Below are 57,671 nucleotides of genomic sequence, written 5' to 3' on the forward strand. Positions count from 1 at the left end.
CTTCTACCTTCATAAGGGTACGATTCAAGTGGAAAAATGCCCTTATGCGAGCCAATTCATCTTCATAAGGGTACGATTCAAGCGGAAAGATGCCCTTATGCGAGCCATTTGACCTTCATAAGGGTACGATTCAAGGAGAAAGATGCCCTTATGCGAGCCCTTCTACCTTCATAAGGGTACCATTCAAGGAGAAAGATGCCCTTATGCGAGCCCTTCCACCTTCATAAGGGTACGATTCAAGCGGAAAGATGCCCTTATGCAAGCCAATTCACCTTCATAAGGGTACGATTCAAGTGGAAAAATGCCCTTATGCGAGCCAATTCACCTTCATAAGGGTACCATTCAAGGAGAAAGATACCTTATGCAAGCCAATTCACCTTCATAAGGGTACCATTCAATAAGAAAGTCAAAGTACTGCTTCAATGTCAAGCCCTCAAGCTCTTGTCAGGCGCACCAAGGCGCTTGCGCTTTTCTTATAAGCTTGTCTTTTCCTTTCGTAATCTCTATAATTGTGAGAGGAAAAAATCGTTTAGGTGATTCTTGCTTGAATAGATACATTTTTAAATAGAGGAGTGACATGGATGGCCTTAACAGCAGGTATTGTTGGACTTCCTAACGTTGGGAAATCTACATTGTTTAATGCGATTACACAGGCTGGTGCTGAATCAGCCAACTATCCGTTCTGTACGATTGACCCGAATGTCGGAATCGTTGAGGTTCCTGACCATCGTTTAACTAAATTGACTGAGCTTGTACAGCCGAAAAAGACTGTACCGACTGCATTCGAATTCACTGATATTGCCGGAATCGTAAAAGGGGCGAGCAAGGGTGAAGGACTCGGAAACAAATTCCTTTCCCATATCCGCCAGGTAGATGCAATCTGCCAGGTTGTCCGCTGTTTTGCAGATGACAATATCACTCACGTAGCAGGTAAAGTAGATCCAATTTCTGATATCGAGGTTATTAACCTGGAATTGATTCTGGCTGACCTGGAATCTGTTGAAAAAAGAATCAGCCGCGTCGAGAAATTGGCTATGCAAAAGGATAAGGAAGCTTCTATTGAGTTTCCAATCCTTGCTCGCCTGCGCGATGCATTTGAAGCTGAACAACCAGCACGCGCAGTTGAATTCACTGACGAAGAAATGAAAATCGTTAAACATCTTCATTTGCTCACAATCAAGCCAATGTTATATGTAGCTAACGTAGGTGAAGAAGATGTCGCAGATCCAAGCGGAAATGAATACGTCCAGAAAGTCCGCGATTTTGCACAAAAAGACAATGCAGAAGTCATCGTTATCAGTGCCAAAATCGAAGAAGAAATCGCTGAGCTTGAAGGCGAAGAAAAGCAAATGTTCCTTGAGGAACTAGGAATTGAAGAATCAGGATTGGATCAGTTGATCCGTGCGGCTTACAGCCTGCTTGGACTGGCAACTTACTTCACAGCCGGTGTCCAGGAAGTCCGTGCATGGACATTCCGCCATGGCATGAAAGCACCTCAGTGTGCCGGTGTGATCCACTCTGATTTCGAGCGTGGATTCATCCGCGCAGAAACAGTCCACTATGATGACCTTCTTGCAGCCGGATCAATGGCAGCAGCCAAGGAAGCTGGTAAAGTACGCCTAGAAGGTAAAGAATACGAAGTAAAAGACGGAGACATCATCCACTTCCGCTTCAATGTATAATCCACTTATGCCCTGTTTTGATAGCAGGGCATTATTTTTCATTTCAACATTATTAATTATGGACAAAAATGCGAACATATGTTAGTATACTGTTATAGAAATCTATCACATAGAAATAGGGATAGCAGATTCTCTATACATGACATTGCCTTTGGATATGTTCTGTGATATAATTTCATCTTGTGAGTAATTAATCAATTACTCCTTGCCCTGTAATGGGGCCGTTTAGACCAAAAGGAGGTGACAGTGATGAGAAAGTACGAAATTATGTACATCATCCGCCCAAACATTGAAGAGGAAGCTAAAAAGGCTCTTACTGAGCGTTTCAGCTCAATCCTTTCAGAAAACGGTGCGGAAGTTGCAGAAGCTAAGGAATGGGGCAAACGCCGCCTAGCTTATGAAATCAATGATTTCCGTGATGGCTACTACCAGCTTGTTAAGGTAAACGCTACTCCGGCAGCAGTTGAGGAATTCTCTCGTCTTGCTAAGATCAACGAAGATATCCTTCGCCACATCGTAATTAAAGAAGAAGAATAATTAATGATATAAATATAAGCTTTCAGTGGAAGATGTTTCAAATTGGAACATTCAAGCTGGGGGGAAGGAGTTGATTCTGATGATGAATCGTGTCATTCTTGTTGGCCGTTTGACCAAGGATCCTGAATTACGTTTTACACCGAATGGAGTTGCGGTGGCTACTTTCACTCTTGCGGTAAATCGTTCATTTACCAACCAGCAGGGGGAAAGAGAAGCTGACTTCATCAACTGTGTGGTATGGCGCCGTCCAGCCGAAAACGTTGCTAACTTCTTGAAGAAGGGCAGCCTTGCAGGTGTTGATGGACGAGTTCAAACTCGCAGCTACGAAGGACAAGATGGTAAGCGTGTATACGTTACAGAAGTTCTTGCTGAGAGTGTTCAGTTCCTTGAGCCAAAAGGACAGTCTTCAGACAGAGGGGATAGCGGTTATTCCCGTCAAAATGATCAAGGTTCCCCATTCGGGAATCAGAATCAGAATCAACGCCAGAACCAAGGTTATACAAAAGTAGATGAAGATCCATTTGCAGGTGGCGGCCAGATCGACATTTCAGATGATGATCTTCCATTCTAATATAACTCGGACTTGAAATATAATACACAAGGAGGGAAATGACCATGGCAATGGGTGGACGCAGAGGCGGACGTGCAAAACGCCGTAAGGTTTGCTACTTCACAGCAAACGGAATCACTAAGATCGATTACAAAGACACAGATCTTTTGAAAAAATTCATCTCTGAGCGCGGTAAGATTTTACCACGTCGTGTAACTGGAACAAGCGCTAAGTATCAGCGTAAATTGACAGTTGCAATCAAACGTTCTCGTCAAATGGCATTACTGCCATACGTTTCAGGCGAATAAGGAACAGATTTTAAAAGGCAGCGGGGCATCCCGCTGCCTTTTATATTAGCTATTTATCACTTCGTTTGCTTGTCAGTGGTTTAGAAGCTAAAATAGTTCTTATCGGTAATTTTAAAAACGGTTGCTACTTTGGTTCAGGAAATTGTTATAATATCTAGCTTGAATCCTTAGGGCTGACCAATGCGCTTACGCATTTCTGTGTCTAGCTTCAGCGCCTAGCCTCTCGAGACGCTTCGATCCTGCCAATGAAGTCAAAGAACGACTTCACTGTCAGGCCCTCCAGCACTTGTCGAGGCTGACCAAGGCGCTTACGCATTTCGGTGAGGTGGATTATGAAAAATACATACAAGCTGACAGAAGGGGCTATCCTGTTGGCGATATTTTCGGTTTTATTATTGATCACTTTTTATATACCTGGTTTAGGGTTAATTGTGAACCTCTTTCTTTCTTTGCCGTTCTTATTTTTCGGGGCTAAGTATGACGGGAAAAGTACGGCTGTGTTTACGCTTGCAGCTGTATTATTATCCATGATTTTAGGGTCCCTCCTGGCAATCCCGCTAGCATTGGCGTATGGGACAACTGGTGCTGTGATGGGTTACATGGTCAAGAAAGGGAAAAGCAGATTTGCTGCATACATAGCTGGTTCCCTCGTGTTTCTTTTAAATTTAGTGGCACAATATGCATTGTCGGTTATTTTATTTAAAATCAATATTATCGAGGAACTGATGGAGGCTTTTCGAGTCTCTACCGACCAGGCGATCAAAATGCTGGAACAAATGGGGCAGACCCCTGATGAGAAACTCATTGAGCAATTTGAAACAATGATTGATATGATGGAAGTACTTATGCCGAGCATGTTCGTCATGGCTTCATTTTTGATTGTGTTCCTGCTTCAGCTTGTCTCGTTTCCATTCTTGAAGCGGTTTGGAATCAAGGTGCCAACCTGGCCTCCGTTCAGGGAGTTGAATCTGCCAAAGAGTATCTTATGGTACTATCTCATTACGATGATTGCAGCATTGATCATGCAGCCGGAAAAAGGAACATACTGGTTCTGGGTGATTTCCAATCTTACATTCATCCTGCAGATGCTGATGGTTCTCCAAGGGGTCTCATTAGTGTTTTATATAACACATATTAAAAAGTATCCTAAAGCTGTTCCAATCATCGTCATTGTCCTGGTGTTCCTCCTGCCATTTGTTCTTTATATTGTGAGGATATTAGGTATAATTGATTTAGGATTTGACTTAAGAAAACGTCTTGGGGAGAAGAAGTAATCAGAAACTAACGCTTTAGGAGCTGAGCACATGCCTTCTTATTTAGAGAGGCGGCAAATACGTTATCCATTGTATGGATTGATGGCCGTTACACTGGTGCTGATTGGATTTCTGTCTTACTATAACTGGATTATAGGAGCAGCAGGGGCCATTCTCACTGGCCTATTGATATATCTCATTTTTCAAGTGAACCATAAAATCAGGCAGGAGACGGAAGAGTATATTTCCACACTGTCTTATCGAGTTAAAAAAGTCGGCGAAGAAGCATTGATGGAAATGCCCATTGGGATCATGCTGATCAATGAAGACTATTATATTGAGTGGACAAATCCTTTCATAGCTGCATGTTTCAATGAAGACTCTCTTGTAGGCAAATCGCTTTATGATGTTGCCGATGCAGTCATTCCGTTGATCAAGCAAGAGGTGGAAACAGAAATCATCACTCTTCACGACCGGAAGTTCAGGGTTATCCATAAACCAGAGGAACGCCTGCTCTACTTTTTCGATGTGACCGAACAGGCAGAAATCGAAAAAATGTACCGTGATGAGCGCACGGTCATTTCAATCATTTATCTCGATAACTATGAGGAACTGACACAAGGAATGGATGACCAGACGAAAAGCAGTTTGAACAGTCTTGTCACTTCCATTTTAAATAAATGGGCGACCAATAACGGGGTATTCCTCAAAAGGGTTTCTTCAGAACGATTCATCGCTGTTTTTAGTGAGCATATCCTCCAGCTGCTGGAAAAAGGGAAGTTCTCGATCCTTGATGAAGTAAGGGAAACGACATCGAAGCAAAATGTCCCGTTAACTTTGAGCATTGGTGTTGGCACAGGGTATTCATTGCTTCCTGAGCTCGGAACTCAGGCACAGTCCAGCCTGGACCTGGCTTTGGGGCGCGGCGGTGACCAGGTGGCGATCAAACAGCCTAATGGCAAAGTTAAGTTTTATGGCGGCAAGACGAATCCTGTTGAAAAACGGACAAGGGTAAGGGCACGCGTCATTTCTCATGCATTGAAGGAATTGGTGGTCGAGAGTGACAAGGTCTTAATCATGGGACATAAGAATCCTGATATGGATGCCATCGGTTCGGCGATTGGGATTCTCAAAGTTGCGCAGATGAATAAGCGTGAAGGTTTTATTGTCTATAATAAAAATGAAATTGATACAGGTGTACAACGGCTGATGGATGAGATTAAGGAAAATGAATCTCTCTACTCCAGGTTCATTTCTCCCGAACAGGCGTATGAAATTGCTTCTGATGATACATTGCTTGTCGTTGTCGATACGCATAAACCGTCGCTTGTAATTGATGAGAGATTATTGAACCGGATAGAGAACGTTATCGTGATCGACCACCATCGCCGGGGAGAGGAATTCATTAAGAATCCTTTGCTCGTCTATATGGAGCCTTATGCTTCATCGACAGCTGAACTCGTGACAGAATTGCTGGAATATCAGCCAAAGAACGGTAAAATTCAAATGCTGGAGGCTACTGCTTTATTGGCGGGAATCATCGTCGATACTAAAAGCTTCACATTAAGGACCGGGGCCAGGACATTCGATGCTGCTTCATACCTGCGCAGCCATGGTGCGGACACCATTCTGGTCCAGAAGTTTTTAAAGGAAGATATTAATACGTATATCAGAAGAGCGAAAATCATAGAGAATGTTTACTTTTACCGGGATGGCATTGTCATTTCAAAAGGAGCTGATGATGTATACTCCGATCATGTGTTGATAGCCCAGGCGGCAGATACACTGTTGACGATGGATGGAGTGTCCGCATCATTTGTCATCTCAAAAAGATCTGAGGATACCATTGGCATCAGCGCAAGGTCACTTGGCGACATCAATGTCCAGGTGATCATGGAAAATCTCGAAGGTGGCGGGCATTTAACCAATGCTGCGACACAAATGTATGATATAACTACGGATGAGGCAGAAACACTTTTGCAAAATACAATAGATGATTATTTAGAAGGGGGACAAAAAGAATGAAAGTAATCTTTTTGAAGGACGTTAAAGGAAAAGGTAAAAAAGGCGAAATCAAAAATGTGGCAGATGGCTACGCGCACAATTTCCTGATCAAACAGGGTCTTGCAGTTGAAGCAAATCAGGCTGCTATGAGTTCCCTTAACGCGCAACAGAAGAAAGAAGAGAAAATAGCTGAGCAGGAGCTAGAAGATGCGAAAGCCCTGAAAGAAAAGCTGGAAAAAGTTACAGTAGAATTATCTGCTAAATCTGGCGAAGATGGCCGTCTTTTCGGATCAATCACTAGCAAGCAGATTGCAGATGAACTGCAAAAAGCAAATGGAATCAAGCTTGATAAGCGTAAAATTGAGCTTCAGGATGCAATTCGTACACTTGGATACACAAAGGTTCCAGTCAAGCTTCATAAAGATGTACAGGCAACCTTGAACGTCCATGTAAAAGAAGGAAAATAATTTACAGTTCCATATAGCCGTAAACATGATAAAATAATATAGTTACAGAAATAGGTGATCGGTTTTGCTGGTCACTTTTTTTCAATTCGTAAAGAGAGTCGCTTTGTAAGGGGGCAGGCAGATGAGTGAATTATTCGCGGATCGACTTCCGCCGCAAAATATGGAAGCGGAACAAGCCGTACTTGGCGCAATTTTTTTAGAGCCATCAGCTTTAACTCTTGCTTCAGAACTTTTATTACCCGAAGACTTTTACCGTGTTGCACACCAGAAAATTTTCAATGTGATGCTGGATTTAAATGATAAAGGCAAAGCCATCGACCTGGTGACCGTCACCGAGGAATTGGCCTCATCCAAGCTGATTGAAGATGTTGGAGGCGTCAGCTATTTAAGTGAATTGGCTGCATCCGTTCCGACGGCTGCTAATATAGAGTATTATGCTAGAATCGTAGAAGAGAAATCACTGCTGAGAAGGCTGATCCGCACAGCATCAGGCATCGCTGAAGATGGCTATATGCGTGAGGATGAAGTCGAAGCCTTGCTTGCCGAAGCAGAAAAGAACATCATGGAGGTTGCCCAGCGTAAAGGCGGAGGAGCTTTCCATAATATAAAAGATGTCCTGGTCAGGACATACGATAACATTGAAGAAATGCATAACCGTCAAGGGGATATCACCGGCCTTGAGACTGGATTTACCGAGCTTGACCGAATAACGGCAGGCTTTCAGCGAAACGATTTAATCATCGTTGGCGCACGTCCATCTGTCGGTAAAACAGCATTTGCCTTGAATATCGCTCAGAACGTTGCGAAAAAGACAGGAGAAAATGTTGCGATCTTCAGTTTGGAGATGGGGGCAGAACAGCTTGTCATGCGTGTTCTTTGTGCTGAAGGCAATATCGATGCCCAAAGGCTGCGTACAGGTTCCCTGACTGATGAAGACTGGGGCAAATTGACGATGGCAATGGGAAGCCTGTCGAATACAGGGATTTTCATTGATGATACTCCTGGTGTCAAAATTACCGATATCAGGTCAAAATGCCGTCGCCTCAAGCAGGAACATGGACTGGGCATGATCATGATTGACTATCTGCAACTAATCCTTGGGAGCGGACGCGCCGGTGAAAACCGCCAGCAGGAAGTATCCGAGATATCCCGTTCACTAAAGCAACTTGCGCGTGAATTGCAGGTGCCTGTCATCGCGCTGTCCCAGCTTTCCCGTGGAGTGGAACAGCGACAGGACAAGCGTCCGATGATGTCCGATATCCGTGAATCCGGTTCAATCGAGCAGGATGCCGATATCGTAGCCTTCCTTTACCGTGATGACTACTATGACAAGGAATCCGAAGACAAGAACATCATTGAAATCATCATTGCCAAGCAGCGTAACGGCCCGGTAGGAACCGTAAAGCTGGCATTCGTAAAAGAATACAATAAATTCGTCAATATAGAGAATCGATATGACGAATCGTACGCTCCACCAGGGGCATAATGAGAATTGACCGTATAGGTTGATTCTCTTTTTTTATCTCAATTATCTGGCAGTGCCTTGATTTAAGCCATGTAGCATGCGGATTTATACGAACGAATTAAATGAAATATAAATTTAATGTTCGTGTTTAATTGACTTCTAGTTGTGTTTACTGGTAAACTTTATATGTTTGAAACGGAAAAAAATAACCGTATACCTTTGGAGGTGCTTTTTATATGTCATCCGTAGTAGTAGTAGGGACACAATGGGGAGACGAAGGAAAAGGGAAGATTACAGACTTCCTATCAGAGAATGCCGAAGTGATTGCCCGTTACCAGGGAGGTAACAACGCAGGACATACAATAAAGTTCAATGGTGAAACATATAAATTGCATTTGATTCCATCTGGGATTTTTTATAAAGATAAAACCAGTGTCATCGGCAACGGAATGGTTGTGGATCCAAAAGCGCTGGTGAAGGAACTTGCTTACCTTCACGACAAAGATGTCACAACGGACAATTTGCGCATCAGCAACCGTGCTCATGTCATCCTTCCGTATCACTTGAAGCTTGATGAGGTGGAAGAAGCGAGCAAGGGTGCCAATAAAATTGGTACGACCAAGAAGGGAATCGGCCCTGCATATATGGACAAGGCTGCACGTACTGGAATCCGGATTGCAGATTTGCTGGACCGAGAAGTATTTGAGGAAAAGCTTTCCCGAAACCTGGAAGAAAAGAATCGCCTGTTTGAACGAATTTACGAAACAGAAGGCTTCAAGCTTGAAGATATATTGGATGAGTACTTTGAATATGGACAGCAAATCAAGGATTATGTTGTCGACACATCCGTCGTTCTGAACGATGCGTTGGACGAAGGACGCCGAGTGCTATTTGAAGGTGCTCAGGGAGTCATGCTCGACATCGACCAGGGTACATATCCATTTGTTACTTCTTCTAATCCAGTTGCTGGCGGTGTGACAATTGGTTCAGGAGTTGGGCCAACGAAAATCACTCATATTGTCGGCGTATCTAAAGCATATACAACGCGTGTCGGTGATGGCCCATTCCCTACAGAGCTTGACAACGAAATCGGCTATCAGATACGAGAAGTCGGCCGTGAATATGGTACAACTACAGGCCGTCCGCGCCGCGTCGGCTGGTTCGACAGTGTTGTCGTCCGCCATGCCCGCCGTGTCAGCGGAATCACGGACCTATCTTTGAACTCAATTGATGTTTTGACTGGAATCGAAACACTTAAAATTTGTGTAGCCTATCGCTATAAAGGCGAATTGATCGAAGAATTCCCGGCAAGCCTCAAGACACTCGCTGAATGTGAGCCAGTCTACGAGGAGCTGCCAGGCTGGACAGAAGACATCACAGGCGTAAAATCACTTGATGAACTGCCAGAAAACGCAAGACACTATCTTGAACGTATTTCACAGCTGACAGGCATCCCATTGTCCATCTTCTCAGTCGGCCCTGACCGCACTCAGACAAATGTTGTTCGCAGCCCTTGGAGATCATAATTTTTACACATCCCCCGTTCCTTCTAGAACGGGGGATTGTTTTTTTACTTGTAAAACGAATCAGCTATTTTCCAGTTCGCGGAATTCCAGGGTGAATTTGCGGAAATAAACTGTATTTATAGAATCCATAACGATAATGAGCATTGAATATAAACAATAGGGGCACTGTTTGCGAAGAAAATTCAATTATAAAAGAAAAAAGCAAAAAAAATAAAAAAAACATATACAAACTATAAAATGCTATGGTAATATAAACAACGTTGTCACTAATTCGACAAAAAATGATATTTCCTATACGAGCCATTAGCTCAGTCGGTAGAGCAAGTTGCTCACATCCTTGAAAAACTTCTGCGGCAACTTGCGAGAAGGACCGTAAGGTCGTTCGAGCATCGCAGATGCGAAAAACAAACTATCTAGGGTTTACAAAACTAGGTGTACTCCTTTCTATACGAGCCATTAGCTCAGTCGGTAGAGCATCTGACTTTTAATCAGAGGGTCGAAGGTTCGAGTCCTTCATGGCTCACCAAGTTTTTTTCACGGTAGTGAAAATAACTTTCATTTTAATATTCGGCCCCTTGGTCAAGCGGTTAAGACACCGCCCTTTCACGGCGGTAACACGGGTTCGAATCCCGTAGGGGTCACTTAGTTTTTTTCGCAAAGGCGAAAATAAACATCCTTAAAAACGCGTAGCATCCTTAGAACGCGAAAGCGAAAATAAACGTACATAAAATCACCACAGCTGTTTTTCTGGAAACAACTTATTATCGTGGCTCAGTAGCTCAGTCAGTTGCTTGCTTCTCCGAATAAGCATCTGCGGCAACTTGCGAGAAAAACCGAGAGGTTTTTTGAGCACATTATCCATGTTAAACTGTATTCAGCGGCAACCTGCGAGAAAGACCGCAAGGTCATTCGAGCAAAGGACCTAAACCAATCAAAGTTTAGGAAACAACTTATTATCATGGCTCAGTAGCTCAGTCGGTAGAGCAAAGGACTGAAAATCCTTGTGTCGGCGGTTCGATTCCGTCCTGAGCCATTAAAAAAGGGAGCGTGTCATATGACATGCTCTCTTTTTTTTGTAACATTTATGTAATATAAATGTGAATTTCCTATTTTTAACATGTTTGTATTGCTATTAACAACGTTGTTCAATAACAATCCTTCTAAAGTAGGAGAATATCTTGATATTACTAGGTTTTTGGATTATTTTTATTTTCTGACATAGGAAAATAGACCGATGTCTAATACCATTTAACTGACAAATATCGTAATTAAATGTCAGCTATTATACATTTTTGTTACATAATGAAGACTAGTCTTCCCAATGATACATTATATGGTAAAGTATAGAGGTACAATTATCAGATAATAGTTATTTAGAACTAGACTAATAGTGTTTGACCGTTGTAGGAGGATCAGGATGAATAATTTTAAACATAGGCTGTCCAATCTTGCCGGCAAAACATCTAGAGAGATGAAGCCAGCAATTAAAAAGTCAATTATGGCTGCAGTAACTGTAGCTGCGTTGTCTTTTGGTGCAGGCAATGCACATGCTGCTGAGTCTGACTTAACAACAGTGTATTATGTGTATGTAAATGATAAATTTGTAGGAACTGTAGCAGATAAATCACAAGTAGAACAGCTGGTAGAAGACAAGTTGGCATCCGTGAAGAAGGAATACGCTGATCTTGATGTCGAGCTGGAATTAGACGTATCTTTTATTCCTGAGCAGGTGTTCAGCTCAGCTGCCAATGCAAATACAAGTGAAGTAATCGAAGTACTTAAAGACGAGATGACTGTCCAGGCCGAAGCGTCAGCTCTTGTGATTGGTGATAATCCAGTGGCATATGTAAAAGATGCTGAAGCTGCAAAGGAAGTCCTTAGGGTATTAATGCTCGAACACGTTACTGAAGAAGAGTTAGCTGAGGTGGAGAGTAGAAAAGAATCTCCTAATCTACCAGTACCCGAAGTAAAAGAAAATGAAACTCGTATATTAGACGTTTATTTAACTCAAGAAGTTTCACATTCGGCTGAAAAAGTTGATCCTGAAAAAGTTCTTTCTGTAGAGGAAGCTGTCCAGCTCTTTAAAAAGGGTACTTTAGAGGAACAGAAGTACCAGGTTAAAGAAGGAGATGTGTTGGGGAGCATTGCCAATTCACATAACCTGCAGCTTGCTGAATTGCTTTCTTTGAATGAAGGTCTAACTGAAGACGCTGTACTAAAACCAGGACAGGAATTGAATGTGACTGTCTTGAAACCTTTCGTTGAGGTCGTCGTCGATCGCCAGGTTTATGAACAAAGAGAAGTGCCTTTCGAAAGAGAAATCAAAGAAGACTCATCTATGTTCAAGGGAGATACGAAGAAACAGCAGGAAGGCAAGGCTGGCATGAATGGCATCACCTATTCTGTGTCAGAACAAAATGGCAGGGTAACCAAGAAGGAAGTCATTAATGAAGTCGTACTGGAAGAGCCTGTGAAGGAAATCATCATTAAAGGTACCAAGATTGTTCCTTCACGCGGAGATGGAACTTTTGTCTGGCCGACAAATGGCGGGTATGTATCCAGCAGGCAGGGCTATCGATGGAGCAGGATGCATAAAGGAATTGATATCGCAAGGCCTAGTAACTACACAATCAAAGCTGCTGATAATGGAAGGGTCGTATACGCTGGTAACAGCGGTGATGGGTATGGGAATAAAGTCATCATCGATCACCAAAACGGCTATCGCACAATGTATGCCCACCTTGCATCGATCTCGGTAAGCGCAGGCCAGTCAGTTTCTAGCGGTTCGAAAATCGGTGTCATGGGAAGGACAGGTAATTCCACCGGTATCCATCTTCATTTTGAAGTATATAATAATGGCAAGATTATCGATCCGTTGTCTAAATTACCTTAACCTATACGTAAAGTCTCTAGTCAAACTAGGGACTTTTTTCATTAGTTGTTTTGCCCTTTAGAAGTGAGGAGTAGTGAGTTTTATAATCCCAAGCATGAAAATAATCCTGTCAGTTTATTGTTATGGGCAGGATTGGTACAATTGGGAAGAGAAGAATTAGAAGTTATATAACAGATAAATTCAGTTTTTCTCTGTTTTAAAGTAAAATAGATAAGATAGCTTTTTTAAAGAGAGAAGAATTATTTATATATGATTGTCAATTTGGCTTAAAAGGAGAATTGGTATGGAGAAAAAGATACTGGTAGTAGACGATGAAAAACCAATTGCAGATATTTTACAGTTCAATCTTAAAAAAGAGGGTTACGATGTTTACTGTGCATATGATGGGAACCAGGCTGTTGAAATGGTGGAGGAAGTTCAGCCAGATTTGATCCTGCTGGATATCATGCTGCCTATGCGTGATGGTATGGAAGTTTGCCGTGAGGTCCGCAAAAAATACGAAATGCCGATTATCATGCTGACTGCTAAAGACTCTGAAATTGATAAAGTCCTCGGACTTGAACTAGGTGCGGATGATTATGTCACGAAGCCATTCAGCACAAGGGAATTGATTGCCAGGGTAAAAGCGAACCTGCGCCGTCATCAGCAGATTGCAACCAAAGAAGATGAACAGGAAGAATCTAATGAAATTTCGGTTGGCTCGTTAACGATCCACCCGGATGCTTATGTTGTTTCCAAAAGAGGAGAAACGATTGAATTGACACATCGTGAATTCGAACTTCTCCATTATCTGGCCAAGCATATTGGACAAGTCATGACAAGGGAGCACCTGCTGCAAACGGTATGGGGCTATGACTATTATGGAGATGTCCGAACAGTAGACGTAACGGTAAGACGTCTGCGTGAAAAAATTGAGGATAATCCAAGCCACCCGACATGGATCGTGACAAGACGAGGAGTAGGATACTATTTGAGAAACTCTGAGCAGGAGTAAGCACAGGGATGAAAAAGGTAGGTTTCTTTCGATCCATTCATCTTAAATTTGTGATTATATATGTCCTTCTTATTCTCGTTGCCATGCAAATTATCGGAGTTTACTTTGTCCGCAAACTTGAGACGACCCTGATGACGAATTATCAGGAGTCTATAAAATCCCGTGTGGACCTGCTGGTTTATGATATACAGGAAGAACTGGTCAAGGAGCGCGGAAAGGAAGATCCCACAAAAGAGGAAGCGATCAGGGAGATCTTAAGGGATTATAAAGCCAATGATATTTCTGAAATCCGGGTAATTGACGGGAGCAGCTTTAAAATACTTGGCACATCAAGCCTTAGCAATCAAGGGATGGTGGGACAGAGGACGCCTGATGTCAAAATCAAGCGTTCAATCATCTTTGAAGAAGATGAAGACGGCATCCAGTTGAAAGATAATGATAGGGTTTGGGTACTGTCCACACCTATCATGCATAATAGTGAAGCCATAGGGGCTGTCTATCTTGTAGCCCAGATTGATCATATCTTTAAGCAGATGAATGATATCAATAAAATCCTGGCTACCGGAACAGCCATTGCCCTGATATTCACAGCTATTTTGGGAGTCTTGCTGGCACAGACGATTACGAGGCCGATCTCAGATATGCGTAAACAGGCACTGGCCATGACGCGCGGTAATTTTTCCAGGAAGGTTAAAGTCTATGGTTATGATGAAATCGGACAGCTCGCGATTACTTTCAACAACCTTACGAAAAAATTGCAAGAGGCACAGGCAACAACTGAAGGGGAGAAAAGGAAGCTTTCCTCTGTCATTTCCTATATGACCGACGGTGTCATTTCGACAGACCGCAAAGGGCGCATTATCCTGATCAATGACCCTGCTGCACAGATGCTTGGTGTTCCACGTGAAACAATTCTGTCACAGCCATTGGTTTCTGTACTTGGTCTGGATGAAAATTATACTTTTGAAGATTTACTGCAGGAGAAAGAGTCAATCGTCCTTGATTACAGTACGAAAAGCAAGCCATTTATCCTTCGGGCAAACTTTTCTGTGATTCAGAAGGAAAGCGGCTTTGTGAATGGATTGATTGCTGTCCTGTACGATATTACGGAACAAGAAAAAATTGATATGGAAAGACGAGAATTTGTTGCGAATGTTTCCCATGAACTGCGGACTCCGCTGACAACGATGCGCAGCTATCTTGAGGCGTTAGCGGAAGGAGCATGGAGAGATGAGGAAATTGCTCCAAACTTCCTTGAGACTACCAGAGGTGAAACAGAGCGGATGATCCGGCTTGTTAACGATTTGCTGCAGCTTTCAAAACTGGATAGTGTGGATTATCGCCTTTCAAAGGAATGGGTCAACTTCCCGGTCTTCTTTAACAGGATCATTGACCGGTTCGAAATGACGAAGGAGCAAAATGTGTCTTTCAAAAGGGAAATTACAGAGGATGCGATTTTCGTAGAAATAGATGAAGATAAAATCACGCAAGTTCTCGATAATATCATTTCTAATGCCATGAAGTATTCGCCAGAGGGCGGGACCATCACGTTCAGGGTAAAAGAGCTGGATGACCAGATTGTTGCGAGCATCTCGGACGAAGGTGTTGGGATTCCAAAAGATAATCTTGATAAAATTTTTGACCGTTTTTACCGTGTCGATAAAGCCAGGACCAGAAAACTTGGCGGGACAGGCCTTGGACTGGCGATTGCCAAAGAAATGGTCAATGCCCATGGCGGCAGAATTTGGGCTGAAAGTGTAGAAGGCAAAGGAACAACCGTTCAATTTACTCTTCCTTATGACCGGAGTGCAGAGGATGATTGGTCATGACATATGAAAATATAAAATCAGTTATTTTAGCATTTCTCGTTGCTTTGAGTGGTCTCTTAACCTGGAATATTTGGACTTACCAGCCGGATTATGAGTTAGTCAATAATCAAAAAACGGTCGAAGAAGTGAATATTGCTACACAGAAGGAACTTAAGAAAATCGTTAAACCACACCAGATCATTTATCATGCGGGCGGCAAACAGTATGGCTCTGTAGACAATAGCCATATTGATGATATCATTGGTGTCATTTCAAAATGGAAGTACTTTGATATGGAACAATATCCCGGGCGGATCAGTGAATTTAATGAAAGAATAGCCCTGGGAGACAATACCGAGATCATTTTTCCAGATGAGGTACCAATCGAACTCTATAAAAGAGTATTGAATATTGACGAGAAGAATATCCCGAAGTTTGATTTCGACCGGATCATTATCAATTCAGAAACCCAGCAGAAACAAGAGGGAATTGTCTATTTTTATTCGCAAAAGAACCAGGAAGTCTATGTCAGCAATGTCAGTCCTTCCTATATCAATAGTTTTACTAATAAATACTATGATTCTGCAAGAAGGCTGACGCCATATTTCCTTTATACAGTTTCAGACATCAGGAAAATCTATCTGCCAACCGAAGAAGTGAAAATGGTGATGCATACCTATTACCAAAATCCACTGGATTCAGAACAGTTCAAGGAAGCGCTATTCACGGACCCAAGTTTTGTTCAGCGCAGCATGGTTGATGGCGTGGAGGAATATACCGATGATGCCAGCAAAATGATCGTGGATACGCAAACCAATATGATAAACTACGTGAATCCGGTCCGGTCCGGTGATTCGGTTATCGGAACGAACAATGTTTTACAGAAAAGCATAGAGTTCGTGAATAGTCATGGCGGCTGGACGGAGACTTACCGTTATGTTTATAAGGATGATTTTAACCAGAATGTCCTATTCCGCCTTTACAGCAAGGAAGGATATCCTGTGTTCAACCAGATAGGAATGTCCGAGATTTATCAACAGTGGAGACAATCGGAAATCAGCAGGTATGTACGCCCTGGATTCCATCTGGAGCTGCCGTTGAATCCGGATGTCGTCACAAAGACATTGCCGTCTGGATATGAAGCGCTGGAATACCTGCAAAGCAAGAAGGATTTTAAGATGGAGCTGCTTCAAAACCTTATGCCAGGCTATTACATGACACAGGGACCAGAAAATTCATTGATCCTGTTGGAGCCCGGCTGGTTCTATTTATATGATCAGCAGTGGAGGCAGCTGATATGGGAGGAGGAATTGAATAATGGATTGGAGTAGGATCAAGACAATCTTTATTCTTACTTTCCTCGTCCTCGATGTCTATCTTGTATATCAGTTCATGAATACGAGGGATGCTGCCCAATACGAAATTCCAAAGGAAGCGACCCTGGAGGAAAAGCTGAAGAACGATGATATCACCTATGTTGAACTTCCTGATGTTAAAAAGAAAGAACAGTATCTTAGTGTCAGGACGAAAGTGTTCACAACCGAGGAGATGGCAAAGATCAAAGGCCAGGCAGTCAGCCTTGGGGACGGGACATCTATTGAAGCTAAGCTGGAAAAGCCGTTTAAATTAACGAGCAAGTTCCAGCCAGCCGAGCTGTCCGATTTTATAAGAACGAACATTTTCGCTGGTGAACAGTATAAGTTCTGGAATAAGAATGAAGAGGAAAAAACGATCACCTATTACCAGGAACATGATAATAAGACATTTTACTATAACAGCAATGCGAAATTGACGTTCTATTTCAACGAAAATAATGAAGTGACTTCGTATAAGCAAACGTATGTGGAGATCATCGATGAGCTCTCGGATGCAGAAGAATTGCTGCCGCCATTAAGGGCGCTGGAAACTCTATATAAAAAAGGTTTAATCAAGCCGAAGAGTGAAATTACCGATATTGAATTAGGATATTCCACTCTTGTTTCACTGACTGCATCGCATGTCGTGACACCGACGTGGAGAGTTGAAGTCAATGGCAAGGAGAACCTTTTTGTTCATGCATTCGAAGGCCGGGTCATCCCGTTGTCCGACGGAGAAAATAAAATGACGGAGTGAAGAGATATGAGTTTGCATTTTAGTGTTCTCGCCAGCGGGAGTACGGGAAATGCGATCTATGTGGAGACGGAGGGACAATCCTTTTTGGTGGATGCTGGATTGAGCGGCAAACAGATGGAGGCATTATTCAAGCAAATTGGCCGTGATATAAAGGACCTCTCAGGTATATTAGTGACGCATGAACATAGCGATCATATAAAAGGCATAGGAATCGTTGCCCGTAAGTATAAGCTGCCAATCTATGCGAATGAAAAAACATGGAAAGCGATGGACGGCTTGATTGGGGAAGTCCCGCTTGAGCAGAAATTCTCTTTTGACATGGAAACCGTGAAAACCTTCGGCGGCCTGGATATTGAATCCTTCGGTGTCTCACATGACGCGGCCGAGCCGATGTTCTACGTCTTCCATAAAGACGGCAAAAAACTGGTGCTCATCACAGACACAGGCTATGTCAGCGACCGGATGAAAGGAATCATATCCAATGCTGATGCCTATGTGTTTGAAAGCAACCATGATGTCCAGATGCTGAGGATGGGAAGATATCCATGGAGTGTCAAGCGCCGGATCCTTAGCGACTATGGCCATGTCTCGAATGAGGATGCAGCTGTCGCTATGAGCGAAGTGGCAGGGGATAATACGAAACGGATTTATCTGGCTCATTTAAGCACAGATAACAATATGAAGGACCTTGCAAGGATGTCAGTCGCCCAAACTCTTGAAGGCAAAGGCATCTTAGTAGGGGAGCAGTTCGATTTGCTTGATACAGATCCAAAGACCCCAACCCCTCTGACAACTATTTAAGTTGTTTAGGGCAATGAATGAATAGGTAAAGGAGTAAAGGCATCCAGATTGGATGCTTTTGCTCCTTTTTAATTTCCAGGTGAATAGAGGGGCTTATGATTTAGAAATTTTCGTTACTGATAGTATAATAATCTATATAAAAATAACTAACGTATCTATTGGTCAATGAAAGGATTGGTGGACATTGGGTTATTATGATCAAGATTATCAAAGCCGGTATAAACCGCAAAATAGCAGGAAAGGCAGCTTTTGGGCCAGCCTGGCAGGCGCAGTCATAGGTGCATTATTGGTGATCTTCTCGATTCCCTTATTATCTAACTTGGGTGTGCTGCCATATAAAATAGAACCTAAAAATCAAACAGCAGTAACCGATGAAGAGCCTGCTGAAGAAGGCAATACAACTAAAAAAAATGTATCGATTGATGTTTACTCGCAAATCACTGAGGCGGTAGACAAGGCAGGAGATGCAGTAGTCGGAATTACGAATATCCAGGAAAGCACGAGCTTCTGGGGGCAATCGCAGGAATCAGGCGGAACGGGATCTGGCGTCGTTTATAAAAAGGAAGGTGACAAAGCCTATATTGTCACAAACCATCATGTTGTGGCTGAAGCCTCCGAACTTGAGGTCAGCCTGATAGACGGAACAAAAATACCTGCCAAGCTTTTAGGAAGCGATATCTGGACTGACCTGGCTGTATTGGAAGTCCCAGCCGACCAGATTAAAGTCGTTGCTGAATTTGGCAATTCTGACAATCTGAAACCAGGTGAACCAGTCATCGCAATCGGTAATCCGTTGGGGCTTACTTTTTCAGGATCCGTTACACAGGGAATCATCTCTGGTTTGGAACGGGCGATTCCAGTCGATATCAATCAGGACGGAACTCCCGATTGGCAGGCAGAAGTTTTACAGACAGACGCTGCGATTAATCCTGGAAACAGCGGAGGAGCTTTGATTAATATCGATGGCCAGGTGGTTGGCATTAATTCGATGAAGATTGCCCAGAGTGCTGTAGAAGGAATCGGTTTATCCATTCCAATCAATTACGCTGCGCCAATCATTGAGGATCTGGAGAAGACAGGAGAAGTACAGAGGCCATTCATGGGCGTGGAATTAGCATCCGTAAATGAGATATCATCCTATCACCAGCAAAATACATTGAAGCTGCCTAAGGATGTAAACTATGGTGTCGCCATCAGAGGCGTACAGCCAAATTCACCAGCGGCACAGGCAGGATTGAAGGAGTATGACGTCATTGTCGAAATGGATGGCGAGGAAATCCGAGATGTTGTTGATCTCCGCAAGCATCTTTACAACAAAAAGAAGGTTGGCGACGAGATGCAAATCAAGTATTATCGAAATGGCCAGTTGGAAGAAACGACAATGAAGCTCGGCGGAGAAACTTTATAGTGTTGTAGATAAAACAGGGGGCGGAATGCTTCCTGTTTTTTTGTGGTAAAATGGTCATTGTGGATAAATTTAAAAGTCAGATTAAGCAAATGATAATAATATAAAAAGAAGCTGAAAAGAAGCTGAAAGGATGAGTTTTATGAAGTATTGCTGCGGTGAACATGTAGAATTGGCGCTGGATGAAGCGGTTGATGAATTTGAAACTGCACCTCAATTAACGAAATTAGAGGCTGTTGATAAGTCGGAGTTTGTCTGTGGATACTGTGGACAACCTGCTGTATATATTGTGGCGAACGAATGATCGCCTACTAAATGTGGATATCGATGTGAATATGTGGATAACTCCTGTGGATAAGTTGTTTGTAAACTGTTTGTAATCTGTTTGTAAAGTAGGGATGGCTGTGAATATCTCAATCGTAACGGTTGGAAAATTAAAAGAAAAATACCTGAAGCAGGGGATTGAGGAGTACTTAAAACGACTTGGAAGCTATGCGAAAGTGGAAGTCATTGAGGTACCGGATGAAAAAGCACCTGAGGAATTGAGCGATACTGAGATGATCCAGGTCAAGCAAAAGGAAGGCGAGCGAATCCTCGCGAAAATTGGTCCAGATACATTTGTTATCGCTTTGGCCATTAATGGAAAACTTAAATCATCAGAAGAGCTCGCAGATACTCTCGATAAACTGGCGACGTACGGAAAAAGCAAAATCGCTTTTGTCATCGGAGGATCCCTCGGGCTGAGCGATGAAGTTTTAAAGAGAGCAGATGAACAGCTAAGCTTTTCGAAGATGACCTTCCCGCACCAGCTGATGCGGCTGATCCTCGTTGAGCAAATTTATCGGGCTTATAGGATAAATCGTGGTGAACCTTACCATAAGTAGAGGAGATTTTAACCAAATGCCTCTCCTTAAGATTGGGAGAGGCTAGAATAAAAATTATAGGAATGGTATTTCGAATGATAAAGTAAATGGATTGACAATTGTAAGGATTCTATTAAACTAAAATTAGTTCTAGCCACGAGTTTTTCTCAAAATATTTTTTCATCTTAGCTACTCCGCAATTCTTATTTAACGTTTACACCCCCCAATTGATGTCATATTAATCCGCTTTTTTCGCTATCAACTACCACTTATTAATCACATAGTTTTACAAAAATCCATCTGAAAGTTCAGTCAAATCGTGGATGTTAATAAATGCCTATGTTGGGAATGAATGTTTTTATAGATAGGAGAGGGATGTATGGGATTTGAAGAAGAATATCAGTCCTTTTTGAATGCTCATTTACAGGCAAGAACCGGTGAACGGTTGAGGCGCCTACAAGAAGGTCACAAACAGGCTGAAAAGTTATTCTTGAAGCAAGTATGGTGGCCATTATTTTATCAATTCAAGTATCTTCATCCTGAATATGAAATTGACGATTACAAGGATGGCAAAAGATATTTGGATTTTGCTTATATTCGCCCCGGCATCCGGATTTGCTTAGAGGTCGACGGGTATGGCCCTCATCTAAAGAATATCAGCAGATGGCAATTTTCTGACAACCTAGAACGTCAAAACCAGTTGGTAATTGATAGATGGACCGTGATCCGCTTTTCTTTTGACCAAGTGAAAGAGAATCCCCGTAGATGCCAACAGGTTGTTCAGCAAGTGATAGGCCGATGGCTGGGTGATGAGCTGGACCAGACATCTCTGTCCTTTCTTGAAAAGGAAGTGCTTCGGCTAGTGATTCGAAAAGGAGAAGATATTTCCCCAACAGAAGTCGAGAAATATTTAAAGCTAAGTGACAAGACGGTAAAAAAAATACTTTCTCAACTAGTCGAAAAAAAGATGCTGATCCCCACATCTGGAACCAAGAGGATCCACGCTTATCGGTTAGGGGAACAGGTTAAAGACCCGGTCTGATTATTAGACGGAAGAATTCCGCTTAATTAGTATTTTTTATAAAAATAGCTCAAATAGACGGAGAAATTCCGCTTATCGACTCAAAAAACGTGAAAATGTGGTATTTTGCTTTGCATAACCGGAAAATCTCCCCTTATTTACCTCGAAACGAGTTCCATTCTGTATTTAGCCGGAAAATCTCCGATTATTTTTTTGCTGGGTTTATTTATCAAAAGGAAGAAAGGAGCTTTAATATAAGTAATTGTGATTCTAATTTAATTTTAGGAGAGTTCAATAACCCTTTGCATAATTTCATTGAAGGGTTTTTTGGTGTATAAACCCTTTTTCATTAGAAAGTAAGGATTCGATTATGTATGTCCAAGCTTGGTATATAACAGCTAACTTTAGTGAAAACTTACTAAAGGAGAAAAATACGCTTGTATCGTTTCGGGGGGATTTAATTGAGTTATCAAGATTATTGGCAGCAAATATCTGAAAAAAATGATGAGTTAAGTCAATTAATATCCTCCTACTGGAGTCAATACTCAGATATGGGAAATTGGCAGTTTTGGCTGGTTTTAGCTGTCTTGGTGCTGCCATTGATTCTACTGTTTTTTTTAATCGATCGAAAGAGGATTTTTGAGATGTTTTTCTTTGGATATACGGTTCACATCCTTTGGACCTATATTGAACAGGTCCTGGCAAATTACAACTTTTTTATACATACATATTTTCTCTCGCCCTGGTTTCCTCCAGCCCTTAGTATGACAGCCTCCGCATTGCCAGTAGGTTTTTTGCTTATATATCAATATTGTACGAGTCATAATAAGAATTTTTATGTCTATTCCTTGTTGTTAAGCGCTGTTTTTGCGTTTGGTTTTGCTACTATAGAACAATATATTGGTTTAGTGAAGATTGAAAGAGGGATGAATCAATTTTATATTTTTCTTATAGACATTGGCATTGTGTACACTTCTTATTGGTTTACAAGGTTAATTTTAAAAATTAGAGATTGAAGGATGAATTGAAAAAGGCTGAACGATATCATATCGTCCAGCCTTTCCTTTTAATATGTTTTTACAGGTATAAAATTCATCCATTTCTTTCTGGTTACAAGTTAGCTGGAGGATGAAGCGGGCTATTTAAGCTTGAAAATTAAATTTTATTATTCATTAAAGCTTGAGAAGAATGGATATAATTATCCAGTAGGAAGTCTTCTCTCTTTTTTACAGTGATAAAATAGTTTATAATTATCAGTAAATAGTAGATATTTTAATCAGTAAATCATTATAATAGATTATGTTATGGTTTTAACAAAGGCAAAAAACGGTGTGTCCCCAGGTAATACTTCAGGCGCGCCTACTTTAAATATATGGACAAGGAAGGGTATAATGAGCAACGTACAGAAAGCAACAGACGTTATCTTAATTGGTGCCGGAGTCATGAGTGCGACGTTGGGATCCTTACTGAAAGAGTTAGTACCAGAGTGGGAAATCAAAGTGTTTGAGAAACTTGATTCAGCTGGCGAAGAAAGCTCTAACGAGTGGAATAACGCTGGTACTGGCCATGCCGCATTGTGCGAACTTAACTACACACCTGAAAAACCTGACGGATCAATAGATATTAGCAAAGCTATTAACGTAAATGAGCAGTTTCAGCTTTCAAGACAATTTTGGGCTCATCTTGTAAAAAGCAATTTGATTCGTAACCCGGAGGACTTTATCAAGCCCCTGCCTCATATGAGTTTAGTAGAAGGCGAAAAAAATGTTGAGTTTTTAAGAAAACGTTTTAAAGCGCTTTCAGATATCCCTATGTTTCAGGGAATGGAGTATTCAGAAGACCCTGAAATACTGAAAGAATGGATTCCTTTAGTAATGGAGGGCCGTACATCTAATGATCCGATAGCGGCGACCAAAATTGATTCAGGAACAGATGTTAACTTTGGCGCGTTAACACGTATGTTGTTCGAGCATTTGGAGAGTAAGAACGTCGAGATTAACTATAGACATAGTGTAAAAGATATCAAACGTGCCAGCGATGGTACATGGGAAGTAAAGGTAAAGAACCTTGAAAGCGGAAAAACAGAATCCCATTATGCGAAATTCATCTTTATAGGTGGTGGAGGCGGTAGTCTGCCGTTGCTGCAAAAAACGGGTATTCCAGAATCAAAGCAAATTGGCGGGTTTCCGGTAAGCGGATTATTCATGGTCTGCAACAATCCTGAGGTTGTCGAGCAGCACCATGCAAAGGTATACGGAAAAGCTAAGGTAGGCGCTCCACCGATGTCTGTTCCGCATCTGGATACACGATTTATCGATAACAAAAAGAGTTTGCTTTTTGGACCGTTTGCCGGCTTCTCGCCAAAGTTCCTGAAAACAGGTTCGAATCTGGACTTGATCGGTTCTGTTAAACCAAATAATGTAGTGACTATGCTGGCTGCAGGCATGAAAGAAATGGCATTGACTAAGTACCTGATTGAGCAGGTAATGCTCTCCCATGAAAAACGGATGGAAGAACTCCGGGAGTTCGTTCCCAATGCCAAGAGCGAGGACTGGAGTATCGTAGTCGCAGGACAACGTGTACAAGTCATCAAGGATACCGACACTGGCAAAGGGACCCTGCAGTTCGGCACAGAGGTTGTAAGTGCCTCTGACGGCTCTGTAGCCGCATTGCTAGGTGCATCCCCAGGAGCATCTACTGCGGTTAATGTCATGCTGGAAGTGTTGGAAAAATGCTTCCCAGAGAGAATGTTCGAATGGAAAGGTAAAATCAAAGAAATGGTACCTTCCTATGGAGTATCTTTAGTGGACAATCCTGAGTTGTTCTTTGATATTCACGAATCAACAGCTAAAATGCTTGGATTAAATGAAAAAGTAAAGGTCCTCAGTTGATATAGATCTAACCTTCAATCCGCTTGGATTGAAGGTTATTTTTTTCTCTATACTCCGCTGTCAGGTGTGAATCATGTTGATTATTTATATAAAAATACTTTAAGGATGTCTTTATTATCAAGGGTGGCAAGCAGGACATCTTGAACCTTTGTCTGAAATACTTTTTCTAAATTTGAGACAAGCCAGCCTTCGTCCTTGTGAACTTGATTTAATACTTCGTAATTTATTTTTCCTTCTTTAATGATTGTCCTTGGAAAATTGAATGGCTCTGCAGCCATTTGCATAGAGGAGGGAGTCAGTGGTTCATATTTTGGATCTAAGAAAACGGATAATTTACCGTCAGCCTCCCAAATCGCCAGGGCTACTTTTTTCACATCTTCTATTTTTCTTTCTCGCAGCTCTTCCAATAATACATCAATGGAGATTCTTGCTTTTTTTAATCCTTTATTGAGTATTTCTCCATTTTCAACTATTGTGATAGGTGCATGGTTGAGTAACCTTCTAAACCAGGGGAATTTGAGTATCATATAGATTCCGCCAAGATATAAAGCCAACAAGACAGTAGTTGTGATGATAGAGCCTTTTAACCCTAGATGCTCGTCTGATAGGGGATGGGCAATAATGTTCCCGATTACTAGAGCAATGGCAAAATCCAGGGGTCTTAATTGGGAGATGGCACGTTGCCCAAGAGCTCTGGTTACAAGTAATAAAAAGAAAAAACCAATAATAGCCCGCAGCACCCACTGAATAGCAGTAAGCGATTCCTGGCTCTGGAAAAAATCCATTAAAGTCACATCCTTTACCCAGAAGCTATCCCTTAGTTTTTCTCCCAGATCTAACTATTAGTCCACTTTAGTGAATAATAGTGTATCTCTGCTGAATGCTACTTCAATAGATATATTATTTTTCCCGAAAAACAGTCTATAGAAAATAAAAAGCTGACTCAAAAGGCGCCATTTAACACCCTTTAGAGTCAGCTTCTTTCTTGTATATAAATTAATTTCGGATTAGATAATCAAATGCACCTAATGCTGCGGTTGCACCTGACCCCATTGAAATGATGATCTGTTTGTATGCACTGTCCGTGCAGTCGCCTGCAGCGAAGACGCCAGGAAGGTCAGTGGCACCCTGCTTGTCTACGACAATCTCACCGAAGCGAGTTCGTTCAAGCGTGTCACCAAGCCATTCTGTGTTTGGTACAAGGCCGATCTGTACGAATACACCTTGTAATTCAACATGGTGTTCTTCACCTGATGCACGGTCAATGTACGTTATACCGTTCACTTTGTCGGTACCGGTAATTTCACTTGTCTGTGCGTTTGTCACAACGGTAACGTTCTGAAGACTGTGCAGACGGTCTTGTAAAACCTGGTCAGCTTTAAGTTCAGGATTGAACTCGATGACAGTTACATGCTTTACAATACCCGCAAGGTCGATTGCTGCTTCCACACCGGAGTTTCCTCCGCCGATAACCGCAACATCTTTTCCTTCGAACAATGGTCCATCACAGTGAGGGCAGTAAGCAACACCTTTGTTCTTAAACTCAGCTTCTCCTGGTACGTTGACATTGCGCCAGCGGGCACCAGTGGAAATGATGACAGTTTTACTCTTCAGGACTGCACCATTATCAAGCTCAAGTTCAATTAGGTCTTTTTTCGACAGGCGTTTTGCACGCTGCAAGTTCATGATATCAACGCCATACTCTTTTACATGCTCTTCAAGGCTAGCGACAAGCTTTGGTCCTTCAGTATGCTTCACACTGATGAAGTTCTCAATGCCCAAAGTATCCATTACCTGTCCGCCGAAGCGCTCAGCAACAATCCCTGTACGGATACCTTTACGAGCTGCATAGATGGCTGCACTGGAACCAGCTGGTCCGCCGCCGACAACAAGGACATCATAAGGCTCTTTGTCGCTTAGTTCGGATGCATCTGGGCCAGATCCCATTTTTGCAAGGATTTCTTCAAGGGACATACGTCCGCTTCCGAATGTTTCGCCATTCAGGAATACCGTTGGCACGGCCATGACCTGCTTGCTTTCAACTTCATCTTTGAAAGCTGCACCATCGATCATAACATGGGAAATGCCAGGATTTAAAATGCTCATCAGGTTCAAGGCCTGTACCACATCAGGGCAGTTATGGCAGCTCAGGCTGACATAAGTTTCAAAACGATATTCGTCTTTGATCGCTTTTACCTGATCGATGACTTTCTGGTCAACCTTAGGAGCTCTTCCGCTAACCTGCAGTAAAGCAAGGACCAGTGAAGTGAATTCATGTCCTAAAGGGATGCCTGCGAAAGTCACTCCAGTATCTTCACCAGGACGGTTGACACTGAAGCTTGGTGTTCTTTCTAATTCTGCATGCTCCACTTTAATATGGGATGACATAGTTGCCAATTCATCTACTAAAGCCAGCATGTCTCGTGATACATCATCCGATCCTGCGCTAACTTTAAGCAGCACATCGCCCTCCATCATTTGAAGATATTGGGCTAATTGTGCTTTAATTTCTGCATTTAATAACATGGGAGTGTACCCCTTAAATCTTTCCTACAAGATCAAGGCTTGGCTTAAGTGTTTCTCCGCCTTCTTTCCACTTAGCAGGGCAAACTTCGCCTGGGTTGTTACGTACATATTGTGCTGCTTTTAGCTTGTTTACTACCTGGCTAGCGTCACGGCCGATTCCGCCTGCATTGATTTCAACAGTCTGGATAACGCCGTCTGGATCGATGATGAATGTTCCGCGCTCTGCAAGACCATCTTCTTCGTTCAATACGTCGAAGTTGCGAGAGATCTTCTGTGAAGGGTCGCCGATCATGATGTACTCGATTTTGCTGATTGCTTCTGAGTGGTCATGCCATGCTTTGTGAGTGAAGTGAGTATCAGTTGATACAGAGTATACTTCAGCTCCCATTTCTTTTAATGTAGCATATTCGTTTTGCATGTCTTCAAGCTCAGTTGGGCATACGAATGTGAAGTCTGCTGGGTAGAATACAACTACGCTCCACTTGCCTTTAAGGTTTTCTTCAGAAACAGTGATGAATTCTCCGTTGTGGAATGCGTTTGCTGTGAATGGTAAAACTTGAGTACCGATTAATGCCATGATTAATTTCCTCCTTGAATGGTTGAATTATTTTTTGAAATAGTTTCACTGATTGTTCAGTTAACTATTCGGTAAACTAGAATAATTCTAATACAGTAACGATTATTATATAAAACCGATTAAGTGTCAAGTGATAAACTCCGGCTTTTAATACTTCATCATTATTTCAGAAGAAAGACACAATTATACCGTAGTTTATAACTTGCCATATATAAGCTTGTCCAACTTTCACCCTTGTAATGAATTCATCAGCAGACTTCTGTATAGTATTAAGTAGATGCAAAATTCAGAAAAGGGGGAATACGATGGTCTCTACTGAGAAAATCAGCTCATTTCCTTATCCATTTGTTGAAAATAATGTATATAGATATTCTAACAATGCAATTCCATTAAATCCACCAATTGCCATCGAAGTGACGGAATCTTATATAGAGGAAATGAATCTGAAAAGAGAGCTGCTGAAAAAGCACCCAGAACGCTGTTATCATTCAGAGTCCCATACCATGGGTGCCCAGTGGGAAGCATTGGATTTGATTTTACATGATTTGGCCGCATATTATCCTGAAACATTCAAGCTTGTTACCAACGAAAACCATTGGAAATTCACTAACCATCATACGGGTGAGAAACACTCTTTCACATTTGGGGATTCGACGACACTGGATCAGGAGCCGCTTGATTTTGTCGGGATGAATGTCCAGGAAGACTTGATCCTGATGATGCAGCGGGACGGGGATTTATTCCTGGATGCGGGCCAGCTTTGCTTTCCGGCCAATTGGTCATTGTATTTTGATGCTGGCATGTCTTTCAGGGAAATACATGCACCTATTCCCGGTTTCAAGTCCGACTCTCTTGATGAACGCATACTCCAGTTTTTAATGAGAATCGAGGCAGGAAGTCCATGGTGGAGGAAAAACTGGTCACTGATGGCGGGGAACCGGTTGGATACTTCGCTTGAAACCTTTGCTGAATGGGGTCAGGCCCGCAAAAAAGTAACCAAGGAAAACGCTGGCGAAATAGTCCATTTTCGAGTAGAAGTTCAAAAATTATTTCGTCTGCCAAAAAGCAACGGTATTTTATTTACAATTCATACCCATATGCTTCCGCTTGGAGAATTTATTCAGCATAGGCCATGGCTGGAGCAGTTTTCAGCAATCCTAAAAGAACTTCCAGAATTCATTGCTGACTATAAGGGGATATCTCTCTATCGTGAAGTTGTCCTGGAATATCTGGAAGGGGAATTAAAGAAGAGATGAATCAAGATCATTCTTCATTGATGGAAGGTAAGAGAAAGTTTCTATTTTGTGCAGATTCGGAAGGGGCCAGGTCTTTATATATTCTCGTTCGGCAGGCAATGGATGAGAATAGGCCATTTGATTTTCATATTTTACAAGAAGAGAGTGAAGAAAGCTTAGTGAACGAATGGTTCAGCCAGCAGAAAATGGGGGCGTATCTGTACATTTCAGGGAAGACTGATTTTGTAAAAAGGATACAAGGGGAAGCCATCAAGGCAGGTTTTTCTGAACACGACTTGCAATTGCTAACTATTGGACCTGCTAAAAAGAGACTGGTCTGCTGCACTTGCCATGCCGAAAGTGAAGTGTCGGAACAAACGCAAATTATTTGTGCATATTGCGGCCAGGAGCTTGAAGTTTCGGACCATTATTCACGCCGTTTGGATGCCTATCTAGGTTATGTAAATATCAAATAGAATAGGAGGAGCCTTCGATTGCATCGTAATTCGACTCTGGACGTACGGATAAAATCAATTAAACAAGAAACAGCGACGATTAAAAGGTTCACTCTGCAGGCGCTTAATGAATCGAAGCTGCCGCCCTTCAGCGGGGGATCGCATATCACCACTTATTTACCGGAAAAGTCAGGGACATTGGAGAGATCATATTCAGTTTTTAACCTGTCTGAACCCGGCTTGATCGAAGTCGCAGTTAGGCTGGCAGAACCTTCAACTGGCGGCTCTGAGTACTGGCATCATCATGTTTCTGAAGGGGATGTGTTAAAGGTCAGCTATCCAAAAAATCATTTTCCTTTAAGTTTCCAGGCCAAGCATCATGTTTTTTATGCAGCAGGTATTGGGATCACTCCTTTTTTATCGATGATGGCTGAGCTTGCTGAAAAAAACCAATCCTTTGAGCTGCACTATGCAGCTAAATCAAAAGAGCAGTGCGCGTTTTATGATTACTTGAACGAGACCTACCTCGGGCAATGCCATTTTTATTTTTCAAAAGGAGAGAAGCCTGAACGATTAACAGTCACTACTCTTAAGAACCATCGAATAGGCACACATGTTTATTTTTGCGGTCCGGAAAAAATGATCCAAGAATTCACGAGTGCAGCCAAAAGCTATGGTTATCCTGCGTTTAATGTTCATTATGAACGCTTCTCGCCACCTGTAATGAAGGATTCAATCCCGTTTGCAGTTACATTGAACCAGAGCGGCAAGCATCTCGATGTGCCTGCTGACCAATCGCTGCTCGATGTACTTCGTGAAAGTGGCATTTATATCCCATATTCCTGCAGAGTCGGCGGCTGCGGTACATGTGAAGTAAATGTAGTTGAAGGGAAAATTGATCATTACGATTCCTTTCTGACAGACAAACAGCGGAGCTCCAATAAAGCGATGTTAAGCTGTGTTTCACGCGGGAAGGGGAATTTGGTGCTGGATCTATAAATAACATAAAAGCTTCTGCTTTCGGATATCTCTTTAATTCGAGGACCATGATTTTTTCTTAGTGGAGTTCACCGGTAGTCATTCATTTTTTTTGAACAGGATACATAGAAAAATAGTGTCTTGGAAACACTCCTTTCAAAGGAGGAATGAAAATGAAAAAGCTATTGTTTATGCTATTATTGGCAATTTCCATGTTCACAGTAACAGGCTGCGGCAATGACGCTCCGCCTGAAGAAGGGGAACAGCTGGAAGACGTCGAGGAAGAAGATGAAATCGGTGACGGCGAGATAGATGATGAATAAGAAAAGCGTAAGCGCCTTGGTCAGCCCCGACAAGCGCTGGCGGGCCGACTGATGAAGTCGATCTTTGACTTCATTGGGCGGACCGAAGCGACTCGAGGGGCTAGGCGCTGGAGCTAGAAACTAATCTTTATATAAAAGTTCGTACTCTTTCTAGTAAATGAAAAAAGAAATCCGCTTCTCTATGAGGCGGATTTTTTCATGATATTTATTGTAGTTTCTGTACATCCGAGATTGACAAATGACCGGTCAGTCAGTAACATTATTATGGTCAATAAAGTCATTTTGAGGTAGGTGCAGTAGTGAAAAATTTAGTCAATTTTGTCCTTGGAAATAAACTAGCCGTATGGCTGCTTACAATTATTATCACGGTATCGGGAATCTATTCTGGAACACGGATGAACATGGAGACCATCCCGAATATTTCAATCCCATACCTGATGGTTATGGATGTATATCCTGGGGCCACTCCTGAAAAAGTAATGGAAGATGTGTCGATCCCGATTGAGAAAGCGGTAGAGGGATTGGAAGACGTTAAATATGTCTATTCGAATTCCTACTCCAATATGTCGAGTATCCAGGTCGAGTATGAGTATGGCATCGATATGGATGAGGCCAAGCGTGCTTTGCAATCGGCATTGGATGCGGTCAAATTGCCGGAAGGAGCCCAGGAACCGACCATCACAGCGATCAGTATGAATATGATGCCGGTGGCTGCATTGAGTGTCAGCAGTACAACGGAGGACATTGTTGAGCTTACATCAACCGTTGAGGAAATCATCCTTCCTAAAATCGACAAAATCAATGGTGTTGCCTCTGTCACCATGACTGGTCAGCATATCGAAGAAGTAAATTTAACGTATGATGAAGCAAAGCTTGCGCAATTTGGATTAACGGAAACGAATGTGAAGGAAATGATCCAGGCCAGTAACCTGGGCGTTTCATTAGGTCTTTTTGAGTTTGAAGAAGGCGAGCAGGCCGTTGCCGTCGATGGCAAGTTCACGACTACAGATGAATTGAAAAACATGCTGATTCCGGTCACGCCGTCAGCAGCCAACCCATCACCTTTTGTTAAACTTAGCGAACTTGCTGAAGTTGAGCTTGTTGGTAAAGTACAGTCCATTTCACGCACCAATGGTGAAGACGCGATTGCCCTTCAGATTGTCAAGGAGCAGCAAGCGAACACGGTTGATGTAGTGAATGCAGTGAAAGATTTAGTAAAAGAAGAAGAATCAAAAATCGATGGCTTGGTCATTGAAGTATCGCTTGACCAGGGAGAGCCAATTGAAGAATCAGTTTTTACAATGATTGAAAAAGCTTTATTTGGTGGATTAATCGCGATTCTGGTTATCCTGCTATTCCTGCGTGACTTCAAATCTACGATTATATCAATTGTCTCGATTCCGGTTTCGATTTTTATGGCCTTGCTGCTATTGAACTGGATGGACATCACGCTTAATATCATGACACTGGGCGCGATAACTGTAGCGATTGGCCGTGTGATCGATGACTCGATTGTCGTCGTGGAAAATATTTATCGCCGCCTGCATCTAAAAGAAGAAAAATTAACAGGCCGGGCACTAGTTCGTGAAGCGACAATTGAAATGTTCAAACCTATATTGTCGTCGACGCTCGTTACGGTTGCTGTATTCGCGCCGTTGATTTTCGTAGGCGGCATGGTAGGAGAATTATTCGCGCCATTTGCCTTGACGATGACATTTGCACTGGGTGCTTCACTGATTGTGGCGATTACCATCGTACCAGCGTTATCCCACTTTTTATTCAAGAAGAAGTTATATGGCGAGAAAACGAAAACCGGCCATAAGGAAGTTGGAAAACTGGCTCATTGGTATAAGAGTGTCTTGAATAAGTCGCTTAACCATAAGATCATAACTTCAATCATTGCTGTGGTACTGCTTGCCGGAAGTCTCGCGCTGACCCCGGTTATCGGCTTCAGCTTCATGGGCAGTGAAGAAGAAAAAATCATGTATCTGACTTACACACCTAAAGCCGGTGAGCTTAAGGAAGAAACCATTGAAAATGTAGCAGAAATAGAAGAAGAAATGCTGAAGCGTGAAGACATCGATATCGTCCAGGTATCGATCAGCGAAGAGGCAGATCAGATGGCGGCCATGATGGGCGGAGGAGCAGGCGGAGCATTAATGTACCTGATTTTTGACCCTGAAATGGAGAACTTTTCGGAAGTAAAGGATGAACTTGAGGAATATGTCTTCAACATTGGCCACAGTGGTGAATGGAAGAGCCAGAATTTCGGCGGGATGTCGATGCCTGAGAATGAAATCAGCTATACCTTATACAGTGAGGATTTAGGTAAGCTAAACGAAACAGTCAAGATGGTAGAAGACGAAATGAAATCTGTTGATGGCTTGAAGGACGTAACCTCCAGTGCAGAAGACGCTTATGTTGAATACACCTTCAAGGTTGAACAGGATGAATTGCTGCAATACGGATTGACAGCAGGACAAATCGTGATGATGCTAAACCCGAACCAATCCAAAGAGGTCCTGACGACGGTTGAAAAAGATGGAGAATCACTTGATGTGATCATCCAGCAGGAGCAAGCCGAACAGCCGGAATCAATTGAAGACATCCTGGCTACTGAAGTGCAAACAGCGCTGGGAACGACCTTGCCGCTGTCAGAAGTGGTGACGGTTGAGGAAGGCACAACGATGAACACACTGGCGCGCAGCAAAGGCCAGTACTATGCTTCTGTATCAGGAACTGTCGTAAGCAAGGATATTTCAAAGGCGGCTGCTGAAGCTGAAAAAGCCATCGATGAATTGGAGCTGCCTAAAGGAGTGGAAGTTGGCGTAGCAGGTGTCCAGGCAGATATGACCGAAACATTCACCCAGCTTGGAGCTGCAATGCTTGCTGCGATTGCGATCGTCTACTTTATCCTGGTCGTTACCTTCCGTGAAGGTGTCGCACCATTTGCGATTCTATTCTCGCTGCCATTCGCAGTCATTGGTTCATTTGTCGGGCTGCTTATTGCAGGTGAAACCATCTCTGTCTCTGTCATGATGGGTCTGTTGATGCTGATTGGTATCGTCGTAACGAACGCCATCGTGCTGGTAGACCGAATCATTCACATGGAACGTGAAGGGCTGACAATGCGTGAAGCAGTACTTGAGGCAGGTGCTACACGTTTACGGCCAATCCTGATGACCGCAATCGCCACAGTAGGCGCCTTGATCCCATTAGCGATAGGATCAGGCGGAGGCGGACTGATCTCCAAAGGTCTGGCGATAACCGTAATCGGCGGTTTGACCAGTTCGACATTATTAACACTGATTATCGTACCGATTGTATATGAAGTTCTATCAAGAATATTCAAGAAAAATCGTAAGGATATTGTAGAAAACTAATGAAAGAGCCCTGATGGATGACTGATCGTCCTGTCAGGGCTTTTTTGGCTGTTCAGAAGGATTTCAAACTGAGTTGCCATGAATTAAAGAAAGACGTTTGTTAAAGTATGATCCTATAGGGAACCCCTTACTTTTTATACACAACTGCCAGGCGTTGTCCTGGCCTTATTATTTGTTTTACAATCTTCTTCCTCTGTCGTCATCCTTCGACTGGATCCTACACTGACTTTTTTTCTACCGTATACCGAGAGGGGAGGGGAGTCTGCCTGGTGTTGGTGTTTAACAAATCTCCGAGCAATTATTTGGTTCTTTAGCTGATTCTGGATTCTTGTCTGGTTCATCGTACTTTGTGACCACCACTTCCTTCTCCTTTTTAAAAACCGACTTACAATAACCGTGAATTTCCCAATTGAACTTTACATTCAATTCAAGCTTGCAACCTTCGATTTATTATAAGTACATGTCCAGCCTCAGCTCACCAGCATGAAAATTACTATTGAAAAACGAGCGCAGGGGAGGGGAGTCAGTAAAGAAAATATGGAAATTAATAGAAAATACAAAAGGATTAAATGTATGTTTACAAAATTGTAAACATGTATACTTTTTGTAAACAAGTTGTATACATTTATGTTTACATGTATACAAATCTGTATACTTACAGTTAAATCAACATGTGTACAACTTTGTAATTAATGTATACAATTATGTATACACCTAGGTTTGAGGTTTACGGCATGTTTACATGTTTACATTTATATTTCTTTTTACCCGTTCTGCTTGCAGTATCTATTATTTACCTTTACCTTTAAAATAGTAAGTGAGTATACATAAACTTAGATTATTGAAAAGGAATGATAGAAATGACGAAATCTAGAATTGCAGCTGTTGATGTTGGTAACGATTCTATTAAAGCTATTTTTGGAGAATTTGATAATGAGTTAAATATTCCTAATATCGTTGCAAGGGACACAGAAGACCGTCCTGTTATCGGTATTGAGGAGCTTGACACGAAGGATCCTCTAGATGGAATCCATATTCGGGTCCACTCCCCTGCCCTGAAGGATAACAATGTAATTTACCGTGTCGGCAATCTGGCGACTAAAAGCGATAATGCGACAGAACTTGATCCAGGAAGCAGCAAGTCCGAGGAAGATCAGACTTTAGTTATGTTGTTCGCTACTCTTGCATTGGATGCAGTGAGTGAAGAGAACGCAAAGCTGTTTCCAAAAAGCAAGAATGTCATAGATGCAAATTACACACTTGGTACAGGACTTCCGCTTCGTGAAGTGAAGGAAGGAAAGGACGCAGGCTACCGTTCCAGGTTAGTTGGATCTGTTCATCAGGTTGAGTTCCTCGTAACGCCTAAATACCAGGGTTTGAAAGTTAATATCAAGTTTGATGAAGTGAAGGTTTACCCTGAGGGATTCGCTGCTTATATCAATCTAGTAATGGACAACAGCCTGAAAATCATCAATAAAGACCTTATTGATAGAAGGATTCTGATCCAGGATATCGGCGGCTTATCAACTGATATCGCTGTCATCAAGAACCGCAATGTCGATGATGATAAGGCCCAGGGCTTCAATCTTGGAGTTTCTGAGGCATTGGAACAGATCAGGGAAGAAATCCGCAGCAAGCATGGCGTGGAATTGGACAGCCGCAGGGATGTCGTAGAAATCATCACGCGTAAAAATGATCGCAACCATATTATGGTCAAAGGCAGCCGTACAAGCGTGCATGATATCACGGACCGTATCCTTGTCGAATTGGCTAAAAAGCAATACCGACTTCTCCGCAATGTCTGGGCAAAGAATTCACAGACTGAAATCTGCTATTTTGTCGGCGGCGGTGCGACCGTTCTAAAGGATTATATTAAGACATTGAACAACAATCTTGATGGCTATAACATTGAATTCTTCGAGGATGAAAAAGAGAGCATCTGGATGATGGCAAATGCCTACTATAAACTCATCATGGATTACGTGAAGAAATCAGAGAAGAGCAGTAAAGCCGCTTCTGAACCTGTTAAAAGCTAAAATAAGGTGATTTTATGAAAAAAACCAACCCAAATGAGATTAAGAGGGGACAAGCACTATCGTTCCGGATCCCGTCTGATACACCAGACCATATCTTGAGGCATCTTCAAAAACTGAAAGAAACTGAGAGAAGGAATTTTTCCAGCAAGATTGCTGATTTTGTCCTGCAAGGGGTAGGGAATTCATATTCGAGGGAACGCGAGACGATTACCATTCCCCTCCCGCGCAATCTCAGCAAATCGCAACGGGATTGGGTCAAGCATGAGCATTCAGAGGCTTTGCTGGGCAATATCGTTTATCACCTGCTGACAGACCCTATTCGGGCCACGGCACTGCTTGCATCCTTGAATAGCAAATCAACAGAAATTGATGAAGCCCTGTATCTTCAGGAAGAAGAGATGGATCTTCCGTCAGCAACTGCAACAGAGGACTCACTGGTTATAGAAGAGACTGCTTCTACGGCTGAGAGCGATCCTATGGATGATGATCTCGATTCATTTGTTTGGGAATCGATCAAGCAAACCGAATCACCCGAAGTGGATAGCGAAGAAAAGGATGAAGATTTGGACGATCTTCTTGGGGATTTCCTTTCTAAAATGAATAAATAAGTAGAACCCATGGGAATATCCCATGGGTTTTTATACTTCTATTGATAAGATTGTTCTAATTCATCAATCAATGAACCGACATAAGCAACTGCTTTTCGGACCGGTTCCGGTGTGGACATATCCAATCCCGCATGCTTCAGCAAGTCGAGCGGTTTCATAGTGCCGCCCGCACGGAGCACCTCAAGCCAGCGGTCTACTGCAGGCTGTCCTTCTTCCTTGATCAGCTGTGATACGGCAGTCGAAGCAGTCAAACCTGCAGAGTATGTGTATGGATACAAGCCCATGTAGTAATGAGGCTGGCGCATCCAGGTCAGGCCGGCTCCTTCATCGATTTCCACTGTATCACCCCAGAAGCCTTTAAGGACTTCAGTTTTGATTTCAGTAAGTGTATTAGCCGTCAGTGCTTTGCCAGCTTCAGCATGGGCGTATACGCGGCGCTGGTACTCTGCCTCAAGCAGGTGCGTGACAAAGTTATGATAGTACGTTCCTAATAGCTGAAGAATGACCCATCGGCTCATCTGGGCATCATCTTTATTTTTTTCGAGAAGATGCTGTGCGAGAAGCATCTCATTCATTGTAGAAGGCGCTTCAATGAAGTACATGGAAGGACGAACATTCATGATGCGCTGGTTTTGGTTCGCCAGGTAAAAATGCCCTGCATGACCAAACTCGTGAGCTAGTGTGAAGCAGCCACGCATATTATCAGCCCATGTGATAAGGATATAAGGGTGTGAACCATAAGGGCTTGAGCAGAAAGCTCCAGTTGATTTGCCGACATTATCAGCGAGATCCACCCATCTCTCCTCAAAGCCTTTTTCAATCATGGCGGTATAATCAGGGCCCATTACTTTTAAGGACTCTGTGATCAGGTGGTGTGCTTCATCATAGGTGATGCTCGGATCAAATTCTGGGTCAAAAGGAGCCTTCAGGTCACAGAACATCATTTTGTCCAGCCCCAGCACCTTCTTCTTTAACTTGGCGAAACGGCGCATATGCGGTGCCAGTTCCTTGTAAATGATATCGATTTGATTATTGTACATTTCCTGTGTTACCTGCTGCGGTTCCAAAAGCATATCGGTAACGGACTCATAATTCCTGATCTTTGCGAGTGTAACCTGTTTTTTAACTTCAGTCGCATAAGTTGCAGCAATCGTATTTTTATATTGTTTAAGTGTGGAAACAAAGGATTCATATGCTTTTCTGCGGACATAGGTGTCAGGAGAAAATTCATATCGGCTTTCAAATACTGCAAAAGAGACTGGCAGTTCATTTCCCTCTTCATCCTGGATTGAAGAAAACTGCATGTCCGCAAGCTTAGCCATTCCATAAATATTATAAGGAGCAGAATGGACCTCGCCAAGCGCAGCCAGCACCTCTTCTGTTTCAGGTGATAACTTATGTTTTTTGGTTTCCAATAGTTCTGATAAGTTCTTTTTGAAGGGTTCCAGACCAGGTTCTTCCTGAAGAAATTCTTCTATTTTACCATCCTCGAAATTAAGTATTTCAGAGGAAATGAATGATAGAGCAGACAAAGCTTGTGTGCCAATGGCTGCTACTTTAGCGGAATTTGCCTGATTCACTGGGTCTGAGCCATCGGCAGATTGCTTCAGACTTGCGTATGTACGTACTTTTACAAGCTTTTTCGTCAGTTCTTCCTGAGCAGTAAGGCATTCCAGCAATGCCTTCGGTTTTGTATGCAGGCTGCCTTTAAAGCCGCTGAATTTTTTGACGTCCTCTTCAATCTCTTTCAGTTCAGCCTCCCACTCCTGGTCAGACAGGAATAAATCATCCAGGTTCCAAGTTTGATTAACAGGGACCTCAGAGCGTTCAAAACGCTTTTCAATTGTTTTTGTCAAATGGATCTCCTCCTTTTATATGTTAATATTACTACGAAAATCGAAATAATTTAAGTCAAAGTTTAATTATTTTAATAATTTAAAAAATAAAGGGTTAATTGCATTAAATTCTCTGGAAAAGGTGTATTCTCTGGTTTATGATAATTAATAAATTCAGAATTAATATAGGTGGGAGCCAGTTGATTATAGATTACCTAATTAATCTTTCAATGCTTTCTTTAATGGTCAGTACTCCTTTAGTAATTCGGTCTTATTTAAATCTTAAACCACTTAAGCAATTACGGGTTTGGACAGGAATATACGCCGGGTTTGTTTCCACTGTCCTTGTTGTCCTATCTTTTCAGGATCAAGGCTATTCCTATGATATCCGCTATGCCGTGATTATTTTGGTCTTCGCTTATCTCGGACCAGGTGCAGGGCTGATTACCAGCACTTTTGCATTGGTTTCCAGGTTAATGGTATCTGAAAACTGGTTTCCGGCAATTGTTGGCTGGTTAGTGGTCATGACCGTATTTGTCGTTATTCATAAATTCACAGTGCATTTTCAGCCAGTCAAGAGGTATATGATCTTACTGGGTTCTTACATAGTCACTTATATTATTACTGTACCTATAGTTTTAAACGTAATTAGAGACAATCCAGTTTTTCATCTCCAATATTTACTGTTTGTATCAATAGGGGTCCTTGTTGGTGGATTATTAATAGAATCATATGAAAAGTTATATAGAGCAATCCAGGAACGAAAGAGGATGGAGCAGACACTGGAGGAAAGTGAATCCAAATACCGCCTCATTGCTGAGAATACATCCGATCTCATAATGGTAATGAATAAAGAGCATACCATTAGTTATTTTTCTCCCTCTCATGAAATGGTTTTGGGATATAAGGTTCCCGAGCTCGAAAAAATAGAAATATGTAAGTTAATTCATTCGGATGATGTTTTGAATTTCAGGAATGCAATCACAAAAATCATGAAAGATAGAAAATCAAGGCCAGTGGAGTTCCGTTTCAAGCATATAAGTGGTAAATGGATAGATTTTGAGTCCCGCTGCATGCCTGTTATGAATGAGGCCCAATCAATTGAACACATTGTTATAATAAGCAGGGATATTTCTGAGCGCAAAAAATCTGAAGAGATTCTTTTGCAATCCGAAAAGCTATCGATTGTGGGGGAACTGGCAGCAGGGGTAGCCCATGAAATACGGAATCCTCTTACAACAATAAAGGGGTTTGTCCAGCTGTATGGAAAAGAAAATGGGGCGAATGAAATAAACAGCTTGCTTCTAAGCGAACTAGAAAGAATTGAAACCATAACAAGTGAAATGCTTTCTTTAGGAAAACCACAGGCTATCCAGCTAAACCAGGCAAATTTATGTGATTTAATCGATCATACAGTCGAATTCTTATCCCCGCAGGCCAATATGAAAAATATACAATTCAGCCGAAGTTATCTGGGTACAGATTTCTTCATAACATGTGAGAAAAACCAGATTAAACAAGTGTTCCTGAATATTTTTAAGAATGCAATGGAGGCAATGCCTAACGGCGGTAATATTGATATTAAACTGCAAAAAGGGATAGACGGTGAATGTATTATTTCTGTACAAGATGACGGTTGCGGAATTCCAGAAGAATTACTTCCGCGCTTAGGGGAGCCATTTTACACATTGAAGGAGAAAGGGACGGGTCTCGGGTTGATGATTTGCCATAAAATCATTAAACAGCATAATGGGACGATTTCATATCATAGTAAACTAAACAATGGGACCTTAGTTGAAATAAAACTCCCCTTAACGAATTAAGAAGGTGGAGTAATAGTAAATAAAAGGAGGGTGGCAAATAAAAGCCATCCTCCTTCTTGTATTATTGGTCTAACGAATGAGAAGTTTTTGTTCGTGCTTGATAGAATTGGTACAAAACCAGTGCAACCATTGATAACACAATCCCCGAAATATAAGGCATTCCAATGGCAATCGAGAACAGCCATCCGCCTAATGGAGGTCCAATGATCCTGCCGAGGGAATCAAAGGATGAAAGCAAGCCAGTAGTGCCGCCATGACCGGTCGTCGATTTCTTTGTCAGTAATGAGGATACACTTGGGCGAATCAACCCATTTCCTATTCCAAAAATGGTCAGGAACAATGCTGCAGTCCCAAATCCTTCTGTCAGGAGGATTAAACCGAAGCCCGCCGCAGAAATGATAATGCCCAGCTGGATGACAATGCCCTCGCCAAGCTTCTTAGTCAATTTGCCGACCAGGCCTCCCTGTACGATGGCTCCTGCCAGACCCATGATCATGAAAATATATCCTAATTCGACTGAACCCAGCCCAGCTTTTTCAGCAGCAAAGTAAGCAAAGGTTGCCTCAAGTCCGGACAGAGAAAGTGAAACGAACAGCTGGAGCAGGAATAACATGGAAAGCGGTCCGCTCAAAGCCTTCAGTAGTGAGGTTTTTTCCTTTTCCTGAATGCTGCGCTGTTCAGCTGAAAGCGATTCTTTCAAGATAAAAGTAACGAAAAGGAATGTAACCAGCGAAGTCGCTCCTGCAAGGTAAAAAGGAGTGCTCAGGCTGGATTGTGAAAAAACACCGCCGATTGCCGGGCCGAAAATAAATCCCAGTCCTACTGAAGCGCCGATGATTCCCATGCCTTTTCCGCGGTCTTCCTCAGATGTGATATCTGCGACATAGGCCATGACAGTCGGCATATTAGCCGAAGACAAAAATCCGCCAATGATCCTGGCCGCAAACAGCATCCAAAGCTCAGTGGAAAGGGCCATCAAGAAAAATGAAAGGGACAGCCCAAGTATGCCAATCATGATGACAGGCTTCCTGCCAATCCTGTCGGAGATTCGGCCCCACATTGGCGCGAATATGAACTGCATCAAGGAATAGACCGCCATCAACAATCCCAGCTGAGTGGGTGTTGCCCCGATTTCTTCAGCGTAAAAAGGGATGACTGGAATGATGATTCCAAAGCCGACCATTACGAGAAACATAACTAAAAATAAAATAGGCAGAGCCTTTTTGGTGTCCATCTTTATATTCACTCCATTATTTCAACAGTATCATTGCTGTAAGTACACATTAATAAAAATTATATCAGAAACCCCTAAGGTATAGCGAAAATAACTTTTCGAGTGTGGAAACTATTTTTAAAAAGGGTCGTTGACCTCTCCAGAAGATTAGCATCCGGTATTTTAGGATATATAATTAAAACTTTGAAATATACCGGAAGGAGTTAAGGTATGAATTCAAAAACGAAACAGAAGTTCCTGAGCATAGGCAGTTTCACTCTTGGTTTTGGGTTTATGGGAGCGATGGACGGGATTATTTTTCATCAATTGCTCCGGTGGCATAGCGTAGTCATGGAGACCAGCAGGCCGGGACAGATTTTCAGTGACGGGGTCTTTCATATCGGTGTGACAGTGGCTCTTGTGATTGGAGGAATCTTGTTATGGCTGGCAGGCCGGCCATCTGAAATATCGAGAGGCGTCAGCCGGCTAGTTGGCGGATTTTTAACCGGTGCAGGAATTTTTAATTTAGTGGAGGGTGTGGTGAATCACCATCTGTTGCAAATTCACCGGGTAAAACCAGGCGATCCCAATGCACTGATGTACGATCTCGGATTTCTGGCAATGGGCCTATTGCTAGTCATCATTGGAGAGGCACTGAGGAGGAAAAGGCCAGCTTCCGACAGCCATGCCGAGATCCATTAGGAGGGGCATAAGTGTACAGGAGCATCAGTTTTATCGTCATTTTTTCCTTTGTCTCTATCATTCTCTATTTTCATAATCAAAATAGTCATACTAAATGCAAATAACCATGATATTTTGACTGTGGGGGGCCAGGAAATAGCATACAAAGAAAACTTTAAAGTGGAGTAGCTTTGAGTCTATCACTTAATTTCTGTAGAATGATATCAAGAATCTTTTACGGAAAAGGTGTAGGGAATGAAAGCATATATCATCATTGGGGCTGGAATATTAGGCGCATCCACTGCCTATCACTTAGCGAAGGAAGGCAAGAAGGTAACAATCATTGACCGTGGGGAACCAGGACAAGCGACGGATGCAGCCGCTGGAATCATTTGTCCTTGGCTGACCCAGCGCAGGAATAAGGCATGGTATTTCCTCGCAAAGAATGGAGCGGCCTTTTACCCAGCTCTTATTAAACAGCTTGAAGAGGACGGCGAGCTGGAGACGGGCTATCAGCGTGTAGGTGCAATCAGCCTTCATTCCGATCATGAAAAACTTGCGAAAATGGAAGATAGAGTGATGATCAGGCGGGAAGAAGCACCGGAAATCGGAGAGATCAGGCAGCTGGATCAGCAAGTAACGAATGAGCTTTTCCCGCCCTTATCAGAAGAGTATGCTTCTGTGCATGTAACCGGCGGGGCTCGCGTAAATGGACGCTTGTTGCGGGATGCTCTTCTGAATGCTGCACAAAAACATGGTGCTTCAGTCGTAAAGGGAGATGCCCAATTAGACTCCTCCGGTGAAAAAGTGACGGGTGTAAAAGCAGGAGACACAAGATATGACGCGGACAGCATCATCCTAACTGCGGGGGCATGGGCACCTGAGCTGCTGGAACCGCTTGGTATCAAGCTGAGCATCTCTCCTCAAAAAGCTCAAATCATCCATCTAATGCTTGAGGATACAGAGACCGGGGGCTGGCCCGTCGTCATGCCTCCTAATAACCAGTACATTCTTGCTTTCGATGGAGGCAGGGTTGTCATTGGAGCAACCCATGAAGACGAGCAGGGATTTGATACCCGGCCGACTCTTGGAGGCATGCATGAAATCATCGATAAAGGACTGACAGTCGCACCTGGCCTGGCAGATGCAACCTATCTCGAAACAAAAGTGGGTTTCCGTCCAGTCGCTCCGAATTTCCTGCCGATCATAGGGGCTGTCCCGGGCTATGAAAATCTTTTCCTGGCAAATGGATTGGGAGCATCAGGCCTGACAGTCGGACCCTATCTAGGTGCCCAGTTAGCCAAACTGGCAGCAGGTGAAGACCTCGAATTAGACCTTGAGCAATATGACGTCTTGGCAGCCATCAGCGGCACTATTTCCTAGGCAATGAAAAAAGCACAAGTGCCTTGTTCAGCCAGACAAGCGCTGGAGTTTGATTAAGCAAACGTATTTAGTTGTCCGCAACAATTACTGATGGACATGAATAAGCAAGCAGGAAAACCTCTGAATAGAGGTGCCCTGCTTGCTTTTTTGTGTGTTGGAAACAAGGGAAGCAGACTTTGTATGCCCGGAATAATAGAGACTTACCAAAAAAATATTCATAAGAAAGCAAATAAATCGCTTTATAGCGGGTATAACACTAAGACATCAAATAAAGCTTATTTATCAGTGTTTAGTATATAGCAGGAAGGAGTCAACATCATGCAATGGAAAGGCAGAAGAGCGAGCAGCAACGTGGAAGACAGGAGAGGAGCGGGCGGCGGAGGCATGCTCATGGGCGGCGGCCTTGGCGGTATTATCTTATTAGTGATCATGACATTCCTTGGCGGAGGCGATATGGGGGATGTCGTCAATAATATGACGAACGGCGGAAACCAGTCTCCTGCTCCTTATGAGCAGACAGCCGAGGAAGAGGAGCTTGCCCAATTTGTTTCAGTAGTCCTTGCCGATACAGAGGAAGTATGGTCCGAGGTATTTGCGGAACAGGGCATGGAGTATCAAGAGCCAACACTTGTTTTGTATTCCGGCAGTGTCCAGTCAGCCTGTGGAATGGCTGGATCGCAGGTAGGCCCATTTTATTGTCCGGGTGATCAGAAACTTTATATTGACCTCAGTTTTTATAAAGAACTTCAAACAAAATTCAAGGCGCCTGGTGACTTTGCGATGGCCTATGTTGTCGCCCATGAGGTAGGACACCATGTGCAAACATTACTGGGAACAACCGATAAGCTGAATTCACTGCGCGGTCGTTTGGATCAGACAGAATTCAATAAATATCAAGTTCGTTTTGAGCTTCAGGCCGATTATTTAGCAGGCGTATGGGCTCACCATGCACAGGGAATGGGTGTAGTCGAAGAAGGTGACCTGGAGGAAGCGATGAATGCTGCCAGTGCGGTAGGAGATGATACGATTCAGAAGCGTTCCCAGGGCTATGTCGTGCCGGAAAGCTTCACACACGGAACGTCAGAGCAAAGGAAAAGCTGGTTCTATAAAGGCTATAAAGCTGGCAATCTTGAACAAGGAGATACGTTTAACACAAGAGAATTTTAGGTAGAGATAAGCATAGGCCATTTTGGCTCATGCCATCATAGGAACAAATGTGGTGGGCACTTCACTTTTAAAAGTATACTTCAATACGATAAAAGAAAGGAGCAGATTCCATAATGGGAACACAAATACAATCATTTTTTGCACAGGACACAGGTGATATTCCCAACAATCCGACATTGCCGGTCATTGTCTATCAGGGTGTTTTTGACGATAACTTAAGCATGGAGGAACAATTCGAGCAGCATAATTGGACAGGCACATGGACGGGTGATATTTACGATTACCATCACTATCATACCAACACCCATGAAGTGCTCGGCGTAAAGTCAGGCAGCGCAACCGTGCAAGTTGGCGGTGACAGCGGAGAACGACTCGAGCTTAAAGCGGGTGATGTAATTGTCCTTCCGGCGGGAACCGGCCACAAGAAAATTGACAGCAGCCAGGACTTTGCGGTCGTAGGTGCCTATCCAAATGGACGGAATCCTGATTTGAAAAAAGAGGATCCTGGCACCAGGGCACAGGCGCTCTCACAAATTAAAAACGTACCCGTACCAGAGACAGACCCGGTTTACGGTGAAACAGGACCCCTGCTTCATAAATGGGTGAAATAATAGTTAGGAAGAAAGGCAGCAGCTTGGTGATAGAACCAGGCTGCTGCCTTTGTTTTTCTGGCAAATTTGTTTTATTATATACCTATTAGGGTATAATATAGTGGTAAGATTTATCCACCATTTGGACAACATAATTAGTTGTAGAAATAAACGAGCTGAAGGAAGGGAAGCCACATGGCAAATAAGAAATTTGTTTACTTCGTTTCATTGAGTTCCAATGTCCCCTACGTTTTAAAAAAAGCGCTCAAAAACGCTGAGGAAGAGAACGAGGTATCGATTTTCTTTGATTTAGATGGAGCCCGAGTCCTGGACAAACGGTATGTGAAGATCATGGAGAGAACCCACAATATGGATTTGCAAAAACTAATGCAGCAGGCATTAGATTCGGGAATTAAATTTTTTGGATGTCAGATGAATGTGCTGATCGCTGACGGACTGGAACTGGTTGATGGTGCCGAACTGTCAGGTGTTGCAACTTTTTTAGAGAACGCCTACCAGGCAGATGCAGTGCTAAGTTACTAATGGAGGGGAAGAGCTGATGGAAAAGAAGAAAGTAGTGGTAATGGCTTTGCATGATGAATTGGAGTCTGCCTACCCACCTTTGAATGTGGCAGTAGGCGCTGCATCATCAGGTGCAGAGGTCGTCCTGGCATTTTCCCGCAGGGGGGTAAATATCCTGGATAAACGGTATGTTTCCGTCCCGTCTGAGGACCTTGAATACTTATCAAATGCATTGAATGACTTTGGAGTATCTTCTGTTCATGACCTACTCGGGATCGCCGTAGAAATGGGGGCCCAGCTGTATGTGGTGGATATGGACGTGAACGATCATTTTGAATTTATCCATCCCGCAGAACAAGTACCGATCAAATGGCTGTTGAACGAAGCAGCATCTGCGGATTTATTTATGCATTTTTAAGCTGCGGGAATAGATTCAGACAGGTTTGGGATGGAAACGTGAAAAGCTGTCAAGAAAACCCTGTTATTATGACAGGTTTGAAGTGCCAAGCAGGAAAGCTGTCAAGAAAACCCCGTTATTGTGACGGGTTTGGGGTGCAAAGGAGAAAAGCTGTCAAGAAAAGCTTGTTATTGTGACAGGTTTGGAGTGCCAAGCAGGAAAGCTGTCAAGAAAACCCGTAATTATGACAGGTTTGGGCCGCAAAGCAGAAAAGCTGTCAAGAAAACCCCGTAATTGTGGTGCCAAGCAGGAAAGCTGTCAAAATAGCATAGGCCCCGGACCCGGGCTTTAGTGAGATCGAAAAAAGACAGAGAATCCGTCTCTCTGTCTTTTTACATAGCACTGATCGGATCACGCTGGGCAAGCTCGTCCTTGAAGGTGACTTTATTTTTACCGAGCTCTTTTGATTGGAGCAACAGCTGGTCAGCATATATATAGCCCTTTTCCATGGAGGTATATTGGTTTACTTTGAAGTAATATAGCCCAAAGGAAGAGGTGATGGTGACATCATGTCTGCTTGATTGATAATCGACCTCGACTGAGCTCGTTTCAACTCCAAGACGGATTTTTTCCACAAGCTCGATTGTCTCCCTGAAGGATCTCTCCCTAAGAATCAAGGTGAATTCTTCCCCGCCGCTGCGGAAGACATAATCGTTCTCTGATAAATAGTTTTTAAGAGTGTTGGCAAAATGCTGGATGACCCGATCTCCAACAGCATGGTTAAAGGAGTCGTTGATCAGCTTGAATTTATCGATGTCCGCTACAACGATGCCGAGTTTTTCACCAGTCTGGTTTAACTCGGACATTTTTTTATCCATATAAGCACGGTTTGGAATACCGGTAAGGAAATCGGTATACGCCATTTGCTCGAACTTGTCCCGTTCAATTTTGTTCTGGATGCTTTGTGATTTTGACTGAAAGGAACGGCTGACGAGATAGTTCAGGATAAATAATCCCACGACCATTTCCCAACGCTGCTCCTCAAGCAACAGCAGGAGCAACCCATTCGTGAACGCTGTTTTACCTAGATCCAGCCAGTTATTGCTTTCTTTGTAAAATTTGATCGCCTGCTGCAAGTTCTTGATTTCTCCCAAAATAAAAAAGGCGGTTGATAGGAATGTATAGGAAATCAATGTAGTCGTCACAGCAAGGATGCACATCAAAATCCAGAATCCGAATGGGATCTCCTCAAATAACGGGTACCCCAATTGATACAGGAAATAGCCAATTGAGTAAATTAGCACATGGGCGCCTATATTGTAAAATGTATCGGAAAACTCACTTTCATCGGCAGTTTTCGCACTTTTTCTTGAAAAATAAACTGTGAAACGATAAACGGCTTCAAAAATGAAAAGACCAATCGGACCCGCAAAAATCCCAAAAGAAAGACTATAGCTGATTCCGTAGTCAAATTTCATCGCTCCGCTTTGCGCATGAATTCTTAAATGGTTATAAAGGGTGGAAAATAACCAATAAATGAATAACGCTATCAAAAAAGTATTTTTGTCTGTAGTAAAAGTGCCTAATCCAAAAGCCACGGCGATAGCAGTGAAAAACAATGAAAAGTCATATAACCTAGCTTTTAGCATCGGCAGAAAATCCCCTTTCCCAAACTCTACCATATAATTTTATCCTATATATAAATCTAGTTGCAAAGTAATTTTTTTGATTTGTGAAAATTTTTGATCATTTCTTTCGTCTTCTGCATAGCATAAAAGGCTATAATGAAAATATCGGCAGGAAAAATTTATTATCCATCAGAATATACCGGAGACAGGGATTTTACACAGTTTGTCGAATAATCTTATAATATAAATTCAGAATTTTTAATTAATAATCATCAATACAATAATAAAAGAGAGGGGTTATGTATGGATCTTATTTATGGTGGGATAGTAGTCCTTTTATTGTTAGCTGCTGTAAGTTCATTGCTGTATTTTCAGCGGAAGAACCGAATTAAACAGCTGCCTTCCAACAATCCGCAAGCTTTTCTGGAAAAAGGGCTTCGCCAGGAAGGCAAGAAGCTTGTGGCTGTAATCGGCGGGGATGCGGTACATGGCAACATAAGCTATAATTTTGTCGATGATGCAGCCAGGAGGCGCAGCTGCAGGGACTATCAATTCATCAATGCCGGAGTCAATGGCAGTACGGCTTATGATGTGCTGCAGCGATTGGGCGATGTGATTTCCTGCCAACCTGATTTCATAGTGATTTTAGTCGGACTGAATGATGCCGCGGCAAAAATAGCCCCTGAGTTTGCCAAAATGAATATTAAGCTTGCAGAGCAATTAGAAAAGCCCTCATTATTGGTGTACGAAAAGAACCTTGCCCTCATTGTGGCAAGGCTGAAAGCAGAAACACATGCAAAAATAGGGTTATTGTCGCTTCCGATAGTGGGAGAGAATCTTTTTTCGAAAGCGAATAAGGAAATTGACCAGTACAATGAGGTCATCAAAAAAATTGCGGAAGTGTCCAATGTTTCTTACCTTCCTTTTAACGAAAAATTGAAGGCTTATTTAAAAGGTAAAGGGCACACGCGAGGGCGGTCGCTGAAAAACAGCACGAAGCTGTACGAAAAGGCGGTCATCGAGCGTTTCGTATACGGCTACAGCCTTGACCGCATATCGGCCCGGAACGGATACTTGCTGCTCACCGACGGGATGCATTTGAACAGTACGGCAGGGATGATGGCGGCACATCAAATCGAATTATTCCTGAAAAAGAATGAGCTGAAAGCAATCCAATAAAAAAGGATACTGATCCAACGGCAGTATCCTTTCTCTTTTAAGCCTTAACCTCGCTAATGAAGGCATGAGTGTTTTCCTCTGTGTCCTTGAAGAACACCATCCATGTTTCAGTGTCGCCGATTTTAGCGACAACATGCGGCTCCCCAATGAACTGTACACCATCTGAAAGTTCTTCATATTTTGCCTTGATATCTGCAACCTGTAAATAGATGACTGAACTAGGATGGGCAAATTGCTCGTTTTCAGGAAGGGTTAACAGAAGACGGACCCCTTCACAGTCAAAGAACGCCATTGTATCCGTATTAAACAATAACAACAGACCTAATTGTTCTTGGTAAAAGGCAGTGGCCCTTTCGATATTTTTTACTGGTATTCCAATTTGGCCAACCTTCTGGATTGGATTTGAGTGCATGATTTGCCTCCTAGTAATGTTTTTTCAGAAATTCCTTTATATCTGTGTCGATTTGGTCAAGATGTGTGAGAGATGGAAAGTGTCCCATCTGGTACTTTTTCAATTCTAGTTCGTCCCCTAAAAGTCCTTGTATTTTTTTGGAAATAATGTTTCCTGGAAAAAATACATCCTCTGTTCCTGTTATGGCAAGAGTAGGGGCACTGTAACCTCTCAGTTCCTCCGCAGTTGTCAGCTTGGGCATCTCTTGTTCAAGTGTTGTGTGTTTAAAAATATTGCCGATGATGCTTTCATCCAGCTGCTTCATGCTATTGGAGGACATTACATCAGCAATTTTGCGCAGGCTTCGGGCAGATCCGTTTATTTTATAAAAAACCATCGGGACAAGGATTTCCTTGATCATTTTAAGCTTCGAGCCAAGACTGATCCCTGCAGGTGCGATAAGAACAGCGCAATGGATTCTTTCTGGCATAAATGCAGCAAGCCGGAGGATAATGCCGCCTCCGTAAGATGGGCCGATGAATGCACATTTTTCAATCCCGTAATGGTCCATCAAATCGGCAATCCATTGGGCAAAGCTTTCGTCAGAAGCGGAGATTCTCGTTTCATCACTGTATCCCGGATGGCCGATCGTGTCAGGTGCGTATATCTTATACTCCTCCAGCAAGCCTTTGAACCATGACAGAGTGATAGGATTAATGCAATTGCCGCCCTGAAAAATAAATAAAGGCTTCCCGTCTTCCTTTCCCATTACCAGTACATGTGTACTGCCAAATCTCGTCTGGACATAATCCCTTGAGATCAGTGATTCGAACTGGGTAAGATACTCTTCATATTGGTTAAGTATCTCCTTTTTTCCTTCTGGGCTTTTATAAATAGTTTTCATAGATTGATAACCTCTGCTTTAATATGACTTAATTCATTGATAAGGTGCTTTTCGATCAGTGCCGTATCATCCGGGTGAAAGAGATGGGCCGATTTCTCCATCCATATGAATTTTTTCTCATGGTTCGTTTTCAGGGTATTGAAATAGTCTTCTGCAAAATGGGGATGGACATGGACATCTTTCCTGCCATGAATGAAGGTGACGGGAATCTCAACAGATGGCACCTCTTTTTGCACATTAATGTTCGGGATATTCCTGATGAATTCGTCTGTATAAATCAGCTTGAATCCACTGTAAAAAGAATGAAACACATCGGCAAATACGTAGTCCTTTGCAGTGAGCATGCCAAGGGATACCCTTGCCAGGCCAGGGTGCTTGATGTTGTCATCCTGGTAGACCATGGTACTGTACCTCATCTGCCATTTCCGTAAAATCCCCCATTGTTTATAGCCCTTGGTAAAAGGCGGATTGCCAACAGCTTCAAGCTCATTCAATGCTTTAAAATCACCGCGCCGCTTGGCTTCTTCTTTAACCCAGGCAAGACCCGCACGGTCATTTTCAGTCCAGCTGATAATCTGTGAGATACCTGCATAGGAGTGGAATTTACCAGGTTGTCTTTTCAAAAGGTACATGCCAATCAAGGTACCGAATGAATGAGCCGCCAGGAAGATTTTTTCCTGATGGAACGTTTCTCTTAAAAAATCCGTCAGCTCAGCTGCATCGGATACAAGCTGTTCAAAGGTCATGGATGTTTGTGTAATATCTTTGTGATAGGATTTGCCTGTGCCTCGCTGGTCCCAAAAGACAACGGTAAAGTGCTTAACCAGCTCTTTGGTGTTGGTAGCGACAGTATAGTTTTTTCCTCTGGAAGAGACGCCAGGCAGAGGCATGGAAGGACCGCCGTGTAAAAACAGCAATACCGGGTTCTTAGGTGAGTGGGACTGGATGAGAATTTTTTGTTGAACTCCGCCGAGTCTAATCGTTTCAATCCGGTCAATTCCGTCTTCCGGAATATGAAAGTCAGGCTTGCGAGAGAAAAAGCCCATTACATCACCTCGTTTGATATACTTTTAATGTAAAAATAACCTATTTTTAGGTGGAATCCCATTATTCACTATATTACTTTAGAACCAGGAAAATATCTCTGAAAAATTGAAACTTCTTTAAGCTTGGTCTGCTCAAAAGGAGAAAAGGTTTGAAAAGGTAGGAACTCGAAAACAAATGGGCTAGACATTATCCAGCGCCATCTATTATCTATTGGTTTCTGGATGGCAATATGATCTAACATCCTCCATGCAGGTGTATAATAACGATATTCAATCCAATATAGGGGGCATAATCATGCTTGAATTGAACATCCCGGGCAGAGGCCAATTCACTATTCATCATCTTGTTCTGGATTTTAATGGCACGATCGCTTTTAACGGCGAGATGATTCCTGGCGTGGCTGAAAGAATCATGCTGTTAAGCAAAGACGTGGAGATTCATGTTATAACAGCAGATACGAATGGATCTGTCGTGGGGCAATGCAGCGGGCTGCCGGTTAACGTGCATGTACTCCAATCTGATGACCACACTGCTGAAAAAGGGGAGTTTGTTCGTAACCTTGATGGAGTGATTTGTATGCGTGATCGAAAAAATCAATGATGCGCTTGATTTGCTGCTGAATCCTAAGCGGCTGATCGCAACGCTGCGCAAGTAGCAGGGCCCGAACTGAAAAAACATTGCCCAAGTATGCGTCTGAACTGGAAAAAAACGCACAGAATTTCCAGTTCGCCAATAAATTTTGATTATCGCGAATAAATGGGGTGAAATCGCCAATAAATAAATTTTTTCGCCAATAAAATCTGAAAATCGCCAATAAAGTTGTGAAAAGCGCCAATAAACGAATTCGCCAATGAATTTAGGCAATGAAAACTGGCCTTTTACCTCCAATCGGCTCAACTTCAGGAGCTTGAGCCCTATTTTTCTGCAGGAAATCTTTATTGTTACGAGTAAACACCTCACTATTAGGAGTAAAACATCTCAAAATTCCCTTTCCTCTCATCCTTCAAAAAAAATATAATAGATTCACACACCACTTTTGCCATTAGGCTCTTTTCTCAAACTTTTTTGCTATGACTACAAAATAGGATGGAATTACCGAAGTTTCTTCCCAAATTAACCCTTATTATGAGAAAAGAGCTTGCAAACTTGGTACCGACATACAAAATGGTTTTTATCACGTTAAAATCGGCTTTTGGATTTTAACAACATAAAACAGCCTGCCATTATTAAGAAAATCTTAAGATTTATACTCGGTGAATATTAAGGTTCACTGTCTAAAATAATCAATATCAAAGCTTGCCTGTAGGGAAGGAGGTTTTTTCAAACGTGGAACAATACAATGTACTAGTCGTTGATGATGAGAAAGAGATCCGTGATGCGATTGAGATTTATTTGAAGAATGAAGGAATCAAGGTGATTAAAGCTGCGGATGGAATTGAGGCGATCGAGAAGCTGAATGAGCAGCCGGTTCACTTAATTTTGCTCGATGTGATGATGCCTCGCCAGGATGGGATTACGACGACTTTCCGGATTCGCGAGAACAAGAATATCCCGATCATCATTTTGAGCGCGAAAGCCGAGGATACGGATAAAATCCTCGGCCTTCAGGTCGGTGCGGACGACTATGTGACGAAGCCGTTCAATCCGCTCGAATTGATTGCACGGGTAAAATCCCAGCTGAGGAGATATGTCACGCTCGGTACATATGAGGGGAAAGCGAAAGTCATCGACCTTAACGGCCTGACACTCGACCAATCCTCAAAGGAAGTCACAGCGCATGGGGAGCCAGTCAAATTGACACCTATCGAGTACAAGATCCTCGAGCTGCTGATGACGAATGCCGGCAGAGTGTTCTCGATCAATGATATATATGAGCGGGTATGGAAGGAACCAAGCTACAATGCCGAAAACACTGTGGCGGTCCATATCCGGAAAATCCGCGAGAAAATAGAGATCGATCCGAAGAATCCAAGATTTTTGAAGGTGGTGTGGGGGATTGGATATAAAATCGAAAAGTAAGTATTTGTTTGTGACCTGGGTGCTTCTCATCGCATACGGGCTTAGCGGTTTGTTTTCAGCGCTGGGAAATGGGAGTCAGTTCATGCAGGGCGATTACTTTGAATCTGAAGAATATGCCAATCAAATGAACCATTTTGTCACTCTGCTGCATGTCTATGAGCTGAATAAGATGACAAAAGAAGAAATGAAAAAGGAAATAACCGTATCCCAAGAAGAAATCGAGGAACACCGGATGCGGTACGGGAATCTAGGGGAACAGATTTCCAGCATTGGCATGCAATATGAAGGTCAAATTCAAGAGGCGATCGATTCTGGCAATAAAGCCGTCGAAGAAGCGCTGAAGAAGGAAAGAGATGCCAAAGTTGCGGATATAACGGAGAATTTCAATAGTGATGAATATGTAAGGGCTAAAGTGGTCAAGGAAAAGGAGAAAAGCATCGACGAGTTTTTCCTCAAACTGGAGGAATACCGCCATGAATTCCTAAACCTTGAACAAGCCTACAAATATTATATAAAAGACAGGAATACTGACACGGTCTTCACGAATCTTAACCTCGGTAAAAATGAATCCGTTTCAGACATTATGAATAGTAAAGAGATGTATTTTGTCCAGGATTACACGGCGTTGCAAAACCTGATTGCCTACACAGGACATATCGAAAACTTCATGCCTTATAATGACGTGGCCGAGGATATACTGCGTCAGCAAAACCGTGATTTTACGGGGCAAATTGGATTATCGAAACAAGCCCCTGATAAACACTTTGCCATCAGCAATTATAAAGAATACCAGAAACGACAGATGCTTTTTATCGGGTATCTGATCTCCAGTATCGGAGCGTTAATCATCAGCTATTTCCTGGCAAAAAGGAGACCGGCTACAGTGTTTGGCTCATTTGACCACCTGAAGCCGTTTTATGGGAGGATCCCGCTGGATGTAAGAGCTGTGATCCTTTTATTAACCGTTCTTTTCTTATTGCTGTCGATGACGCTGATCAGTGAACAATTTGTCTATTATCATTCTGATATTTTCTCATCACTTATCGAGCTGATCATCAGTTTAATAGCTGCCGCTTCATTGCTGGCATTCGGATGGGTCCAGCTGAAATTCCTTTTGGACTATCGGAAAGATTGGCTGCAGTTGAAGGAAGATGCCAGGCATAGCCTTTTGGTTAAAAGTTATCATGCAGTACTCGATGCGTTCATTGTCAAGAGCATTGGGTTCCAGCTGCTTTTAATCCTCGGAATCGTATTTGTAATGGGCATGCTGTTTGTTGCCGTCCTTGCAGCAGGCGGAGGAGAAATAATTCTTATTGCTTTCGCTTTCGGGATAATAAGTCTTCCGATTTTTATCATAATCATGAGGAAAGCTGGCTACCTGAATAAAGTATTGAAGCATACTGAAGAACTTGCGGCAGGCCATCTAGGTGCGGATATACCTGTGAAAGGAAAATCAGCGATCGCGAAGCATGCGGCTAATATCAATGACCTTAGGAACACGGTAAATGTCTCCCACAAGGAACAGGCCAAAAGCGAGCGCCTGAAGACGGAATTGATCACGAATGTCAGCCATGACCTCAGGACTCCGCTAACCTCGATCATTACCTATACTGAGCTATTGAAAACACCTGACCTGGCTCAGGAGGACCGGGACTCCTACATTGAAATCCTCGACCGGAAATCCAAGCGTCTGAAGGTGTTGATCGATGACCTGTTCGAGGCAACGAAAATGGCGAGCGGCAACATCGAACTGCACAAGGAGAAAGTCGATCTCAACCAGCTGCTGCAACAGGCATTGGCAGAGCATAACGAGGCACTGAACCAGTCGACGCTGCAGTTGCGGATATCACAGCCTGAGCATCCTGTTTATGCCTTTGTTGACGGGCAAAAGCTCTGGAGGGTTTTCGATAATCTCATCGGAAATATCCTGAAATATGCACTTGAGAATACAAGGGTATACATTTCTGTAAAAGAGGAGCAGAACCAGGTTGTGCTTTCTTTTAAAAACATCACGAAATACGAGTTGGGCGAAGATCTGAATGAGCTGTTCGAGCGCTTCAAACGCGGCGACCAGTCGCGCCACACGGAAGGGTCGGGACTTGGCCTCGCAATCGCCAAATCAATCGTCGATCTCCACGATGGTTCGCTTGACATCGAAGTCGACGGTGACCTGTTCAAGGTGACAGTTATCCTCGAAAAACTAAATTAACCAGAATTCCCCCCCTTTGCTTTTGCAGAGGGGGTTTCTACTTTTTTGAGCGAATTTTTAAATATAAAAACCTTGAAATAAAGACCATGATTGCATGGAAAGCAAGATTCCAGAGCTTGTTCAAATGCAGTTTCAACAGGCCGGTCCGTTCGAGAATTATATCAGCGAGAAACGAGCCCAGGAACATGGTGAGCCGTGGTATCAATCCAGGTTTTGAAGCATTTTTAACAAGGAAGATGGAACGGATCAAACTATAAAGCGGCGCAAGGATAAAATGCTCACGCCAGGAGTGGTGGAGCCCACGGCCGAACCTGACCTTCCTGTTGACCGCAGATATATATAGCAATGTAACCCCGAACACTTCAGTCGACAAGTATTGGGCAGTGACCAGCGCCCATTCTTTTTTCGAATTAAGCACTTTGTAAAACCAATCGCTGATGTAAAAATAAATATTTATGAAAAAAAGAGTGTAACTAGGCTTCCACCAATATGCTTTATAAATTTTCAAACGCATGAAATAGTGTTCGATTCCATAATAAATCAGCGTGGTGCCTAGCTTCCAGTACCGGTTCTTGTCATACAGAGTCAAGAGGGTAGCGGTAATGGGAACATATAATGCCTGGGAGAAGATTGCGCCAAGAATTTGATCATGGGCCCGTTTTTTGAGGATGTACGGTTTATAAGAATACCCTTTGAACCAATTAAGGACAGGGTATTCAAATAAATAGGCCATTCCTATATTTGAAAGCAAGAGGATCCAAATATTCTTTTGGCGGCTTCGTTTGGCGAATATGAAAAAAAGCGGAACATGTATCGCTGCCAGCAGCAGAAAGGGAAATGAATTCTTTTTGACGAGCTTTCTTCTTTTCAAAAACCGGACACCACCTTTTTAGCGGATATAGTTATAATGTCCGCTTATTGACTGAAATTATTTATGGAGCTGCTGTCACTTTTCATCATGACTGCTGTAAAGACACGTGGTAATATAGAGAAAGCAACAAAAACATTATGTTAAAACTAACAATTTTAGGGAAACTATTTGTATCGCTGCAATGATGTAGGAGGTTTATATGAAAAAAACTGAGGAAATTTCGGAAAAGAAGCTGCTCGGAATTGCAGGGCTGGGCTGGATGTTCGATGCGATGGATGTGGGGATCTTGTCCTTTATCATCGCTGCATTGCAGGTGGACTGGAATTTGACGGGCAAGGAAATGGGCTGGATCGGCAGCGTGAATTCAATCGGAATGGCTGTCGGGGCATTTGTCTTTGGTTTGCTAGCTGACCGGATTGGCCGAAAAAAAGTCTTTATTATTACGTTATTGCTTTTCTCAATCGGAAGCGGGATTTCCGCCATGGCAACCACTTTGTCTTTCTTTTTATTGCTAAGATTTTTTATCGGAATGGGGCTCGGCGGCGAATTGCCGGTTGCATCCACTCTTGTTGCTGAGAGTGTGCCTGCTGAGAAACGGGGGCGTGTCGTTGTCCTGCTCGAAAGCTTCTGGGCTGCAGGCTGGCTTGTCGCGGCGTTGATTTCATACTTTATCATCCCGAAATTTGGCTGGCAAATGGCGTTGATCCTTAGTGCCCTTCCAGCATTTTACGCTCTCTACCTTCGTATCAATCTTCCTGATTCACCTAGGTACCTGGCTGTCGCTAAGAAAGAGCGGCTGACAATGAAGGAGAGCATCGCGGAGGTATGGTCAAGAGAACACTTCAAGAAAACAGCCATGCTCTGGATTCTTTGGTTCAGTGTCGTATTTTCCTATTACGGAATGTTCCTCTGGCTGCCAAGCGTAATGGTCATGAAGGGCTTCACTTTAATCAAGAGCTTCCAGTATGTACTGATCATGACCCTTGCCCAGCTTCCGGGGTATTTTACTGCCGCCTGGCTGATTGAAAGAGCCGGCAGGAAGTTTGTATTGGTTGTCTATTTGATCGGAACAGCACTTAGTGCCTATTTCTTTGGCACGGCAGATTCACTG

The 57,671-nt window shown here is 42.8% G+C and carries 50 protein-coding genes and 3 tRNA genes (1 of these 53 running past the window's edge); 43 read left to right on the forward strand and 10 right to left on the reverse strand.

All coding sequences use genetic code 11. From position 1 onward, the window contains the following. The first annotated feature begins 581 nt into the window (after positions 1 to 581). The 24 genes from ychF (at position 582) to J7E35_RS22255 (ending at position 24,580) form a co-directional block, all read left to right on the forward strand. The gene (gene ychF / locus J7E35_RS22140) at positions 582 to 1,682 is read left to right on the forward strand and encodes a redox-regulated ATPase YchF (RefSeq protein WP_214784208.1); all 1,101 of its coding nucleotides are present in this window, start codon (positions 582 to 584) and stop codon (positions 1,680 to 1,682) included. Between the two features lie 249 nt (positions 1,683 to 1,931). Then, positions 1,932 to 2,219, forward strand: coding sequence for a 30S ribosomal protein S6 (gene rpsF / locus J7E35_RS22145; RefSeq protein WP_214784211.1), 288 nt, complete (start codon positions 1,932 to 1,934; stop codon positions 2,217 to 2,219). Between the two features lie 79 nt (positions 2,220 to 2,298). Further along, positions 2,299 to 2,790, forward strand: a complete 492-nt coding sequence (gene ssb, locus J7E35_RS22150; RefSeq protein WP_213369673.1) for a single-stranded DNA-binding protein — start codon at positions 2,299 to 2,301, stop codon at positions 2,788 to 2,790. Positions 2,791 to 2,840: 50 nt separating this feature from the next. Then, complete coding sequence (gene rpsR / locus J7E35_RS22155; RefSeq protein ID WP_031307629.1) at positions 2,841 to 3,077, forward strand: 30S ribosomal protein S18; 237 nt, start codon at positions 2,841 to 2,843, stop codon at positions 3,075 to 3,077. Positions 3,078 to 3,409: 332 nt separating this feature from the next. Continuing rightward, complete coding sequence (locus J7E35_RS22160; RefSeq protein WP_214784214.1) at positions 3,410 to 4,351, forward strand: YybS family protein; 942 nt, start codon at positions 3,410 to 3,412, stop codon at positions 4,349 to 4,351. 30 nt (positions 4,352 to 4,381) lie between these two features. Next, on the forward strand, positions 4,382 to 6,355 hold the full coding sequence (locus tag J7E35_RS22165) for a DHH family phosphoesterase (RefSeq protein ID WP_214784217.1): 1,974 nt from the start codon (positions 4,382 to 4,384) through the stop codon (positions 6,353 to 6,355). After that, on the forward strand, positions 6,352 to 6,801 hold the full coding sequence (rplI, locus tag J7E35_RS22170; RefSeq protein WP_214784220.1) for a 50S ribosomal protein L9: 450 nt from the start codon (positions 6,352 to 6,354) through the stop codon (positions 6,799 to 6,801). Before J7E35_RS22165 ends, rplI begins: the two co-directional genes overlap by 4 nt. A 121-nt stretch (positions 6,802 to 6,922) precedes the next feature. Further along, positions 6,923 to 8,287, forward strand: coding sequence for a replicative DNA helicase (dnaB, locus tag J7E35_RS22175; protein WP_214784224.1), 1,365 nt, complete (start codon positions 6,923 to 6,925; stop codon positions 8,285 to 8,287). Between the two features lie 215 nt (positions 8,288 to 8,502). After that, a complete protein-coding gene (locus tag J7E35_RS22180; protein WP_214784227.1) occupies positions 8,503 to 9,792 on the forward strand; it encodes an adenylosuccinate synthase in 1,290 nt (429 codons plus the stop codon). Positions 9,793 to 10,242: 450 nt separating this feature from the next. Beyond that, positions 10,243 to 10,318: transfer RNA gene (locus J7E35_RS22185), tRNA-Lys, on the forward strand. 43 nt (positions 10,319 to 10,361) lie between these two features. Continuing rightward, a tRNA-Glu gene (locus J7E35_RS22190) sits at positions 10,362 to 10,433 on the forward strand. 319 nt (positions 10,434 to 10,752) lie between these two features. Then, positions 10,753 to 10,825: transfer RNA gene (locus J7E35_RS22195), tRNA-Phe, on the forward strand. A 384-nt stretch (positions 10,826 to 11,209) separates the two neighbouring features. Beyond that, the gene (locus J7E35_RS22200) at positions 11,210 to 12,685 is read left to right on the forward strand and encodes a M23 family metallopeptidase (RefSeq protein ID WP_214784230.1); all 1,476 of its coding nucleotides are present in this window, start codon (positions 11,210 to 11,212) and stop codon (positions 12,683 to 12,685) included. A gap of 283 nt (positions 12,686 to 12,968) precedes the next feature. Continuing rightward, a complete protein-coding gene (yycF, locus tag J7E35_RS22205) occupies positions 12,969 to 13,679 on the forward strand; it encodes a response regulator YycF (RefSeq protein WP_214784233.1) in 711 nt (236 codons plus the stop codon). Between the two features lie 8 nt (positions 13,680 to 13,687). After that, positions 13,688 to 15,508, forward strand: coding sequence for a cell wall metabolism sensor histidine kinase WalK (gene walK / locus J7E35_RS22210; protein ID WP_214784236.1), 1,821 nt, complete (start codon positions 13,688 to 13,690; stop codon positions 15,506 to 15,508). Further along, positions 15,505 to 16,818, forward strand: coding sequence for a YycH family regulatory protein (locus tag J7E35_RS22215; RefSeq protein WP_214784239.1), 1,314 nt, complete (start codon positions 15,505 to 15,507; stop codon positions 16,816 to 16,818). The genes walK and J7E35_RS22215 overlap by 4 nt, the downstream gene beginning before the upstream one ends. Beyond that, positions 16,805 to 17,599, forward strand: a complete 795-nt coding sequence (locus J7E35_RS22220) for a two-component system regulatory protein YycI (RefSeq protein WP_214784242.1) — start codon at positions 16,805 to 16,807, stop codon at positions 17,597 to 17,599. The genes J7E35_RS22215 and J7E35_RS22220 overlap by 14 nt, the downstream gene beginning before the upstream one ends. Before the next feature lie 6 nt (positions 17,600 to 17,605). After that, positions 17,606 to 18,400 carry an MBL fold metallo-hydrolase gene (locus J7E35_RS22225; protein ID WP_214784245.1) on the forward strand — a complete coding sequence of 265 codons (795 nt, stop codon included), beginning with the start codon at positions 17,606 to 17,608 and terminating at the stop codon, positions 18,398 to 18,400. 184 nt (positions 18,401 to 18,584) lie between these two features. Continuing rightward, positions 18,585 to 19,808, forward strand: a complete 1,224-nt coding sequence (locus J7E35_RS22230) for a S1C family serine protease (protein ID WP_214784248.1) — start codon at positions 18,585 to 18,587, stop codon at positions 19,806 to 19,808. 130 nt (positions 19,809 to 19,938) lie between these two features. Beyond that, positions 19,939 to 20,109, forward strand: a complete 171-nt coding sequence (locus tag J7E35_RS22235) for a CxxH/CxxC protein (protein ID WP_483297209.1) — start codon at positions 19,939 to 19,941, stop codon at positions 20,107 to 20,109. Positions 20,110 to 20,209: 100 nt separating this feature from the next. Further along, positions 20,210 to 20,689 carry a 23S rRNA (pseudouridine(1915)-N(3))-methyltransferase RlmH gene (gene rlmH, locus J7E35_RS22240; protein ID WP_214735833.1) on the forward strand — a complete coding sequence of 160 codons (480 nt, stop codon included), beginning with the start codon at positions 20,210 to 20,212 and terminating at the stop codon, positions 20,687 to 20,689. A 358-nt stretch (positions 20,690 to 21,047) separates the two neighbouring features. Next, complete coding sequence (locus tag J7E35_RS22245; protein WP_214784251.1) at positions 21,048 to 21,710, forward strand: BlaI/MecI/CopY family transcriptional regulator; 663 nt, start codon at positions 21,048 to 21,050, stop codon at positions 21,708 to 21,710. A gap of 440 nt (positions 21,711 to 22,150) precedes the next feature. After that, positions 22,151 to 22,705, forward strand: a complete 555-nt coding sequence (locus tag J7E35_RS22250) for a hypothetical protein (protein WP_214784254.1) — start codon at positions 22,151 to 22,153, stop codon at positions 22,703 to 22,705. A 375-nt stretch (positions 22,706 to 23,080) separates the two neighbouring features. Continuing rightward, positions 23,081 to 24,580, forward strand: coding sequence for a malate:quinone oxidoreductase (locus J7E35_RS22255; RefSeq protein ID WP_214784257.1), 1,500 nt, complete (start codon positions 23,081 to 23,083; stop codon positions 24,578 to 24,580). A gap of 80 nt (positions 24,581 to 24,660) precedes the next feature. On the opposite strand, the gene J7E35_RS22260 is transcribed toward J7E35_RS22255, so the two are convergent. From J7E35_RS22260 to ahpC, 3 genes are all read right to left on the reverse strand, one after another. After that, entirely contained in the window at positions 24,661 to 25,365 is a 705-nt protein-coding gene (locus J7E35_RS22260) for a DUF421 domain-containing protein (protein ID WP_214784260.1), read from the reverse strand. Positions 25,366 to 25,576: 211 nt separating this feature from the next. Continuing rightward, positions 25,577 to 27,106, reverse strand: coding sequence for an alkyl hydroperoxide reductase subunit F (ahpF, locus tag J7E35_RS22265; protein WP_214784263.1), 1,530 nt, complete (start codon positions 27,104 to 27,106; stop codon positions 25,577 to 25,579). A gap of 13 nt (positions 27,107 to 27,119) precedes the next feature. Then, positions 27,120 to 27,683 carry an alkyl hydroperoxide reductase subunit C gene (gene ahpC / locus J7E35_RS22270; protein ID WP_214784266.1) on the reverse strand — a complete coding sequence of 188 codons (564 nt, stop codon included), beginning with the start codon at positions 27,681 to 27,683 and terminating at the stop codon, positions 27,120 to 27,122. 305 nt (positions 27,684 to 27,988) lie between these two features. On the opposite strand from ahpC, the gene J7E35_RS22275 reads away from it, so the two are divergent. From J7E35_RS22275 to J7E35_RS22305, 7 genes are all read left to right on the forward strand, one after another. After that, a complete protein-coding gene (locus J7E35_RS22275; protein ID WP_214784268.1) occupies positions 27,989 to 28,939 on the forward strand; it encodes a heme-dependent oxidative N-demethylase family protein in 951 nt (316 codons plus the stop codon). Then, positions 28,936 to 29,394, forward strand: a complete 459-nt coding sequence (locus J7E35_RS22280) for a dimethylamine monooxygenase subunit DmmA family protein (RefSeq protein ID WP_214784271.1) — start codon at positions 28,936 to 28,938, stop codon at positions 29,392 to 29,394. The genes J7E35_RS22275 and J7E35_RS22280 overlap by 4 nt, the downstream gene beginning before the upstream one ends. 18 nt (positions 29,395 to 29,412) lie before the next feature. Continuing rightward, the gene (locus J7E35_RS22285) at positions 29,413 to 30,372 is read left to right on the forward strand and encodes a PDR/VanB family oxidoreductase (RefSeq protein ID WP_214784274.1); all 960 of its coding nucleotides are present in this window, start codon (positions 29,413 to 29,415) and stop codon (positions 30,370 to 30,372) included. 152 nt (positions 30,373 to 30,524) lie between these two features. Beyond that, positions 30,525 to 30,674, forward strand: a complete 150-nt coding sequence (locus tag J7E35_RS22290; protein ID WP_214784277.1) for a hypothetical protein — start codon at positions 30,525 to 30,527, stop codon at positions 30,672 to 30,674. A gap of 299 nt (positions 30,675 to 30,973) precedes the next feature. Continuing rightward, positions 30,974 to 34,057: an efflux RND transporter permease subunit gene (locus J7E35_RS22295; RefSeq protein WP_214784280.1), complete on the forward strand. Its 3,084-nt coding sequence runs from the start codon at positions 30,974 to 30,976 to the stop codon at positions 34,055 to 34,057. 860 nt (positions 34,058 to 34,917) lie between these two features. Next, a complete protein-coding gene (locus J7E35_RS22300; RefSeq protein ID WP_214784283.1) occupies positions 34,918 to 36,093 on the forward strand; it encodes a ParM/StbA family protein in 1,176 nt (391 codons plus the stop codon). A 14-nt stretch (positions 36,094 to 36,107) separates the two neighbouring features. Next, positions 36,108 to 36,701 carry a hypothetical protein gene (locus J7E35_RS22305; RefSeq protein WP_214784286.1) on the forward strand — a complete coding sequence of 198 codons (594 nt, stop codon included), beginning with the start codon at positions 36,108 to 36,110 and terminating at the stop codon, positions 36,699 to 36,701. Between the two features lie 38 nt (positions 36,702 to 36,739). Here the strand turns inward: J7E35_RS22305 and pepF are convergent, their stop codons facing one another. Beyond that, positions 36,740 to 38,557, reverse strand: coding sequence for an oligoendopeptidase F (gene pepF, locus J7E35_RS22310; protein WP_214784289.1), 1,818 nt, complete (start codon positions 38,555 to 38,557; stop codon positions 36,740 to 36,742). 179 nt (positions 38,558 to 38,736) lie between these two features. On the opposite strand from pepF, the gene J7E35_RS22315 reads away from it, so the two are divergent. Continuing rightward, positions 38,737 to 40,359, forward strand: a complete 1,623-nt coding sequence (locus tag J7E35_RS22315; protein WP_251041184.1) for an ATP-binding protein — start codon at positions 38,737 to 38,739, stop codon at positions 40,357 to 40,359. Between the two features lie 61 nt (positions 40,360 to 40,420). Here J7E35_RS22315 and J7E35_RS22320 read toward each other — a convergent pair whose 3' ends face one another. Next, positions 40,421 to 41,593, reverse strand: coding sequence for an MFS transporter (locus tag J7E35_RS22320; protein ID WP_214784294.1), 1,173 nt, complete (start codon positions 41,591 to 41,593; stop codon positions 40,421 to 40,423). Positions 41,594 to 41,803: 210 nt separating this feature from the next. Here J7E35_RS22320 and J7E35_RS22325 point away from each other — a divergent pair, with 210 nt between their 5' ends. From J7E35_RS22325 to J7E35_RS22350, 6 genes are all read left to right on the forward strand, one after another. After that, positions 41,804 to 42,274 carry a DUF2243 domain-containing protein gene (locus tag J7E35_RS22325; protein ID WP_214784296.1) on the forward strand — a complete coding sequence of 157 codons (471 nt, stop codon included), beginning with the start codon at positions 41,804 to 41,806 and terminating at the stop codon, positions 42,272 to 42,274. Positions 42,275 to 42,508: 234 nt separating this feature from the next. Next, positions 42,509 to 43,636 (forward strand): NAD(P)/FAD-dependent oxidoreductase, encoded by a 1,128-nt coding sequence (locus J7E35_RS22330; protein WP_214784299.1) that lies wholly within the window; start codon positions 42,509 to 42,511, stop codon positions 43,634 to 43,636. A gap of 318 nt (positions 43,637 to 43,954) precedes the next feature. After that, on the forward strand, positions 43,955 to 44,803 hold the full coding sequence (gene ypfJ, locus J7E35_RS22335) for a KPN_02809 family neutral zinc metallopeptidase (protein WP_214784302.1): 849 nt from the start codon (positions 43,955 to 43,957) through the stop codon (positions 44,801 to 44,803). 113 nt (positions 44,804 to 44,916) lie between these two features. After that, positions 44,917 to 45,414 (forward strand): cupin domain-containing protein, encoded by a 498-nt coding sequence (locus J7E35_RS22340; RefSeq protein WP_214784305.1) that lies wholly within the window; start codon positions 44,917 to 44,919, stop codon positions 45,412 to 45,414. A 174-nt stretch (positions 45,415 to 45,588) separates the two neighbouring features. Then, positions 45,589 to 45,936: a DsrE/DsrF/DrsH-like family protein gene (locus J7E35_RS22345; RefSeq protein ID WP_214784308.1), complete on the forward strand. Its 348-nt coding sequence runs from the start codon at positions 45,589 to 45,591 to the stop codon at positions 45,934 to 45,936. Positions 45,937 to 45,952: 16 nt separating this feature from the next. Continuing rightward, a complete protein-coding gene (locus tag J7E35_RS22350) occupies positions 45,953 to 46,333 on the forward strand; it encodes a DsrE/DsrF/DrsH-like family protein (protein ID WP_214784311.1) in 381 nt (126 codons plus the stop codon). A 371-nt stretch (positions 46,334 to 46,704) separates the two neighbouring features. Here J7E35_RS22350 and J7E35_RS22355 read toward each other — a convergent pair whose 3' ends face one another. Continuing rightward, on the reverse strand, positions 46,705 to 47,961 hold the full coding sequence (locus tag J7E35_RS22355; RefSeq protein WP_214784314.1) for a GGDEF domain-containing protein: 1,257 nt from the start codon (positions 47,959 to 47,961) through the stop codon (positions 46,705 to 46,707). 282 nt (positions 47,962 to 48,243) lie between these two features. On the opposite strand from J7E35_RS22355, the gene J7E35_RS22360 reads away from it, so the two are divergent. Beyond that, the gene (locus J7E35_RS22360; protein WP_214784317.1) at positions 48,244 to 49,119 is read left to right on the forward strand and encodes an SGNH/GDSL hydrolase family protein; all 876 of its coding nucleotides are present in this window, start codon (positions 48,244 to 48,246) and stop codon (positions 49,117 to 49,119) included. A 37-nt stretch (positions 49,120 to 49,156) separates the two neighbouring features. On the opposite strand, the gene J7E35_RS22365 is transcribed toward J7E35_RS22360, so the two are convergent. Genes J7E35_RS22365 through J7E35_RS22375 form a run of 3 tightly spaced genes read right to left on the reverse strand, consistent with a single transcriptional unit; the run spans position 49,157 to position 51,460 of the window. Further along, complete coding sequence (locus J7E35_RS22365) at positions 49,157 to 49,531, reverse strand: VOC family protein (protein WP_214784320.1); 375 nt, start codon at positions 49,529 to 49,531, stop codon at positions 49,157 to 49,159. Positions 49,532 to 49,541: 10 nt separating this feature from the next. Further along, positions 49,542 to 50,414 carry an alpha/beta fold hydrolase gene (locus J7E35_RS22370; RefSeq protein WP_214784323.1) on the reverse strand — a complete coding sequence of 291 codons (873 nt, stop codon included), beginning with the start codon at positions 50,412 to 50,414 and terminating at the stop codon, positions 49,542 to 49,544. Continuing rightward, complete coding sequence (locus J7E35_RS22375; RefSeq protein WP_214784326.1) at positions 50,411 to 51,460, reverse strand: alpha/beta hydrolase; 1,050 nt, start codon at positions 51,458 to 51,460, stop codon at positions 50,411 to 50,413. The genes J7E35_RS22370 and J7E35_RS22375 overlap by 4 nt, the downstream gene beginning before the upstream one ends. A gap of 295 nt (positions 51,461 to 51,755) precedes the next feature. Here J7E35_RS22375 and J7E35_RS22380 point away from each other — a divergent pair, with 295 nt between their 5' ends. The 3 genes from J7E35_RS22380 to J7E35_RS22390 all read left to right on the forward strand — a co-directional run bounded on the left by J7E35_RS22380 (position 51,756) and on the right by J7E35_RS22390 (position 55,689). Next, positions 51,756 to 52,061, forward strand: coding sequence for a hypothetical protein (locus tag J7E35_RS22380; protein ID WP_214784328.1), 306 nt, complete (start codon positions 51,756 to 51,758; stop codon positions 52,059 to 52,061). 726 nt (positions 52,062 to 52,787) lie between these two features. After that, positions 52,788 to 53,480 carry a response regulator transcription factor gene (locus J7E35_RS22385; RefSeq protein WP_214784331.1) on the forward strand — a complete coding sequence of 231 codons (693 nt, stop codon included), beginning with the start codon at positions 52,788 to 52,790 and terminating at the stop codon, positions 53,478 to 53,480. Further along, positions 53,458 to 55,689, forward strand: coding sequence for a sensor histidine kinase (locus tag J7E35_RS22390; RefSeq protein ID WP_214784333.1), 2,232 nt, complete (start codon positions 53,458 to 53,460; stop codon positions 55,687 to 55,689). Before J7E35_RS22385 ends, J7E35_RS22390 begins: the two co-directional genes overlap by 23 nt. Before the next feature lie 37 nt (positions 55,690 to 55,726). Here the strand turns inward: J7E35_RS22390 and J7E35_RS22395 are convergent, their stop codons facing one another. Further along, complete coding sequence (locus J7E35_RS22395) at positions 55,727 to 56,560, reverse strand: hypothetical protein (RefSeq protein WP_214784336.1); 834 nt, start codon at positions 56,558 to 56,560, stop codon at positions 55,727 to 55,729. Between the two features lie 199 nt (positions 56,561 to 56,759). On the opposite strand from J7E35_RS22395, the gene J7E35_RS22400 reads away from it, so the two are divergent. Beyond that, positions 56,760 to 57,671 carry the 5' portion of an MFS transporter gene (locus J7E35_RS22400; protein ID WP_214784339.1) on the forward strand. It continues 294 nt past the right edge of the window, so the window shows 912 of its 1,206 coding nt (coding positions 1-912); the start codon lies at positions 56,760 to 56,762; its stop codon lies off the right edge, out of view.

The organism is Bacillus sp. ISL-45, assembly GCF_018613195.1.
In the GTDB taxonomy this organism is placed as follows: domain Bacteria; phylum Bacillota; class Bacilli; order Bacillales; family Cytobacillaceae; genus Mesobacillus.

Coding starts and splice junctions, on each gene's coding strand:
- J7E35_RS22340 (WP_214784305.1), top strand. CDS start 44,917: ATGGGAACACAAATACAATCATTTTTTGCACAGGACACAGGTGATATT.
- ssb (WP_213369673.1), top strand. CDS start 2,299: ATGATGAATCGTGTCATTCTTGTTGGCCGTTTGACCAAGGATCCTGAA.
- dnaB (WP_214784224.1), top strand. CDS start 6,923: ATGAGTGAATTATTCGCGGATCGACTTCCGCCGCAAAATATGGAAGCG.
- J7E35_RS22360 (WP_214784317.1), top strand. CDS start 48,244: ATGGATCTTATTTATGGTGGGATAGTAGTCCTTTTATTGTTAGCTGCT.
- J7E35_RS22260 (WP_214784260.1), bottom strand. CDS start 25,365: ATGGATTTTTTCCAGAGCCAGGAATCGCTTACTGCTATTCAGTGGGTG.
- J7E35_RS22300 (WP_214784283.1), top strand. CDS start 34,918: ATGACGAAATCTAGAATTGCAGCTGTTGATGTTGGTAACGATTCTATT.
- J7E35_RS22220 (WP_214784242.1), top strand. CDS start 16,805: ATGGATTGGAGTAGGATCAAGACAATCTTTATTCTTACTTTCCTCGTC.
- J7E35_RS22370 (WP_214784323.1), bottom strand. CDS start 50,414: ATGAAAACTATTTATAAAAGCCCAGAAGGAAAAAAGGAGATACTTAAC.
- J7E35_RS22350 (WP_214784311.1), top strand. CDS start 45,953: ATGGAAAAGAAGAAAGTAGTGGTAATGGCTTTGCATGATGAATTGGAG.
- J7E35_RS22355 (WP_214784314.1), bottom strand. CDS start 47,961: ATGCTAAAAGCTAGGTTATATGACTTTTCATTGTTTTTCACTGCTATC.
- J7E35_RS22215 (WP_214784239.1), top strand. CDS start 15,505: ATGACATATGAAAATATAAAATCAGTTATTTTAGCATTTCTCGTTGCT.
- ahpC (WP_214784266.1), bottom strand. CDS start 27,683: ATGGCATTAATCGGTACTCAAGTTTTACCATTCACAGCAAACGCATTC.
- J7E35_RS22165 (WP_214784217.1), top strand. CDS start 4,382: ATGCCTTCTTATTTAGAGAGGCGGCAAATACGTTATCCATTGTATGGA.
- J7E35_RS22320 (WP_214784294.1), bottom strand. CDS start 41,593: ATGGACACCAAAAAGGCTCTGCCTATTTTATTTTTAGTTATGTTTCTC.
- J7E35_RS22290 (WP_214784277.1), top strand. CDS start 30,525: ATGAAAAAGCTATTGTTTATGCTATTATTGGCAATTTCCATGTTCACA.
- J7E35_RS22200 (WP_214784230.1), top strand. CDS start 11,210: ATGAATAATTTTAAACATAGGCTGTCCAATCTTGCCGGCAAAACATCT.
- J7E35_RS22280 (WP_214784271.1), top strand. CDS start 28,936: ATGAATCAAGATCATTCTTCATTGATGGAAGGTAAGAGAAAGTTTCTA.
- J7E35_RS22235 (WP_483297209.1), top strand. CDS start 19,939: ATGAGTTTTATGAAGTATTGCTGCGGTGAACATGTAGAATTGGCGCTG.
- ypfJ (WP_214784302.1), top strand. CDS start 43,955: ATGCAATGGAAAGGCAGAAGAGCGAGCAGCAACGTGGAAGACAGGAGA.
- J7E35_RS22245 (WP_214784251.1), top strand. CDS start 21,048: ATGGGATTTGAAGAAGAATATCAGTCCTTTTTGAATGCTCATTTACAG.
- J7E35_RS22330 (WP_214784299.1), top strand. CDS start 42,509: ATGAAAGCATATATCATCATTGGGGCTGGAATATTAGGCGCATCCACT.
- rpsR (WP_031307629.1), top strand. CDS start 2,841: ATGGGTGGACGCAGAGGCGGACGTGCAAAACGCCGTAAGGTTTGCTAC.
- J7E35_RS22225 (WP_214784245.1), top strand. CDS start 17,606: ATGAGTTTGCATTTTAGTGTTCTCGCCAGCGGGAGTACGGGAAATGCG.
- walK (WP_214784236.1), top strand. CDS start 13,688: ATGAAAAAGGTAGGTTTCTTTCGATCCATTCATCTTAAATTTGTGATT.
- J7E35_RS22365 (WP_214784320.1), bottom strand. CDS start 49,531: ATGCACTCAAATCCAATCCAGAAGGTTGGCCAAATTGGAATACCAGTA.
- J7E35_RS22375 (WP_214784326.1), bottom strand. CDS start 51,460: ATGGGCTTTTTCTCTCGCAAGCCTGACTTTCATATTCCGGAAGACGGA.
- ychF (WP_214784208.1), top strand. CDS start 582: ATGGCCTTAACAGCAGGTATTGTTGGACTTCCTAACGTTGGGAAATCT.
- J7E35_RS22275 (WP_214784268.1), top strand. CDS start 27,989: ATGGTCTCTACTGAGAAAATCAGCTCATTTCCTTATCCATTTGTTGAA.
- J7E35_RS22325 (WP_214784296.1), top strand. CDS start 41,804: ATGAATTCAAAAACGAAACAGAAGTTCCTGAGCATAGGCAGTTTCACT.
- J7E35_RS22255 (WP_214784257.1), top strand. CDS start 23,081: ATGAGCAACGTACAGAAAGCAACAGACGTTATCTTAATTGGTGCCGGA.
- ahpF (WP_214784263.1), bottom strand. CDS start 27,106: ATGTTATTAAATGCAGAAATTAAAGCACAATTAGCCCAATATCTTCAA.
- J7E35_RS22305 (WP_214784286.1), top strand. CDS start 36,108: ATGAAAAAAACCAACCCAAATGAGATTAAGAGGGGACAAGCACTATCG.
- rpsF (WP_214784211.1), top strand. CDS start 1,932: ATGAGAAAGTACGAAATTATGTACATCATCCGCCCAAACATTGAAGAG.
- J7E35_RS22345 (WP_214784308.1), top strand. CDS start 45,589: ATGGCAAATAAGAAATTTGTTTACTTCGTTTCATTGAGTTCCAATGTC.
- J7E35_RS22160 (WP_214784214.1), top strand. CDS start 3,410: ATGAAAAATACATACAAGCTGACAGAAGGGGCTATCCTGTTGGCGATA.
- J7E35_RS22180 (WP_214784227.1), top strand. CDS start 8,503: ATGTCATCCGTAGTAGTAGTAGGGACACAATGGGGAGACGAAGGAAAA.
- rplI (WP_214784220.1), top strand. CDS start 6,352: ATGAAAGTAATCTTTTTGAAGGACGTTAAAGGAAAAGGTAAAAAAGGC.
- J7E35_RS22380 (WP_214784328.1), top strand. CDS start 51,756: ATGCTTGAATTGAACATCCCGGGCAGAGGCCAATTCACTATTCATCAT.
- yycF (WP_214784233.1), top strand. CDS start 12,969: ATGGAGAAAAAGATACTGGTAGTAGACGATGAAAAACCAATTGCAGAT.